The organism is Bacillus sp. RB3, assembly GCF_030164735.1.
In the GTDB taxonomy this organism is placed as follows: Bacteria; Bacillota; Bacilli; order Bacillales; family Bacillaceae_G; genus Bacillus_A; species Bacillus_A cereus.
Genome location: NZ_JASNGE010000022.1, coordinates 1 through 55,474 on the forward strand (window position 1 = coordinate 1; position 55,474 = coordinate 55,474).

Genomic DNA, 55,474 nt, shown 5'->3' on the forward strand with positions numbered 1-55,474 from the left:
GTGTTACCTCGAGGCCCAGTGGCACCGGTAGCGCCAGTAGCGCCCGTGTTACCTTGAGGTCCAGTGGCACCAGTAGCGCCCGTGTTACCTCGAGGCCCAGTGGCACCGGTAGCGCCAGTAGCGCCCGTGTTACCTTGAGGTCCAGTGGCACCGGTAGCGCCAGTAGCGCCCGTGTTACCTCGAGGCCCAGTAGCGCCGGTAGCGCCCGTGTTACCTCGAGGCCCAGTAGCGCCGGTAGCGCCCGTGTTACCTCGAGGCCCAGTGGCACCAGTAGCGCCTGCTGGTCCAGTAGGTCCGGTAGGTCCTTGAATGAACGAAGCAGAATTAACTAGAGCAGTTTGTAATGCTGCTATTAATTTAAGGAGCTCTTGAAGTGTGCAAGGGTCAATTCGGAATAATTTTGTAATGTATAGTAAATAGTTAATGAGATTTTGAAGCTCAATAAATACAGCGCTTGCTACAAAGGTTGGATTTCTTAATATAGTTATTAAGTTTTTAATAATAGCTAACCCTTGTGCTTTCAGGGAGGAAGTAGCGTCTAGTGAACAAATAAATTTACTCAGTAGGTTCAATGTATCGATTAGGTCTTCAATATTTTGGGGAGATGGATTTGCGAAAAGTTTTGGGATTATTTTTGTTAAATCAATAATAATCGCACGAAATGTTCTAAGTTGAGCTTTAGTAATTGGGATTGATGGAGTATTCGGGATTCGTCCGGCGCTACTTGGAAAGCATGGTTTGGAGAATTTGTTTTGATTGTCGTTATAACGAGACATTAAATCTCTCCTTTCTCACGAAAATGTGAACGAAACTCATCATAGTAGATGCAGAAATTAGTTAAATGGTCATAGTAAAATCGTTTGTTTAAAGAAAAAATAGAAAAAACGCCTTACAATAAGGCGTTTTTTCTATTTTCTGCGTATTGATAATATCGCTTTAAGGAAATTTTTGATTTGAATCCAGCGAGTTTTATAATTTCTGATTCAGGAGTTTCTTTTTTTATTAAGTTTAAAATATAGGTGTTACGAAAATGTTGTCCTGAAATTCCTTTACGTAAATTGGCTCTAGCCACTTCGAGGCGAATCATTTTTTGTATAGCAATTTCCGTTAATGCCTTTGGTGCATCATTTTCATATACCCACCTGTATGTTCCACGGTTAAAATCGAATGCGACAAATAATGGATCATCACTATGGTATTTAGGACGAACTGGTTCTGGGATGCTTTTGTAATAATTATATAGTTGTTTTTTGTCTTCTTTTGCTAATGTAATTGTTCTTTCTACACCTGCGGTTGCTGGGATTGATAATGTATTAGTTTCAAAGTGAACGTGATGCATTGTTAATGCTGTAAGTTCCTGTAAGGATAAACCGTAGTCAATCAATAGATTTAAAATAGCAATATTGCGATCCATTAATAAGGGGCGCACAGGAAGTTGTTTTTCTGAAAGTCCTTCTAATGAAGTGACTATATACTTTAACCTTTTTTCTTCATCAGGTGAAATGAAATCTTCGTTACGAAGTGTACGGTCTGGTTGAATAGATATTTCCATATTCTTCAATGGATTAGGAATGTTTAGAAAATGATGCATTCTATTTAGTACAATAAATACACGATGCATCGTTTTTTCAGAGTAATGTCGATTCGTTTTTAAATCGGAAAAGTAATCTTCGTAGTCTTTTGTACAAAGTGTAGCCCATATATTACTGGAAGAGAGCTTTTTGTTTTTTTCTAACCAATGTCCGAAGTCTTCAATGTCATAAACATAACGTTTAATAGTTGAGGGTTTTCGGCCTTTATTCAATAAAAAAATAGAAAAGGCTTGTATTGTATCATGGAATTCCGTTGTCTCCATAGTCCCACCACCTTAATTATTTCTTATATTATAGCAAACTTTTCTGAAAATAGGCATTTACAAGGGGGACAGGAATAATAATATTTGGTGAGTGGATAAAATGAGGTGATTGTATGGAACAATCGATGCGAAAGAAAAACAACAATCAAATTAATATTGTGTTAAACCATCGAAAGAAAATTTCTTTGCCAGCCGCAGAAAATAAAACGGTAATTTCAAATGAAACTGCAATTAAACATGAAATGCTGCAGAGAATTGAAGAAGAGATGGGGAAGCTTGTTGGGATGGAGGATATAAAAAAGATAATAAAAGAAATATATGCTTGGATTTATGTGAATAAAAAAAGACAAGAAAAGGGATTGAAGTCAGAGAAGCAAGTACTTCATATGCTGTTTAAAGGGAATCCAGGTACAGGGAAGACAACTGTTGCTAGAATGATAGGAAAATTGCTGTTTGAGATGAATATTCTATCGAAAGGCCACTTGGTTGAAGCTGAACGTGCTGATCTTGTAGGAGAGTACATCGGCCATACAGCCCAAAAAACAAGAGATTTAATAAAAAAAGCAATGGGAGGTATTTTGTTTATTGATGAGGCGTATTCTTTAGCTCGAGGAGGAGAGAAGGACTTTGGAAAAGAAGCAATTGATACGCTTGTAAAACATATGGAAGATAAACAACATGGTTTTGTATTGATTTTAGCTGGATATTCAAGAGAGATGAATCACTTTCTTTCATTAAATCCAGGGCTTCAATCTCGTTTTCCATTTATTATTGAGTTTGCGGATTACTCGGTAAATCAGCTATTGGAAATTGGGAAGAGAATGTATGAAGATCGTGAATATCAGTTATCAAAAGAAGCTGAATGGAAATTTAGGGATCATTTACATGCGGTGAAGTATTCGTCGCAAATTACATCGTTTAGTAATGGGCGATATGTACGGAATATTGTTGAAAAATCAATTCGTACACAGGCGATGCGGTTGTTGCAAGAAGATGCGTATGATAAAAATGATTTAATTGGAATATCGAGTATGGATTTGATGCTCGAAGAGGAGACGCACAGTACATAAACTGTGCGTCAATTTTTGTGTATAAGTTCGTTTACTCTTTTTTTGCTTTTTCTTGGTGTGTTTTATGGAAGTGTTCCATTTTAGCGCTCTTTTCGTGTGCTGAATTAGGATCGTGTCCAAATTGATTTACTGAGCTTTTTTGAGCTCCTTTATTAACGTGGTTTGTCATTTGTATTCACCTCACTTTAAAAATTAGTATAAACATTATATAAAGAAAAAATCGTTAGAAAAGAAAAACCTCTTTACGATATGTAAAGAGGTTAGATTGCTATTTATGCATTGAACGTTCTTTCGTTTCGATACGTCTGTGCGGTAAATGCCATTTGTAATGAATAGAAACCATGCGGAAGCAAACAATTAAAATGAATAGAATGTAAAGAGCCCAATCGCTAACAATAATTTGAGCTCCAATTAAGAAACCTGCTAAAATTGTCCAAAAGGCATATACTTCAGCTCGAAGAACGAGAGGTTTTCTGCGGGCTAAAAGATCGCGAATGATACCGCCGCCGATACCAGTTAAAACAGCTGCTACAATTGTGGCGCTAATTGGTAAATTTAATTTTTGGGCATATAATGCTCCTTGTACAGCAAATGCCGATAAGCCGATAGCGTCAGTGATATTTTCCCACTTTTTCCAATGTCTAATTAACTTATTTGGAAAAAGAAAAATAATAGTCATTGATAAAAGTGCGATTTGGAATAACATGTCTTGTTGCCAAAACGCGACAATCGGATAACCGATTAATAAATTACGAAGGGCACCTCCCCCAAATGCGGTTGCCATTCCTAAAATATACACCCCGAAAATATCATAATCCTCTTCCATTGCAACAATGGCTCCGCTTAGTGCGAAAGCGATTGTGCCTATGATGCTAAAAATCTCCCATGCCATGAATTTTCTCCCCCGCTAACTAGATGAAATGTGCTTCCTCTGCTATTATATTAGAAGGTTTAAATTTCGAAAAGGATGAGTGAACATATTTGATGGAAGAAAAAGAAAAAGTCATATTAGTAGGCTGTCAATTGCCACAAGATGATGATGAAAAATTTATGCATTCCATGAAAGAGCTTGCATCACTAGCGAAGACTGCACGAGCAGAATTGTTAGTGTCAACAACGCAAAAACGACCAAAGTTTCATCCGGCAACTTACATAGGTAAAGGGAAATTAGAAGAGCTTACAATGTTAACTGAAGAGTTAGAGCCGGATGTTATTGTATTTAATAATGAATTAACGCCGAGTCAAATTCGGAATTTATCCTCAGTATTAGATGCGAGAGTAATTGATCGAACGCAACTAATACTGGATATTTTTGCGCAACGTGCGAAGTCGAGGGAAGGTAAGCTTCAAGTAGAATTAGCTCAGTTGCAATATACAATGCCGCGTCTTATGGGGCAAGGATTGTCCTTATCGCGTCTTGGTGGTGGTATTGGAACAAGAGGACCGGGTGAGACGAAATTAGAGACGGATCGTCGTCATATTCGATCGCGTATTGATGAAATAAAGAAACAACTTGCAGTTGTTGTGGAACATCGAAAAAGATATCGTGAGAGAAGAAAAGATAATAAAGTATTTCAAGTGTCATTAATAGGGTATACAAATGCAGGGAAATCGACACTGTTTAATAGATTAACGGAAGCTGATACGTTTGAAGAAAACCTTCTGTTTGCAACATTAGACCCAACGACAAGGAAGATGCCGTTACCTTCTGGTTATACAGTATTACTAACTGATACTGTTGGTTTTATACAAGATTTACCTACTTCATTAATCGCTGCTTTTCGTTCAACACTGGAAGAAGCGGGGGAAGCAGATGTCATTTTACATGTAGTTGATTCCGCGGATCCTAACTACATAGGGCATGAAAAAACAGTAAAAAGATTATTATCAGAACTTGAAATTAACCATATTCCTGTTATTACGTTATATAATAAAAAAGATGAATTACATCAAAACTTTATTCCGTTTCCGAAAAGTGATTTCTTAATGACTAGTGCTTTTGAAGAAAGTGATTTATTGCGTATAAAAGAAGCGATAGAAACGAAGATGAAGAAAGAAATGGATCGTTATCGAGTGGAAATCCCTCCGAGTGAAGGTAAGTTGTTAACGCTTTTAAAGACGGAAACTCTATTAGCAAAGATGGAGTTTCTAGAAGATAAATTTGTATATGATTGTGCAGGGTATATTTTTACTCATTCATCGCTTAATGTGCAATTAAAGAGATTTTTAGTGGAAGAAGGAGAAAATAAAAATGTTTGATCGTTTGAAAAATGGAGAAAAAATTGCTCCAATCGTAAAAGAAGTAGAGAGTCAGATTACAGAAGTACATAAACGTGCGGATGAAGTAATTGAAAGCAATCAGTTTCGTGTATTAGAAAGTTTTCGTAAACATAAAATTAGTGACTCGCATTTTATCCCGACAACAGGTTATGGTTATGATGATATTGGCCGTGATACGTTAGAAAAAGTGTATGCTGATGTATTTGGGGCGGAAGCTGGACTTGTTCGTCCGCAAATTATTTCAGGTACTCACGCTATCTCTACAGCGTTATTTGGTATTTTACGCCCGGGAGATGAGTTATTGTATATCACTGGGAAACCGTATGATACGTTAGAGGAAATTGTTGGTGTACGTGGGAAAGGTGTAGGTTCATTTAAAGAATATAATATCGGTTACAATGCAGTTCCGCTAACTGAAGCTGGGCTTGTTGATTTTGAGGCTGTTGCAGCAGCGATTCATAATAATACGAAAATGATCGGTATTCAGCGCTCGAAAGGTTATGCTACTCGTCCATCGTTTACTATTTCTCAAATTAAAGAGATGATCGCGTTTGTTAAAGAAATTAAACCTGATGTTGTTGTGTTTGTAGATAACTGTTATGGCGAGTTTATTGAAGAGCAAGAGCCATGTCATGTTGGTGCAGATTTAATGGCGGGTTCGCTTATTAAAAACCCGGGCGGCGGAATTGTTAAAACTGGTGGTTATATTGTCGGGAAAGAACAGTATGTTGAAGCGTGTGCATATCGTTTAACATCTCCGGGAATTGGCGCGGAAGCTGGAGCGTCTTTATACAGTCTGCAAGAAATGTATCAAGGGTTCTTCTTAGCGCCACATGTTGCAGGACAAGCGCTGAAAGGTGCAATTTTTACAGCTGCGTTTTTAGAAAAGTTAGGAATGAACACGTCACCAGCGTGGAATGCACCAAGAACAGATTTAATTCAATCTGTTCAATTTGATGATAAAGACCGTATGATTGCCTTCTGCCAAGCGATTCAATATGCATCTCCAATTAATTCGCATTTTACTCCGTATGCAAACTATATGCCAGGCTATGAAGATGATGTAATTATGGCTGCGGGAACATTTATTCAAGGTGCAAGTATTGAATTGTCTGCTGATGGTCCAATTCGTCCGCCTTATGTTGCTTACGTCCAAGGTGGGTTAACTTATTCACATGTGAAGATTGCGATTTGTTCTGCAATTGATGCATTAATTGAAAAAGAATTATTAACAATTTCTTAAGGGGAAGCTGTCGATTTCGGCAGCTTTTTTCGTATAAAAGTAATGATTTATGCGATTAGAAAAAAGAATGAAAAAATTCATAAAAAAAATTATAAAAAATCATGTAAGAAAAGCTAACATCTATTGACACTAAACATAACATAGTATAAAATGAGAAGCAGTTAAGGCGAAGGAGGAACTGAAAAATGAAAGAAGATAGACGTTCTGCCCCGCTGTTTCCTATTGGTATTGTTATGGATTTAACACAATTGTCTGCACGTCAAATTCGCTACTATGAAGAGCATAATCTTGTTTCTCCAACCCGTACAAAGGGGAATCGTAGATTATTTTCATTTAACGATGTAGATAAGTTGTTAGAAATTAAAGATTTGTTAGATCAAGGCTTGAATATGGCTGGTATTAAACAAGTGTTACTAATGAAAGAAAATCAAACAGAAGCAGTGAAAGTAAAAGAAGAAACGAAAGAAATTTCAAAAACTGAGCTTCGCAAAATACTTCGAGATGAACTACAACATACAGGTAGATTCAATCGAACTTCATTGCGACAAGGTGACATTTCAAGATTTTTTCACTAAAGATAACTGATTCTGAAGGCGATTAGAGGGACTAAGGAGGAATTTATAATGTCTAGATACACAAAAGAAGATATTTTCCGTTTGGCGAAAGAAGAGAATGTAAAGTATATCCGTTTACAATTTACGGACCTTTTAGGGGTAATTAAAAACGTAGAGATTCCAGTGAGACAATTAACGAAAGCTCTTGATAACAAAATGATGTTTGATGGATCTTCGATTGAAGGTTTCGTACGTATTGAAGAATCTGATATGTATTTATATCCTGATTTAGACACTTGGGTAATTTTCCCTTGGACAGCTGAAAAAGGTAAAGTAGCTCGACTAATCTGTGATATTTACAATGCAGATGGCACTCCATTTGATGGAGACCCACGTAACAACTTAAAACGTGTGTTAAAAGAAATGGAAGCTTTAGGATTTTCAGACTTCAATCTTGGACCAGAGCCAGAATTCTTCCTATTTAAGGTTGATGAAAAAGGAAATCCAACATTAGAACTAAACGATAACGGTGGATACTTCGACCTTGCGCCGATGGATCTAGGGGAAAACTGTCGTCGTGATATCGTTCTTGAACTTGAAGAAATGGGATTTGAAATTGAAGCATCTCACCATGAGGTTGCTCCAGGGCAGCACGAAATTGACTTTAAATATGCAAATGCAATTCGCTCATGTGATGACATTCAAACATTCAAACTTGTTGTAAAAACAATTGCTCGTAAACATGGTTTACACGCAACGTTTATGCCAAAACCACTATACGGTGTGAACGGTTCAGGTATGCACTGTAACTTATCATTATTTAAAAATGGTGAGAACGTATTCTTTGATGCAAACGGTGACTTACAATTAAGTGATGATGCTCGTCACTTCATCGCAGGTATTTTAAAACATGCACCAGCATTTACAGCGATAGCAAACCCAACTGTAAACTCATACAAACGTCTAGTGCCTGGATATGAAGCGCCTTGTTACGTAGCATGGTCTGCACAAAACCGTAGTCCGTTAGTACGTATCCCTGCATCTCGTGGTATTAGTACACGCGTAGAAGTACGTAGTGTTGACCCAGCTGCAAACCCATATTTAGTAATGGCTACATTATTAGCTGCAGGTCTTGATGGAATTAAAAACAAATTAACTCCACCAGCAGCAGTAGATCGTAACATCTATGTAATGACAAAAGAAGAGCGCGAAGAAGCAGGTATCGTTGACTTACCAGCAACATTAGCGCAAGCATTAGTTACATTACAATCTAATGAAGTAGTATGCGGTGCACTAGGAGAACACTTACTTGAGCACTTCATCGAAGCGAAAGAGATTGAGTGGGATATATTTAGAACGCAAGTTCACCAATGGGAACGCGATCAATATATGTCTCTATACTAAGAGGATTGAACCCTTGATACAACTGGTATCAAGGGTTTTTTATTTCCCTCTTATTATAATTTTATGTGGTTGCAAAATGAAAAACAGCCACAAAACAGCCACGAAAAATACCAAAAAAAATTCTACTCTAAAACATTGCTCATATACTTTTCGAATTCAGAAATAGAGTCTTTATTTATTTTGTCACTAATATGAGAATAGACATTAGATGTCATTTCAATACTTTTATGACCTAATCGTTCTTGTATATATTTTAAGTTAGCGCCTGATTCTAATAATAAAACAGCATGTGTATGTCTTAGAGAGTGGATATCAAGACTAGGTATGTTTACCTTTTTTAAAATTCTTGAAAAGGCATTGAATAAAGTTGATTTTGGTAAGAAGTTACCATCTGATCTGGTGAAGATTAAATCCAATTCATGCTTATAGCTTTCTTGTAATACTAATTTATTTTCATTTTGCCATTTTTTATGATTTAACAAATCTTTAGCAAGTGGAGCTGGAATCATAATTGTTCGTCTGGACGAAAACGTTTTTGTATCACCAAATAGTTCTTCACCCATCTTAGCATGAAAATCTAATGTTTTTGTAATATTTATGGTTTGTTCTTTAAAATCGATGTCGCTCCATTGAAGAGCGGCAGCTTCACCTTTTCGCATTCCAGTATTGATAAGTGTCTTAAAAAAGATATAATAGATATAATTATATTGATAAGATGCTTTTAAGAATCGTGGAATGTCTTCTGTACGCATATACTTGAGACCTTCCTCTTTTTTTTGGTTTTTATTTGAAATTACAACATCATCACAAGGGTTTGTTCCAATCTTTTTTAAACTAATAGCCTTACACATTGCATTATTCATAGTTCGGTGAATTATCTTTACAGTTCCCTTACTGTATCCTTGATCAGTAAGATGATTAATAAAGTTTTGATACATCATCGGTTTCAAATCTTTTAGATTTATATTTTTAAAATATGGGATGATGTGTTTTTCAACGTTTCTTTTGTGTAGGATGAACGTGTTTTTTCTTACGGTATTTTCTTTGTACAATTTAAGCCAATCTTCTAAAAAGTACTTCAAAGATGTTGGAACGTTTTCGATTTCAAAACCATTCAATATCCTTTGTTCTTCTTCAGCAGCCGCAATTTGAGCTTCTTTTTTTGTTTTAAAGCCACGTTTAGTCTTTTCTTTGTACTGGTGAGTATAGGGGTCTTTGAACTTAATCCTATATTGCCAACCGTTGCTTACTTTTCTAAAGCTAGCCATAAGAAACCTCCTTTTCATGTGTTTAAGCTAATATACATTTAGGTGTATATCTTGTACATTAACTGTAATTGAATAATAGCATGTTAACCTAATTACTGTAAAAGAAAACTTACATATATAGAACGTACGTGCTAAAATGATTCTGTATTCAGAATAAGAAAGGGGAATGGAAAGATGAAGAGTTTTATTGGTGACTCAGGTGGTCACGAAACAGCTGAGTCAGGAGGATGGTCATCTTTATATGGACCAGGTGGTGGAATGGGTAAGCAAAAGTTATTTGGACCTGGCACTGGGGTATAACAAAAAGGACCATTTAGGTCCTTTTTATTATAAATAAAAATTTACCATTTTCACTAAACTATGAACATCAAATTCTAGATCATCTGATAAATCATCGCTATTTACAAAAAGATTTAAAATGTGTGAATTGAATGAACTTAAAATTTTATCCTCTGAAGCTTGGAATTGATACACGAATGCTTGCAATTGTCTAAGGTTTTCTGAACGTCTTTGCTGGCCTAAAAAAGGTGGATTTCCATTTATGTCAAGAGGAGCAAATAACAATAACAAATCAAAGAGGCTGTTATTCCCGTCTTGCAATTTAATAGAATCACCAATATATTTGGAGACAATTAATGATTCATTGGTCCATTTATATGTTAAGTAATTCAAATAATGCTTAAACGGCAGTGTAGAATTATCTATACTAGAATAAAATTCGGACTCTAAGTTAAATATATTTCTAAGTTTTCCTATCTTGAACTCATTATTAAATATGAGATCAAAATTTTCCCTATTAAATTCATGCAGTAAAATAATAAATAATGTAAATATCATTTGTACTGGCTCGTGATTGCTAAAATCTTTGGGAATATATGAGTATATCCCACTACTATTTGATTTATCTAACGTACATAAAAATATATATTTATTAAATAACTTTTTTAACTTTCTTGGATTTGTAAATTTTATTTGTAAAAATAACTGTTTTAAAAAATTAAAATTCTCATCAGTTACTGGACTAAATAGATTTACCCGTGAAATAAAATCTTCTAAAAGTTTATCGATATTTTGAATTTCAGGCATATTAAATGTTACATCAAACACTTTTTCAAGGTATTCCTCTGACTTAATTATATTTTGATACCTTATATTTATTGCTTTACTAACCGCATGTTTATCTACTCCACAAAAATAAACAACTTTATCTGAATCAATAAAGAAATGTTTTATTGATGAAATCAAATCCAATACATTTTCAGGAGAACATCTATCTAGATCATCAATAAAAACTAATAATTTTTTACCAGTTTTTTCATAATACGCCTCTAGTAATTCGTTATAAGAGGTATTAAATTTTTTTAAAGTTGTGTAAAAAGATGTTCTTTCTATAAGTTCATCCATCTCTTTTATAGTATCTTTAGCAGCTTGATCGACATTAACGGTCATTCCTAAAAGAGATATTTTGTAATTGAATAGTAAATTTTTACTGAAATTTAAAAGTGTTTTACCAATTAGTTTTGCATCTTCTAGTACTTGTCCGAGAGCATCCTTTTCTGCTTCAACTTTATCTAAAATCATTTCGAATAATGATAGTGAAAGGTTTGAATCCTTTTCATATTTCCATGCCTCAAAAAATACAACATTGTAATTAGTAATATTTTTATTTATGTATTCCATTACCGAAGTTTTGCCGCTTCCCCATTCACCGTATAAAGCGATCATATTATTCTTTTCAAAATAATCATTATTATTTTCTAGCATATTTTTTATTGCATCTGCTTTGAAATGTGTGCCAAATAAATCTGAGGTTACATTAATCTCAAAAGGTCTGTTATCATAAATCATTGTCATTTTTAATTTTTCCCTTCTTTGTTACTCAAAATCTTTCTTAAAATTAATTTTACAATTAATTACGATTTTTGTAAGTAAATTATGGGAAAAGTTAAAAGGTTTGATTGAATTAAATGAAAATATCTAATAAAATTCTCATTTTATATTTTAGTTCTTTTTTGGAACTTGAATATAAAGTGATATATGTCTTCGTTCAGTGAAGCTGAACAGAAGACAACGAGATAAAGAATTAGCGTAGCTCGATTCTTTATCTCGTAAGTGTTACAAACCGGTATATATACTCATATACCAGTTTGTAACAAGTTCAATATTTTATTAAAAATCAAAAAGGACCACTTTGGTCCTTTTTTAGCTTATTCAACTAAAGCACCCTTTAGTTGAAGTATAATTCTTCACAAACATTGTTGCTAATTTATATTATTAGCCTTTGGATTATTCGTAAATTGACTACCGCGGCATAGTGAGATGGTTTTAAATAGCCAATTTTCAGTTAAAATATTTAAAATCCACGATTTTAAAACCAGTTTTTCATAGGTGTTTCAAAATTCACTTAATAAAAAGTCGATTTTTTGCACTAAAGAAGTAAGAACTGGTTCTTGTTCGTTACGACATGGGAGGTGGGCCTCAAATGATATTTGAAGAATTCTCTTTTTTCAGGCACATACCGCGGAAAAGATCGGCGTAACATAAATTTTATTTTGCACATATGTTGTAGCGATAATTATTTTCTAAGAAGGAGTGTTATTATGCGACAACAACCTTATAATTCATATCCCCAAGCATACAGCACCACCTATAATTTAAAAGATGAAACCATTTTCAGAGATGTTCCAATATGGAGTAAAAATGATGTACGATTATTTCATGATGGAAATACAACTCCAACATCGGGAATTTTTTTCATTTTAAGTGACGGCACTGTATCAGGTGTAATGGGTGGGAGGAGCGTATCCGGTTTCATAAATCGTACTACAAATGAGATTACATTTACAACATTAGGTTTTACCCATGGATCTTACTGGGTTCCTTCTATAACTTATACTGGTGCTTTCTCCCCACAATTATATGATTATACCGCAACTGGGAAATATAGCGATACTTTAAATTTCATTCATGGAACATGGGTTGCTTCATTCATGGAATTCCTACACTAAAGATAGATTAAAATTGGGTTGCTAAATAAAAGAAATACAAGTGATTTTCTTTTATTTATAAATAAAAACTAAGAATAATGAAATAAACCAAATCAAAAAAGCTTGTTTTAGCAGGCTTTTTTTGGTAATTGCAAAATTAATTATTATACTCTTATTGATAGTAAATCTAGTCATATTTCAAAATAAGATAGAACAAAAGTTCGGTTTTATGGTAAAATATGCATATGAGGTCTTCATACGTTAAATGCATAATTGCATATTTATTTTTATTTAATCAGAGATACGTTGATATATAGCGCTTTTTCAACTTTCTCAATAATTATCTGATAACAACACGACTGAATTTTGGAAAAAATGTGATATTATGATAATAATAAAATAAACGGACGTAAAAAAAGACTCACAGCGTGTATAAGTAGTGTTAGCGCACTATTACACCGCTTTCCCTAATCCGGCTAGGGAAAACACTTACTGCAAGTCTTACATAAATTATAACACATCATTTGAATGTAGTGACGCGTTTTCCTTTAAAAGTTAAAAATGGGTATAACGTGTCTTTTTGTTCCGGCAAGGAGGAGCAAAATGAAACTGTTATTGGAAAAGATGCATGAAGATTTAAAGTCTAACGGTTATACCAACCGTAAATTAGCGGCGCTATTTAATGTTAGTCATACGACAGTTAATAGCTATTTTTCTCAGGGGACTAAATTTGATTTCATGCACTATGTTGAAATATTACGATTATATGAGCCTAAGAATATTAATTTTCGAAGAGAGTCATTGTTGAAGTCGTTTAATGACTTATCTCCCAATAACGAAAGATTAGGACTTGAAGTATTAAATATGTATGGAGAATTTGAACTACAAAAACATTTAATTTCTAAGATCCAAAATAATACAGAAACGAATAAAAATGCGAGATTGAATAAAAAGGTAGCAGAAGTATATCAGTTGTTAGCGTTACGTAATGAAGGATTTATAAATAAACACGAATTCTTTCGGGCGGTAGATGATTTTCGAAATTCACGAAAAATATCGACTAATGAACTGAAAATAATTTCTGATTTCGCTTTAATATACTCACATCTAGATTTTAACGATCACAAAATGGTTTTAAAATACACAAAGCAATTGATGCCATATATTGATGAAATCAAAAAAGGAACTTTGAAAACATCTTTTACATTAAGAGCAAAAGAGATGTTAGCTACAAGTAACCATCACGCAAATGATTTAGAACAAGCAAGAAAATATTGCTTTGAAATTGTAAATGATCCTTTGAATAAATATGAGTGCATGAAAGCTTTAGCTTACTGTATTTTAGGTGAAACTTATATCTTGGAGGATTACAATATTGCTAAGTATTATTTTGAACAAGGGATATCAACGTTGGATTCTCCGTCAAATCGTAAAAGTATAGTAAGAAAAAAAGCAATAGAGAATACTCTAAATTTCCTAAAGATTTATTGGAGAATTGATTTAGAAAAAATAAGACCTACAGATAAGGCTGAAGAAGCATTTTTATATGCTGTAACCGGACGTGAGGAGAAATCCTTATTATTGTTAGAGGAATTAGAAAAAGAAAATAAAAAACTAAGTCCTATACAAAAATATTATAAAGGTCTAGCTACTGGGGAAGAAAATTATTTCAAAGAATCAATAGAAGATTTTGAAAGGTTAGGGGATTTTTTCTATTCCAGGTTACCAAGAGAGTGCTTAAAATGATATAATTGTGGTATGAAAAGGAGTGATTTTATTTGAAGTTAAAGGCTATCAAAATAGTAATAACAGCAGCAATTATTGCTTCTATTGGTTTCATGCCAATCAAAAATGATAAAGAGGTAACAAAACAATCTCAAACTCCAATTGAATATAGAATGATGGTCGATCCGGGTGCTGGAGGCGGCTGAAAATAAAGAATGACGCTATCATAGAGATAGCGTCATTCGTGCTTTATAAGGGATGGAAAGTAAATGACCGAATGGTCGAAAGCTTTCCATGATGTGTATAACTAAAAGAGGATGCAGGGGGAAAGGCAAATGAAAGAAATGATAACGCAAGTTTTATTAATAGAAAAAGCTGAAGGGGGAAATGTCAATCATTTACGCGATTTATTAAAGGAACTTGTTGAACAGGAAAAAGAACAAAATAAAACTCCGTAGCCAATAATTAGTCTCACGGAGTTTTATTTTTAGATATAAAGTTTTGTATTGTTGATTTAAATAACTCTTTGTTGTCCTCAGAAAGTTGGTTAATCAGTTTCATCCATTCATTAGTTTCTTTGTTTATTTCTTCTGTTTCTTTAACTGTTAATTTTTGATGCATCGATCTTCCTAATAAGTAATCAATAGAAACCTCGTATATGTCTGCTAATTTAGTCAATGTCTCGTAATCAGGTTTACGTCTTCCTGATTCATAACTAGATAAAGTTGCTTTATTCACATCTAATTTTTCTGAGATGAAAGTCTGCGTATAACCTTTCTTTTCACGACACGCTTTCAATCTTTCGTTTAAGTTCATAATCTTATTATTCCCCTTTATAAATAATATCCCATTACTAATGTGCATTGCCTTAATTTAAGGTGTGTTACACTGTCTTCTTGTGCATTGCAAAATTTTTGCTTAATTACAGTATATATACTTTTTGACAACTTTTCACTATCTGTAAAAAAATATTTAACAAAATGACAAAATAGGGTTTACATTTACGAAATGACAACCTATAATGAAGTTAATAAGTTGTCAAAGTGACAACGATAGGAGGTGAAGCGGATATGACTTTTGGAAGTAGAGTCCGAGATATTCGCAAACAAAAGAATATTACTCAAGAAAAATTAGCTAAGAAGCTTGATTTTAGCCACGCTTCAGCTATTTCTTTCATAGAAAATGGTAAAAGAAGATTAGATGCTGAAAAGATACCTACCTTAGCAAATGCGCTTGGAGTATCAATAGATGAACTTTTTTTTACGCAAAAAGTTGTCAAATTGACAACTGAGGAAGTGGAGGAAGAAGAAAATGAATCAATTACAAGCTGCTTATCATCCAGTAAGTGAGTTCGTTTTTATAGAAAGAAATCAAGTGGTTACAGACAGTTTAACGATGGCTCAAATGTTTGGAAAAGAACATAAAAATGTACTTCGAGATATCGAGGTTCAGCTGGAAAAATTGATTGAAGCAAACGAAATGGAATGGGGGCAGCTCAACTTTGAGCCTACCCAATACCAGCATTATCAAAATAAACAATGGTATCCAAAATTCAATCTTACAGAAGATGCATTCGCGATTGTTGCAATGAGTTACATAACACCAGAAGCAATGAAAATGAAGATTAAGTTCTTACAAGAATTCAAGCGGATGAAAGAACACATTCAAAAGGTACAGCAACAACCTAAAAGTGTTGAAGATGCAATTATCTACAGTATGACTGAACTAAAACAAATGAAATCACGACAAGATCATGCGGAAGAAGAAATGAACAAAATGAAACTTTTAGTAGATAACGAACTATGGCTTACTGAGCAACATAAAGGAGCTGTGCAACATAAAGTAAAACAACGTGTTTTTGAACTAAAAAAAGAAGGTTATGTCAATGCATCGTATCAGGGAATATATGGCGCATTGAAAAGACATTTTGGTGTAGCTAAGTACGATAAAATCCCAAGGAAATATTATCAAAATGCTATGCGATTTATCGCAGGGTGGTATCCGCCAAAAAGACCTGTTGTATTAGATGATTTCATTTCTTAATAGATACTTTATAGAAAAGGAGATGTGAAAAATGATTAGTGTGCAAGTTGATGAAAAAGAAGTTAGAAAAATCTACTTAGAAAAAGTCGAAGAAAAAGTAAGGACTGTCGATGCAGAGTTAGTATTTTGGGACACGAATGAATTAAAAAGAAGAACATGTATGAGTTGGAACACAATTCAAAAAGAATTTTTCTTTGATCCAAGGTTCCAAAAATTTAAAGTTGGTTCAAAATGGTACTTTCCCTCTCAAAAAGCTAAAGAGTTTCTGTTGCAATGGCTATCTGAAAGATAAGGAGGTGATCTAGTGGAAGATACAACATCATTAGTAGCATTCGCAATGTTTATCGCATTTAGTGTATTGGTACTTTACATTACTTACGAACCGATAAAAAGATGGGCTTGGAGTGACGTAAAACAAAATAAAAAGACCCACGGCAATGGGTCCTTTATGAAAAAAGACTTGTTATAAGTATATCACGGAAAGTAGGGAAATAGTACATGCGTTTAACTGAATATCAAGTGCTATTACCTAATAAATTCTGGAACCTAGCAGAGAGCAATGATGAATTAAAGGAAATGATTGAACAGTATTTCAAGGTTGGTTATCCACATTATGAAATTCAACGAATAATCAAAAGTGGACAAGCATATGTGGCGGTTTGTACAAGGAGGTAAATTAATGGCTACTTTTCGAGTTAATAAAGATAAGAACTACACAACAATAAATAATACAGGTCTTAAAGATAAAAGATTAAGTTGGAAAGCAAAAGGGATTTTAGCATATATTCTTACACTTCCTGATGATTGGGTTTTTTATAGAGAGGAATTATCTAGGCATGCAAAGGATGGGCTAGATAGCTTAAGAGCTGGAATGAAAGAATTAAAGGAATATGGGTATCTTAAAAGATTTCCAGTTAGAGATGATAATAACAAAATTATTAAGTGGGAAACAATCATATATGAAGTTCCGCAAAATGACCCAGTGGTGGAAAAGCCACCAGTGGAAAAACCACCGGTGGAAAATCCCAAGCTACTAAGTACTAAAGAACTAAATACTAAAGAACTAATTACTAATATACAAAGTAGTAGTAACATCTTCTCTTTCTACGAAAATAATTTCGGTATTTTAAATTCATTCATAGCCGAAAGTATCGCTCAATGGGTAAATGATACAAGCGAAGAACTAGTACAAGCAGCTATGGAACGTGCTTTGAAACAGCAGAAGAAATGGAATTATGCTGAGGGCATTTTAAAACAGTGGGTTAACAATAACGTGAAGACTTTAACAGATGTTGAAGCTTTAGAGGCGGAATATCAACGAAATAAAGGAGTGAAAAAACGTGTCGGAATCAATCGGAAGAGTGATGACTCGGATAGTGAATACATCGGCTTGTAGTGAAGAAACAGAAGGGTATACATGCGAACACTGTAAGAAATATATCGCCGCAATTACTGTGGAAGTTCCGCAGCTACGTATTAAAAACAAAATACTTCCTACATGTGAGTGTGTTGTAGAAAGTGAAGAAGCAAAAATACGTGAAGCTCAAAACTTTGCTAAAAAACGAGAGATAGAAAAATTGTTCAGCATCAGTAATTTAGGAGAAAGATTTTCTAAAAGTACATTTGAATCGTTTCTAGATAGAAATGGATCAGAGACAGCTTATAAAGTTGCAGTGAAATACGTGAAGACATTTAAAGAATGGAACGGTGAATCGTTACTGCTTTGGGGAGAACCTGGTAATGGCAAAACACACCTAGCAGCCGCAATTGTAAATGAACTTTCTAAAAAAGGATACATTGTCGTGTTTCAAAGTGTTCCAGAATTGTTACAACGAATTCGAAGCACATTCAATAGTGAAAATAAAGAAAATGAAACGCAAATCATGAGAGCTCTTTTAGAATGCGACTTACTTATATTAGATGATATTGGAGCAGAAAAAACTACGGAATGGGTAGAAGAAAAATTATTCAATATCATTGATGGTCGGTACAGAAAAGAACTTCCTACTTTATATACGAGTAATTTGGAACCAAAAGAGCTGAAAAACCAAGTTGGCAAACGTTCATATGACCGAATGGTTGAAACAAGTCTAACTGTAAAAAATGAAGCCGCTAGTTATAGAAGAGAGATAGCAAAGCAACGTTTACAAAGATTTGTAGAAGCGTAAAAGGAGGAAATAAAGATGTGTGCATTATGCCATGATACAGGAATTATTCGTAAAGAAACTTATCTGGGTGTAATTCTAACGGAAGGTTGTAACTGTGAAGTAGCAAAGCAACAGCAAGCAGAAAATGATAAGCGTTGGCAAGCATGGTTAATCAAATTCGAATCAATGAAACAAGAGCTACAACATAAGAAACAACAAAAAGTTAGTTAACAAGGGGGAGAAAGCTATGAAAAATACAGGTGTTGCAAGAAAAGTGGACGAACTAGGGCGTGTAGTAATTCCAGTTGAGTTACGCAGAACTTTGGGGATTGCTGAAGGAACAGCACTAAACTTTCATGTTGATGGGGAAAGCGTCATTTTAAGAAAACAAGAAAAGTCATGCTTTGTAACAGGTGAAGTTTCTGAATCGAACATGGAATTGTTGGACGGACGAATGTTTTTAAGTAAGGAAGGAGCAATTGAATTACTAGACATTCTTGAAAAGAGTGGGATGGCACATGGCTAAGCAACTAAATATTTTCGATGTAGAGCCAGCGATTTGCGAGTTTGATGTAATGAAAGCAAATGTAAAAAAAGGAACTGGACGCGTTACATATGCAGATGTACGTGTTCAAGTCCCAAGAAATGCAAAGTGTACAGATGAATTACCACGCACGACTAAACAAGATGATCGTTATGACATCTTTGAACAATATGTAATGGCAATTTGGAGGTTTCAACGAGCTGTAGATAAGTTTTTTAATTGGGATACAGCTGAAGAATTGTGTAAGGCAGCAAGGGATAAAAGAGAAATAATTCCGGTACGAATTTACTTAGGAAGTGGATTTAAACCTGATGTTGTCGAGTACATGCGGTAATAAAAGGGAGAGGGACATATGAAAAAAATAGAAATTGATGTTAGTAGCAACAAACTTTTAATAGTGAAGGACGGAAATGTCACAGCGGTAAATCCACCAATGAGCGGATTTGGTGAGCAAGTTGCGGTTTGGGTAAACGGTAAAGTTGATCGTGTGGATACTAAGTTTACTGAAAAGATAAAATAATCATTTTTAGAAAGTAGGTTCGCTTATGAGTGTAGCAAGAAATCATGAAGCGATGAAGGAATCACGTTTAAAAATATACATCGCTTTAGAAGAAGCTAACTTCATTTGGGATGAAAGAGAGGTAGTACGTTTTCGTGAAATGTGGAGTCAAGGTATGAGCTTACCGAAGATGGCCAAAGCGTTAAGGAGACACCAAGCGGAAGTTGCGCTTCTTGTAATAGATCAAGCTGATAAGTATTTAATTGAAAATCGTCCGATAGGATTAGGGATTTGCTAAATAGGAAGGGGAAATAAAAATGAAAGCAATGAAAAACAGTGTTATGGAAGTAACTAAATTAATCAGTAAATCAAAGGAAAGACAAGCCTTAGTGAACAACAATCAAATTTGTGAATTAGATCAATATCAAGAAGCGGCATTACGCACATGGAGTACAAATCAGGATTTTGGTGGACGTATTTTAAATGCGGCATTAGGACTTTCAGGAGAATCTGGTGAGGTTGCTGATATTGTAAAAAAAGCTATTTTCCATGGTCATGGATTTGATCCGGCTCATTGTCCAGGAGAAGAAGAAGGGAATACGCATAAAATCGCTTTAGAGCTGGGAGACATCTTGTACTACATTTCAATCATGTCTCATGAAATGGGATATACCTTAGAAGATATCGCTCAAATGAATATTACAAAATTAGCTAAAAGATATCCGGATGGTTTTAGTCGAGAAGCAAGTCAAGCACGTGTAGATGTAAAGTAAGACAAAATTTGAATTTTATTAAGAAATTGGAGGTAATGAAATGAACTACTATGAGTTCAATAAACAAGATTATTATGCACTGATTGCTGTAAAAGAAAAAGAAGGAAGAGATTCTCTAGAAAAGGCATTTGAAATATACCATGAAATAGTAGGTTATAACAGTGTACAAGAAGTAAAGGAAGCAGGAACGCCTACACCTATGTTATACACAGAAGCAATTAATTTATATAAAAAGACAATGGCAGAAATAAGTTCAATAGATTCAATGAATGAGCTTATAAAACAATTTAATGAATATGAAGATACTGTTGTTCTGATTGATGGGGCTGTAGTTTAACCAAAGCGTTATTTTATAGTGATGCAAAAAGAGTACATATCGAATATGTACTCTTGAAAAAAGGAAGTGTATATAAGTGATGAAACACTATACTACAACATATGCTTGTCTCATTTAAAAGTGCAAGGAATATAACAAAATCCTTATTTTAAAGTTAAAGAGCACCTAAAAAGGTGCTCTGGCCAAAATTAAAATTGAAAAAAAATACCGCATGGTATTGTATGTATGTTTTCTATGGCTGTGCAATTTTTAAACAAAAACGTTATTTGAATAGGAAATGGCAGGTAATTGACTAAGTTACCTGCCGTGCAACAAACGATACGGAGTGTAACGAACTCCGATTTAAAAGAGAGTAGCTGTGGGAAGCTGACTTGAGGATAGTATGTGTAATGTGAAAAAGATTATTCGTAAAGGAGGATGAAACTTATTTTATAAGGACCGGCATTCTTTTAGTTTCAAATCTTTCAAAGTCTATAGGACAATGTGCAAACGTTGCTATAGGTTCTGAAGTCTCGTTTGTAAAAAAAGTGTGGTTAATTACGTCACCAGAAGAAGAATAAAAAGTAATTTTGGTTTTTGATATAGGAGGAAGCGTTATTACTAGTGGTTTACTTGTCATACTGATCAGCTCCTAAATTATTTGGTTTTATACAACCTTTATATGTATTCAATAAATGTATATGAAGTCATTTTAAAAAGTTAGTACTTTTTGAATCTAGAAATTTAACAAAATAGTTATTTGAAAGAAAGAAGGGATCACATGAGCGGGTTCTATCCGAAAGCAAAAGTGAAATTATCTTTCGGTACCATTGGTGCAAATGTATACAATTTCGTATCAACTGTACAGGTTGAAAATAGAATAGATGATTTAAAGAGATTGGAGCACAATCTGGAATCAGCATTGGAAATGGTTCGGAACGAAAAACGAATTTTAGAAGTGCATTTAAACCAAGGAAACTAAACAAAATTCTTATTTGAATAGAAAAGAGCGCCATTAGGGCGTATGGCGCTCTTTGACCAAGAACTATATTGTGTATTTTTTTATAGTCCGTATAAGTATATGGAAGTTGAAAATAAAGAGTGAATCAAATATTAACAAAATCGTTATTTGAATAGGAAAATACAGCTGAAATGATAAGTATATCTAATGAACATTTCAGCTGGTATTCAATGTTTTAGAAACCAATTTTTTTAAACATCTTAAGATATGTAATCACAAGTACAGCTTGTACAATTACGAATAGTGAACCCATGAGCATTCTGTGGTTATGATCTAATGCAGCGAATATTGCCATAGATATTCCAATTAAGATAAAAAGTGCACTTAGGAATGGCATGATTTTCATTAACATATTAAGTCTTTTATTCATATACGGACCTCCTGTTCTCAATAGATTTAAGTATTAAACGAACTTATAAATATATTTTACTATATTTTTATTTTCGGATATACAGGGGCGTATATAAGTACAGTAGAAATTTGAACAAAAACGCTATTTTAATAAAAAAAGAGCTTGCAAGGAAACAAGCTCTAACGTAATTGAGATGTCTATATATTACCATTCATTTCATTATAATTCCATCCGTTGTGGTTGAGAAATAAAGTATAAGAAATTTAATGAAAATTTCATTTTATGGAAATAAAAAACCCTAGTTTCCTAGGGTAATGGTATAACAGCCAAATATATTTTATTCTTTTATATCGTAACTTAATATTACGTTAAAAACATCCGGTAAGTGTAACCAATTGCAGAAAATAAAAGAACAGTTAGCAAAAGCTAACTGCTCGGTTCTCCAAGGGGGAACAAGGAGAAAGGCTAGGGACTTCATTAAATGGGTTTGGGCTATCGCCTATCTATATTATTGACGGAATATTGAGTTTTATTCACAGGGAACGATGTTTAGCTTAATGCATAGCCAACAATTAAAGTTAGTGTTAAAAACACTGATAATAACAATGTTAGCAGAACTGTTACTATGCTTCTAAGCATTGCTATCCAATTACCTGCTTTAGAGAATCCTTTAATACCAGCAAAAAAAGTTCCTATTGAAAAAATGAGTACAAAAAATAAAGGGTGAAAATAAACGATATTTATAAATGACGCATTCATTTCAGGTGTGCATACTTCAAGATATAAAAGAAAAAAAGCAATGCAAACGAATGAAAAAATAAAAGACCATAGATTTATATTATGCTTCATAGGTTGCTCCTTTGTTATTAAAATATTTTTATTAAATTTTAATGGAAAATATAAGAAAAAGATAGTGGTTATAAATTGGAATGAATTTTTTAACAAAATAATCCTTTTGTTTATAGAAAAACAGGTTACCACGTTTCATTGATTGGAAATCTTTTCTAAGGTATTCTTAAGAGGATGGGAATAGAAAGAATATCTTCGAGAGGAAAGGAATTAATTTATGTTAGGAAATTGGTTAGATAAATTAAAAGAACCTAAATGTATACATAGATATAAACTTATTAAAAGTCATGACAATGAAGATTTTAAAACTGGTAAGATGGGGATAGTTAGTTATTATAAATGTGAAAAGTGTGGAAAAGAGAAGGAAATCAGCAAATATACTAATGATGTTAATAGTGATTATTGGGATATTTAAAATAACATTCGAATATAGTCCGGCTAGAAAACTAGAGGACACCAATTCATTAAAGCAGCAATTAAAGCTGTTTTAGGAATAGGTGTCCTTTTTATTTTGAAAAGGGAGATGGGGAAATGAAGGGGTTAAAGGGTCAGTTACGCGAATGGAAAAAGCAATCGAATCAAACAAAGAAGAAAAAGAATAAAAAACGAAAAGAGAAATTTAGCACTCGTGAAATTGAAGAGTTAATGGGAGTTCATGGACCACGTTATGAACGCAGACGTGGAGCAGTAAGACAAAAATAATAATAATGGAGGAATCTAATATGAATAAACAATTATCATTTAAAATGCCAATTGTGGATGGGAAAAGAACAAAACAAGAAATTGAAAAAGTATTCAACGAGTATCGTACATATTTAGCAACAATGCCATGTGATATGCTGCCAAAAGTGACACCTTCATATTCTATTGTTCCTCCATCAATTACAAACGAGTTTAATAGTTCAACTGAAAATATTGCAATTGAAAGAATTGAGTATGAACAAGAAAGAAATGAATTTATGAGTTGGTTGTATGATGCTGTGAATCGCTTAAGAGATGATGAACGAGAGGTCATCGTAAAATTTTATATGGAAGACGATATTGGATATGATCCCGATATCTGGATGGATTTAGGTATAGGTAAAACAAAGTATTATAAGTTAAAAGGACGTGCGATATTACGTTTAGCTTTCAATCTAAAGAAAGAGGTATATCTAAAAACACGTAGACAAAAAGAGGGGCAAAGTGTATGAACATTGTACAGCCGATTCGAGATAAAGAAATGATTAAAGAACTAAAAGAATATTTTAAGGAGCAGAATGAACGTAATTACATTCTGTTCCTTCTTGGCATTAATACAGGATTACGCATTTCAGATATTCTACGTTTGCGAGTACGTGATGTTGAAGGGTGGAATATTTTTATTCGTGAAAAGAAAACTAATAAGATTAAAGATGTGAAGATGCCTTCTGATTTAAAGAAGGCATTAAGGGATTATACAAAAGGAAAGCCGAAGAATGAATTTCTCATTAAAAGTAGGAATGGAAAGAACAGGCCTATTACAAGATCGATGGCATATGTCATATTGAATCAGGCAGCACAAGAATTTGGATTAGAGCGTATTGGAACTCATTCGCTTAGAAAGACATATGGGTACCATCATTATAAACAGTTTAAAGATGTGGTTGCCTTACAACAAATGTTAAATCATACAGATCAGAAAGAGACTTTAAGATATATAGGAATCCAACAAGATACATTAAATGATTATCAAAGGAAATTTAGAATCTAATTCTTTTATTTTTTTATCACTTATTGAATTAGCTTTAAACTGAAAGTGTCAAATTCATTTTGATGAAATGCTAGAAAGCTTGATAGCTCTAGGAAAAAACAGGATAGGTTAACTCAACACAATCTAGATTATAGTGAATTCAGTTTGAGGGATAATTGAATCAAAAGTATAAAAATATGTGTTTATAATCAAAAAAACTATCCCAATTAGGTTAGGAAATAAGTTGTTTCAAAGATGTAGTATTCTGAAAAAAGGATTATCAATTAATCTTGTTGAATATAATAATATTATAAAGGAGTGGATTGAATTGGATAAAAAGCGACCAATGTATGAAGTTTCAAATTCAAGAAATTTTGAAACTAAAGAAAGAAGTAAGATTCGAAGTGTTTTCATTTTTTATGTTCCGTATCTCATACATTTAAATCCGGGTGAAGAATTTGAAGTATGTCTACCTGAAAACAAAAATAAGAAACATACGATAAAAGTTATAAACAAGACGCCATATACCTTGAAACATAATCAAAAGTTTTTTGGATTTAATGATACAAAAGAAGAAGATTTGGAGAAGAATGTGTTTGTTAGTACTGGTGACCGGTTTGGAATAACTGGTTATTCAGAAATGGAAATTAAACTTGATAGGTATATTGACTTGTTTGATAAGAATGAGAAGATTGACACGGAAAAGTTATATAAAGCAGTTGAAAAAATGTGTCTTGTATATAACTATTTTCTAGATGTATATGGTGCTATTACAAAACATAGACAAGTTTTAAAAATATCACCTGTAGATATCCATACTTTGCAGTTTCATCAACTTAATGAAAGTAACGAGACTTTTAATCAAGTAGATTTTAAACATCTATTTGAAGTTGCTTTGTTTAAAGGGTTTGTTTCACCTTCTGATCAGGAAAAGAATCGAATGAAAAAAATCCTTATGAGTGCTGATGAAAATGTTCGCTACGCTAGTTTGGGGGTTAATGCAGTTAGAAGCGTTTATGCTGGGGAATATTTATCTGGAATTGTACAAGCAGTAACGCAATTAGAAAGATTTTTGTATGTTTTATTTGAAAATAGGATGGAGGATATAGAAAAAACTGAACGAAAAAAAATACTGACCACATTAGGATTATCAAATTTATTGATATTATTAAAGATGGTTCTAAGTGGTGAAGAGTTTACAAGTATTGAGAAGGCTGTTGATTTAGATAAAATTAAGCAAGCTATTACAGCTAGGAATAATTATATACATGAGGGTGATGATAAAGTTGGGACAAATTCCTTTGCTAAGGCTCAAGAATTTGTAAATGAAATTAATCTTCTATGTGTAGCTCTTGCTAAAGTATTAGGTATTGATCATATATTAGATCGAGAAGAATTAGACATTAGAGGAAAATTATAAATTAGTAGTGCGAACTATTCGCGAACTATTTACGGACACGTTTTGGTTTTTAACATGTTATATTTGTATTGTGAGAAGTGGCGGAAAACACAACTCATAAAATTTCTTTATAATATATGTTGTTTAAACGGTTTCATAATGACGGCACATAAAATCCGAAACCAGCACATGGGACTGATTGAGTGATACTGTTATTAAGGAGAGCTTTTGCTCTTCTTCCAGTTACTTAATAATGTTAGATCGGGCCAGTGCAACATCATTAGGTGACTGGAAGAAGGATGAAACTTCAATTACCGTATTTCTGTAATTACATAAAATATTTGGCAAAAGGGCAAATGGTGTATAGTTCTCTAGTATTAATATTTTTATAGGGATGTACGTTCTGCATATGCTATAATTATACTGGTTTATAATTCCAGTATAATTGTAGAAGGGATGTTGAAAGCATGAGTTTTCAAAATAAATTTGCAGAACGAGCAAAACAATATTTAGGAGAAGACTTGGATGAAAAGATTATTAAAGATCAACATAATAAAATGATTTCAGATTATCTAGTTCCAATAAGAAAGGGCATTGGAACAGTCCAGAATCAAAACTATAAATTCCATATTGGAATGCATAGTTCTCAAATAGTAATAGATAATGTCGAATTCCGAACAGAAGTTAACACGGAAAACAATACAATCAGCATCGAGAAAATTGTTGATGGTGAATTTAGTTCCCTTGATACAATTGTTGTGCAAGATGAAGAATTGTTTGCTGTAGGTCGAAATGAGAAATTTACGACGGAGCTTTTGGCAAGTTATTTACGTGAAACATTTGGAGAAAAGTTAGGATTATAAGTTCATAGTGAGTTATTGAAAGCATTCCTTATGGAGTGCTTTTATTGAGTAGCAAAGGAGCGATATTTTGATTCGAGATATTAATGAAAATATGGAAGCATTAATTAGAGGGTGGGGCTTGCCACAGGCTCTTAAAGAACAAGAAGGCGATATTGAGTATCAATTTAATGGTCAAAGAATTGTTAATAAACATGAACAAAGTTATTTTTGTGATGAGGGAAATGTGAAGTTTTGTCTTTATAATAAAATAAATAATAAACCTTTGGTTTCTATCGACTTTCATAGAATGTCTCCTCGAGCAATGGAACTAAGGAGAACGAATGAGAAATCAATCACTTTACAATTATTATATGTTATTGATGATTCATTGAGAAACAAAGGAATAGCTACTTTTTATATTAGAAAACTTCAGGAGTATGCGCGTGATGAGGGAATGGATTACATTAGTGTAGCACCATACACTGACGTTGATATATTTAAAAATAATATGGCTAAAGCATTAAGTAGAAATGACTTAATAAAGTTTTATGAAAATTTAAGTACTCCTAAAATGCCTATGAAAATTATTTTATAGTAAATTGGTATGAGAGCATTCCTTCGGGAGTGCTTTTTATTTTTGAGGAGGTGAAGAGATGAATCTAACGTTGCATAATGGAAATTTGAATAAGTTGGCAAGAGATACTTCACAGGACAGTATCATCTTGAGAGTTGGTGAACAAGAAATGGTATCTCTGAAAAGTAATGGAGATATCTATGTTTAAGGTAAGCTTGTTGAAAACGATAAAGAAGTTGTAGAAGGCATGAGAGAGTTCTTGAAGTTATCTAGGTAAAGAAAGGCGCAAACGTGTTGCATTATATAGAGACAAGGGGTGAGAGGATGGAATTAAATAAGCTTGAAAAAGCAATGGTCATTGGAATAATCTTTCGCGCTCTTCGTAGTAAGAAGAAAATAAAACAGTATGTAGGATTAGAAAGGTTACCAGATGTAATTCAAGTGTTAGATGAGCTACAAGAAAACGCAATGCTTGAAGATAAAGAAGAAGCTATAACAAGTGTAATCAATAAGTTGTTGGATAATCTGCTAGTGAAAGATAAGGGGTGAGGCAATGAGAGATGACGTTGAGTCTCGATTAAAAGAGTTCTATAAGTTATATGAAGCTTATAAAGTAATCAGCAATTGGATTCGAGATAATTGGGAATCAATAATGGAAATGGCTAGAGCTTTTACACAATGCCTAGATTATGACTATGAACCAACAACACCTAAACAAGTATACGGATATGTTAAACATAAAGTGATGAAGTCACAGATTATGGATCGTAAGCCTAAATGTATTAGAGCAAGGACGGTGTGTTAACAATGGACTATATTAAGCTCATAAGAGAAGGTAAGCTTATGAAGTTCTATAAGTCTAAAGAGTGGAGAGTACTAAGGCTCAAGGCTCTACAGCGTGATAATTACGAATGTCAAATCTGTAAGTCGAAAGGTAAATATAAGCCTGCTGAGAATGTGCATCATCTTAAAGAGGTTAAGACACATCCACACTTAGCAATGGATTTAGATAACCTACAATGCTTATGCATTCGATGTCACAATGAAGTACATGATCGATTGGATAAAGTCGAAAAGAAGGTACCTAAGTTCATGAATGAGGAACGGTGGTAGCTATGATTATTGTGGATGGTAGTTGGTCATTCGATACTGACTTAATGATTCAATACGCTGAGAAGGGCGAGCGTACATCATATGAACGCGACATGCTTAATCAGTTCCGAAAGTATTCTTACTGGCGTTATTGCCAGATAAGAGACTGTGTGAATCCAAGGAAGTGTAAGAGACTTAAACTTACTGATGTTAGAGAAAGATTACAAGAAGAAGAGAATTTAATATTTACGACGGACATTCTAAAGATTTCTAGTGAAGAAGTCTTTTTTATTTTGGAATTTATTGAAACTTACTTTGAATTAGTCTCTTAAACACCCCCCGGTCAAAAAGTTTGGCTTTTAGTAGGAGGACCATTCAACGGGGGGAGGAGAGCGGTTAAAACATATTTGCAAATTAAAAAGTTAGAGGGGGGGTACTTGTGCGAAAACTATCAAAAAAAGCACAAATAAAACAAGATTTATTACAGCAATTGGAAGTGAATAATTTGTATGGTATGCATTACGTTGATCTTGTCGATGATTACATGACTATGGTTGATGTGAAAAATAAGCTGGCAAGAGAAATAAAAAAGAAAGGCCCGATGATTGAATGGCAAAATAGTGAGAGTCAAAAAGGGACTAAGGCGAATCCAGCAACAAAAGAATTTCGTGAAACGAATAAACGTATGACAGAATTATTAAAGATGCTTGGTTTGAAGGAACCAGTAATTGAAGAAGGAACTGAAGACGATGACATCTAGATATCCTTCTACATATCAATATCATCCATACATTGATGAATATATGCGCATGGTTGAGAATGGAGAAATCCAAAGTTGTGAAGAACAAAAGCTTCTCATGAAATTCCTTCGTTGGAAGTTAGATCAACCGGATGTGGTAATTGATGCGGAAGCTATTGAAAAATCGGTGGAGAAGCCAGCCCCCTATTTTCCCTTTTCCCTATTTGCTTGGCAAAGATTTTGTAATGCATTTTTTTACGGTGTACGTTATGCAGATGGTCGTCTTATGTTTGATAGGTATTTGCTATTACTTGGACGTGGTGCAGGTAAAAACGGATATATAAGTTATGACAGCTTTTATATGATGAGTGGACACCATGGAATTAAAAATTATGATATAGACATTGTAGCAACATCTGAAGATCAAGCTAAGACATCATTTCAAGATGTTTACGATATTTTAGAAGCACCAAAATTCGCGAGGAAGTTAAAAAAGGTTTTTTACAAATCAAAAATACTTATAAAACATTTAAAAACAAAATCAAAGTTTGAATTTAACACATCAAATGCTCGTACAAAAGATGGTAAGAGAAGTGGAGCTGTTATATTTGATGAGTTACATGAGTATGAAGATTATTCCAATATTAAAGTTTTTACATCTGGTTTAGGTAAAAAGAAAGACCCAAGGATTTTTTATATTACAACCGATGGAAATGTCCGTGGTGGAGTGCTAGATGATATGAAAGAAGAAGCTCAAATGGTATTAAATAAAGAATTACCAGACTCCACACTATTTCCTTTTATATGCAAACTTGATAATGAACAAGAAGTTCATGATGAGTCTATGTGGGAAAAAGCTAATCCTTCATATAGGTATAACGAAAATTTACAGCATAAAATGCGTAAAGAATATCACGATATGAAACGAAACAGTGCATTGCGAATTGAGTTCATGACAAAAAGAATGAATTTACCTGTCGAAGATACAAGGAAAGAGGTTGCTACTTATGATGAACGATTAGCAACAAATCAACCATTCCCTGAAAATGTCCAAGGGATAGAATGTATTGGAGCGGTTGATTTCGCACAAATTCGTGATTTCTGTTCAGTTGGAATCTTATTTAAAAAAGATGGGAAACGATATTGGAAGCAGCATACGTTTATGCATCATACAGCGCCTAAGTTGCAAGATATTAATCCAGATATCATTCGAATTGCAATTGAAAAGGAATTACTTACTGTTGTTTATGACAAATCAATTAGTGCGGAACATGTACGAGATTGGTTCGTAATGATGAATAAAGAATACCGTATAAAAAAAGTCAGTATGGATTTATATCGTTCAGCTATTTTAAAAGAATCGCTTGAAGAGGCTGGCTTTGAAATTGAAATTGTTCGTCGTGGTCCAGCGACGCATAGTAAGCTTGCTCCACTCGTGGAAGAGGTATTTATTAAACATGCAATTGTATTTGGTGATGATCCACTTATGCGTTGGTATGTGGGTAATGTTTATAAAGAAGAAAAGATGAATGGCAATATTGAATATAAAAAGGTTGATAAAGAGAAGCGAAAAACAGATGGTTTTTTCGCTTTTTTACATGCGCTTAATTGCGATAGTGAGTTAAAAGAATCAAGTGCTTTAACAAAAGAAAATGTTAGAAAGATATTCAAATCATTTAGTGTATAAAAGGTGGTGAGAATGTGGGATTAAGAGAATGGATAAGTGGTTTTCTTGGAAGTAATAACACTTTCACTTTAAAGGAATGTCTTTATGAATTAAGTGTGGATTATTACTATAAAAAATTAGCAGTGGAAAGCTGTATTGATTTAATAGCTAATGCTCTAACAAGGTGTGAATTTCAAACGTTTGAAAAAGGGAAAGAAAAACGTGGTGAAAATCATTATTTACTCAATGTGCAACCTAATCAAAATCAAAACGCATCAGAATTTATGCATAGCTTAGTTAATCATTTAATTATGGAAAATGAATGTGTAGTGATTATGCAAAATGAACAATTATATATAGCTGAGTCTTTTAATATTACTAAGTTTGCATTAAAAGAAAATATATATAATGACATAACCATTGGTAATTTCACTTTTGATAAATCATTTAATGAATCTGAAGTGTTTCATTTTAAGCTAAATGATCGTAATATCATGGAAGTTATCGATGGCATGTATAACAGTTTTGGGAAGTTACTCGCATCTTCTATTGACTATTATAAAAGAAAAAATAATAAGCGCTTGTTAATTAAAGGAGATTTTTTAAGAGCGCAAGATCCAGGAACACAAGCAGCGATCGATGAAATGTTTGAAAGTCAGTTAAAGAACTGGTTCAATGCTGATAAAGTAGGCTCCGCTTTTCAATTACAAGATGGTTATGTTTTTGAAGATATGAGCGATAGTAAAAACGGCGTCGCAAACAATAGCACAAGCCGTGATATTAGTGATTTAGTCAGTGACATATTTGGCTATGTAGCAACAGCTTTTCATGTACCTATCGGCATTTTAAAAGGTGATGTGGCTGATATTGAAAAGCAAATGGATTCATTTTTAGCATTTTGTATTAATCCGATTGCTGAATTGATACAAGATGAATTTAATCGAAAGATGTACAAAAAAGAAGAGTATTTAAAAAGAACATATTTAAAGATTGATACAACAAAAATTAAGATTGTTGATATTACGAAATTATCAACCGCAATGGATAAATTATTTGCGATTGGTGGTCTAACAATTAATGATGTCATAATGATGCTTGGAAAAGAGCCTATTGATGAAGAATGGGCAAACAGAAGACATGTAACAAAAAACTATCAAGAAGCGGATTCACTGGAAGGAGGTGAAAAGGATGAAACGTTACAAGAATGAAAAATATAACCATCTAGCTAATGTCCAACATACCTATAAGGCAGAAGCGAAAGCTGATTCACTGGACATAACGATTTATGGTGATATTGGTGAATCATGGTGGAGTGATTCTACATCCGCAGTTGATATTGAGAGAACATTAAAAGCTACTTCAGCAAATATTATTAATATCAATTTGAATAGTCCTGGTGGGGATGTATTCGATGGGATTGCAATTTATAACCAACTAAAAAACCACCCGGCAAAAATTATCATTAACGTAGATGGACTGGCCGCAAGTGCCGCATCTATTATTGCAATGGCAGCAGACGAACTAATTATGAATACAGGTTCTATGTTAATGATTCATGAAGCCTCTACATGGACTTGGGGAACAAAATTAGATATTCGCAAGACATTGAATGCTCTTGAGGGAATTGATAAATCGCTTGCGGATATTTATATGACCCGTTATCAAGGGGAACGTTCAGAAATTGAGACAATGATTGCGAATGAAACATGGTTTACCGCCAATGAGGCAGTAGAGATTGGATTGGCTCATAAAGTAAATGAACATGTAGAAGATGACGATGAGGTAGATCCAGAGGAATTTAAAAATAATGTACTTCAGAAATTCCGAAATAAAAATAACCAACAGAATGAACCAGTAGCAGCAGGTTCAAATGAAAATATACTTAACAAATTTAAGCGCGCGTAAAGCAGTGCTTTTTTTATTGTCTTAAAAACAGGAGGGAATAAGATGACTATTAAAAATTTAGATCGTCCGATAATCGAAAATAAAGATCAACAAATTAATAATGTAAAAGAGGCGCTTGAAACAGGTGATGCACAAGCGGTAGCGGCACGAATTGTCGCAAATATGGAAAACAACATGCAACATTTTCAAGATATGATGAACGATGTAATTAATGAAGCACAACAAGCAAAAAATGAAAATTGGGATGCTCAAGTGTTGGCCTCTCGCGGTGTACGTGTCTTAACAAATGAAGAAAAGAAATTTTATAATGCAGCAATTGAAGTTAGATCATTTAGCGAAACACATCAATTGATGCCGCCAACTGTTTTTGAACGAGTTTTTGAAGATTTAGAAAAGGAACATCCGTTACTTTCTCTTGTTAATTTCCAAACCGTAGGCGCAAAGACGCAATGGGTTGTTAGAAAAGAGGGCACCACGACAGCGTTCTGGGGCGATGTATGTGACTCGATAAGAGAAATGATTGATGAAGGTTTTGAAACAATTGAAGAAGGAATGTACAAACTTAGTGGATTTTTAGTTGTATGTAAAGCAATGTTTGAACTAGGTCCTGAATGGTTAGATAAGTATGTTCGTACATTTATGAAAGAAGTTGTAGCAGAAGAATTAGAAAAAGTTATTGTTATGGGGACAGGGAAAAAACAACCAATTGGTATGATCAAAGATTTAAAAGGATCAGTAACAGATGGTATTTATCCAGATAAAAAGAAAGTTGTTTTAGAAGACTTTACTCCTGTAACAATCGGTAAAAAAATCTTAGCTCCTACTACTAAAGGAGGAACGAAACGCTATACAGGGGTAACGCTTATTGTGAATCCTTTGGATTATGCAACAAAATTTTTCCCGATTGGTGCAAAACGTAAAGATGATGGTACTTGGACATATGATAATTTTGGAGTGCCAGGTTTAACGATGGTCCAGTCGCCAGCCGTCCCATTAAATACAATGATCTCTGGTAAACCGAAAGATTACTTTATGGGAGTTGCTTCAGAACAACGTTTAGAGTCAGACGATACAATCCGTTTAATTGAAGATCAACGTTTATATCTCGTTCGTCAACTTGCAAATGGTCGTCCGTTAGATCCTGATTCGTTCACTGTATTTGATATTACAGCGCTAGAAGCGAAAGAAGGCACTACAACGCCCTAATCCATCCTCTCCTGTTGAAGAGAGGAATTATTCAGCATTAACGAAGGTAGAGATTCAGTCTTTATTAGATCAAAGTGGTATTGAATACAAGTCTAATGCAACAAAGGCTGAACTAATCACTTTTTTAGAAGGTGATGCGAATGGATGAGCTTTTGAATGAACTAAAAGATGTTCTTAAAATCACCTGGAATGAAGAGGATGCTAGTTTAATAAAACTTTTAGAAAAAGGAGAGGCGTATTTGTCAAGGTTAACAAATGCGTCTTTTGATTTTTCAAAAGAGCTAATACCGAAAGACTTGCTGTTAGAACGGTGTCGGTATGTTTATAACAATGCAGGTGATGAATTTGAAAAGAATTATAAAAATGAATTATCCAGGCTTATTTTAGATGTGGCTTTAGGAAAAGTTGGTGTAATCAATGGTTCTAAAATCGTATAGAGAAACCTTAAATGACGGATTTCTACAATATGGATATAAAAAAACAGAGCGTTCAGAAGAGGGAAAAAGAATAGGTGAGAAGTTTCGTGAAGAAGGAAAGCTTGCCTATAAAGTGATGTCTTTACGGGACAGTGATTACAAAATGGTGGGCGTTTTAACAACGGGATTAGATTTAAAAGTTAAAACACTGTATCCACCTTCCTTTAGAAAGATAAATAAAAATAAACTTAAGGTATTAATGGATGGAATCGAATATGACGTGATTAAAGCGGATCATGATTCTAACAAACAATACCTTTTCTTTTATTTGCAGCAGGCGGTGAAATCTCGTGAATGAAAAATCTAAAAAGCTTATGAAGGAGCAGAGAAGAGGCATTAAAAAAGCTCTTGAAGACGGATTTAAGCTTTTAGTTGTTGAGGATGAACTAGCAGAAGATGAGGAATCGCAATTAACAGAAGAGGGATACAACTGTTTTATTTTGGAATATGGTGAGTTTCAACCGTCTTCTAATGATCGTACAATTTCTCAAAGCATATATGTTAGTTATTTATCGGAAAATCAATCGAATTTAGATGAGCAGGTCATTGATATTATTTCGTGGGTTGGCAAGGTGAAAATGGTATCTTTTGTAGTTTCTAAAAGCGATCGCCTTCAAGTGAAAGATACAGATCGTTTTATTGATCGTGTTGTTTTTACGTTTAAGAGGGTGATTCCAATTGAGTGCATTTGAGCTTGATTATGAAGCGATAGAAAAGCTTGAAGAAAAAATGCGGTTATTACCAAATAAGATGGAACCTACAATCAATACCATCCTCCACACTGACGGTATACGAATTGCAATAGAAGAGATTACAAAGCTTATTCCAGTATCTCGTTCTAAATGGAGTGTTCGAAATAAGACCCATGCCAAAGATAGCAACTGGTCCAAAAGCGAAAAGATGAATTTAGGTTTTAGGATATTAGCCCGTGGTGGAGCAGCTAATAAAAAAGGATCGTTTGGTTATCTAGTATTCCCGAACCAAGGAAGGGGTTCACATAATCCCTTAGAACAACGATTTGCGGAGCGTGGGATTGTAAACGCTAGGCCAAGAATTTTAGGAGAGCTACACAAAGGTGTAGATAAAGTATTGGAGGAGGAATTTTAAATGGTTAAAGTAATTGAAGAATTTGATTCCGTGTCGATTGCGAATGCAAGTATTCAATTTAAGAAGAAAGGAACGCAAGAGCCAGGAACAAAATTTGGATGTGTAGGATCAATTGAAGGGGAACCAGAAAATAAGGAAATGAAAAAGGTATGTGGTGGCGTGACGTTGAAAAAGAAAGCGAAAACCACGGAACTTAAAGTTACTGTTTCAGCGTATATTCCTGTTAAAGTAGCAAGAGATTATTTTGGTTTTAATACAACTGGATTAAAGCCGGGTGTATGGGCGTTCGGTAGTGATTCAAAGGGATATGATTTTGTATTTACGGCTGATGTAGTAGATGAGTTTGAAGATGTTGTAAAACTTATTGCGTTTCCAAATTGCTCAAACTCCACTGGTTTTAAATTTGCTATTGCAAATGGTGAGGAAGAATTGGCAATGATGGAATTAGAATTCTCGGCTTTACCAGATGATTTAAATAAATTCTATTATGAAGCGTTTGTGGATGAATTAGCAGATGCAACAGTCGCTCAAAAGTGGCATACACAATTTAATTCAGCTCTTGTTAAAGGAACAACTTCAGCTTAAAGCCCTAGTTTCATACAGGGCTTTTTCTTTTGGATTTAAATGAGAAGAAAATGAAAGTGAGGAAATAGCAGATGAAAGTACAAAAAATAACATTAAAAGAAGTCGAATTTGTAGAAGTAGAAGGTGAGTATGAAAAACGTTTTATTAATAAACAGAACTATCCGGCGTTTTTAACCAATTACGCTTTGAAAAAAGGCCAAGAAGAAGGGCTTATTACTAGTTCAATTATTGCTGATATCGTGAAATTCCAAGCATTAGATGGATTAAGAAATGAGGATAATAAAGATTTATCAGCTTTAGAACAAATCGATCAAACAAGTATTCATAAAGTGATTTATATGGCGTTTAAAGGCGCAAACCCAAAAGAAAAGTTAACATTTAATGATTTCTTACAGAAGTATCATGATTCATTAGCAGAATCTATGGAACTATATACGAAGCTGGTTGTTGATGTAATTAGTCAAGATCCAAATCAATTTGCCACAGCACTGAAAAAAAGTACAAATAGCGGCGGTAACGGTGAAAAAAAGTAAAAAATCCAGACATTAAAATTGAATGTGTGGAAGATAAATACGTCTTGTATTGTCTAGTCTCTGGAATAGATCCAGAGACTTTTTGGCATGAGCCAATTTCGTCTGTTGAGCGTATTTACGCAGGGATTACAGCGTTTGAAGCATGGCGTAACAATCCCAAGTAAAGGTAGGTGAGATAATGGCAAGAAATAATTCGGAAGTTGAAGTTATATTTAAAGCGCAAAATAAAGATTTTAATGATGCTATGAAGGGCATGAATCAGGAAACTAAAAAACTTCGTCAAGAAATGAAATTACAAGAAGAGCAGATGAAGTTAAATGCTACTGATTCAGAAAAACTACAAGCAAAGCTTCAAAACCTTTCCCAACAGTATGCAGTTGCACAAAGGGCGACGCAAGCAACGGCGGAACATTTACAACGTGCTAAAGAATTGTACGGAGAAAATTCAACTGTTGTAGCAAAACTAGAGTCAAAATTACGAAGTCAACAAATAACAGAACAACAGTTAGCGAATAGTATTAAACAAACTTCTGAAAGCTTAAAGCAGGCGAGAGATGCTGAACAGGAAAGAACAAGTGAAACAGCTAAAGCGGCTCAAAAACTAAAAGAGCTAAAAGGACAGGAAGAGCAGTTGCAATCTTCTCTTTCTAAGTTGAATTCTCAATACGAGTTACAAAAAGCGACGCTTGGTGAGAATGCTTCAGAAATAGAGAAATTACGTTTGAAAATAGATAATCTTGGAGAGCAACATACTGTTGCAGCTAGTAAAGTACAAAACTATCAGAAACAGTTAGATCAAGCCAAACAGCAGTATGGTGAAAATGCTAGTGAAATCCAAAGATATGAAACGCAGCTAATACAAGCTCGGACAGCAGAACAGCAGTTGCAGAACCAATTAAGTGCGACAAATAGAAGTTTGCAGGAACAAGAAAACGCAACGAAACAGTTAAAGACATTCTTTGATGCGACTGAAACGAGTGTAGATCATTTTGCAAATGCATTAGGAAATAACCTTACAAACGCAATACGAAACGGTACAGCGACAGCTAGGCAGTTAGAACAAGCGATCCAAATCATCGGCCGTGAAGCATTAGGTTCAGAAGCAGATATTGAGAAATTACAGCGATCTCTTCGTTCAATAGATGATGGAAACTCATTACAACAAGTTCGAAATGACTTGAGAGACATTTCACGAGAAGCAGAAAGAGCATCGCACAGTTTTAAAGAATTAGATATCGGTTTAGAAAATATTCTTGGTGGATTAATGGCTGGTGGTGGTATTTCAGGAGCTATTGAGCAAGCGCTTGATACTTCTAAATTAAAAACAAAAATTGACGTTTCTTTTGAAGTTCCAGCATCCTCTAAAAAATCGGTAGAAGAAGCGGTTCGTGGTGTAGAAGCCTATGGTGTTGATGTAGAGGAAGCACTGGAGGGTACACGTAGACAATGGGCGTTAAATCAAACTGTCAGTGATAAAGCTAATGCTTCCATTGTAAAAGGAGCAGGAGCCATTGCAAGTGCTTATGCAGGTATAGATTTTACTGAGTTAATTCAAGAAGCGAATGAAATTGGTAATGAATTAGGGATAACTAGTGATACGGCTTTAGGGCTAACGAATCGTCTGTTGAAAATTGGCTTTCCTCCTGAGCAATTAGACATTATTGCTGAATATGGTGGGCAGCTAACACGAGCGGGTTACAATGCTGAAGAAGTACAAGCGATTATGGAGGCTGGTGTTGATACAGGTACCTGGAATTAGATTATAGTTCCCTTGTATGGCGACATACAATGAAAAACTCCTTTAATTCAGTGGAACTCTCAAATGAGACAATACTGAGCGAAGCCTTTTAATTAAGGAACGTGCAACGACTAGTCGAGAGACGTAGGGTGTAAGCAAACGACACTCGAAACGGGGAGCAACTCAAGTAGTTGAAGATATAGTCTAATCTATGCGGTGACGTATAGCAGTTCATAAGAGAACGGGCGTGATGTTGCGAATCACGTTGACTACAAATGATTGATAATCTCTTAGATGGATTAAAAGAAGGCCGTGTTAAAGCGGCTGAATTTGGTCAAGGTGTCGACAAGTCTATGAAAGAAGCTCTTGAAGGTACTAAAATATCGGCTGATCAGTTAGAAAAGTGGGGGCAATCTGTCGCTAAAGGCGGTAAAGAAGGTTCAGCAGCTATGACAGATATTGCCAAAGCATTGGCTAGTATTGAAGATGAAACAAAGCGAAATGAGATTGGTGTTAAGCTTTTCGGAACGATGTATGAAGATCAAGGCCAGAATATCACCAATACACTTATTGGCGCTCAAGATAAAGTTATAGATTTAAACAAGAATCAAGAACAGCTAAATGAAATGATTAAGAAAATGGATGCCAGCCCAGCTGTAAAGTTTCAAAAAGCTATGAATGACTTAAAAATGGCACTTGAACCTGTTTTGGGAGTCATTGCTGATGTAATAAGTGCTTTTGCGGGCTTCGTTTCGGAACACCCAGCGTTATCAGCAGCTATAACAACAATTGTAACCGCGCTCGGGATTCTTGTTGGAGCATGTATGGCGTTAGCCCCAGTATTTGTCACCTTATCCAGTATAGCTGGTATATTGGGTGTAAGTATTGGGGCTGTTGCTGGTCCAGTTGCATTGGTAGTTGGGGGAGTAATAGCCGCATCCGCAGCTATTGCCGGATTGGTCATTTGGATGCGGAATTTGTGGCAAACCAATGAAGGGTTCAAAAATAGCATTACGAGTGTAATTGAGAGCGTTCAAAACTTTGGACACGCATTATCTTCACTGGGTAAATATCTATTCTATACGGCTGTTGATGGGGATTATTTAAATGATTGGATTACTCATTTACCAAAAGGTTTTCAAAATGCGGCTGAAATAATAGGGTTGGCAGTCAGCAAGATACGTGAAGCTTGTCTTCATCTTTTTGATGCAGTAAAAGCTGTTTTTTCGGGTGATTTTAGTCAGTTAGGTGAAATTTTTAAGACAATTGGCCCTACTATAGCGGGAGCGATTATTGGTGGGCTTCCTGGTGTTCTCATCTCTGTATCTCGTTATTTGCCAGCCATTGCAGAGTATTTGAATGCAAACTCCGGAATTATAATTGAAACCATAACAAATATTTTTACCAATATAGCTAATTTCGTAACAACGGTATTACCGCAATTTCTTGAAGCAGGATCACAAATGATTTCAAACCTTGTAAATGGTTTGGTTGTAGCGGCTCCAATTATGCTCGAAGCTATCGTTGGGATTATAAATACAATTTCGCAGATGATTGCTACCTATCTCCCTATGATTGTTCAAATGGGAATACAAATCATTCAAACTTTAATTTCTGGGATTGTACAAGTCTTACCTACTCTGATAGAAACAGGACTTCAATTGATTCTAACTTTAATAAACGGAATTATGCAGATGCTTCCACAGTTAATCCAAATAGCTGTAACGATTATTCAAACTATTATTAATGGAATTATGTCATTTTTACCCCAGCTAATTGAAATGGGAATAAATTTATTAGTTTCATTAATTACAGGAATCACACAAGCTTTACCTATGATTGCTTTAGCGATTATTACAGTCATTACAACTTTAATTGAAGCCATTACAGCGAATTTACCTATGATTATTGAAGCTGGTGTTAAGGTTTTAACTAGCTTAATAGATGGAATCATTAAAATGCTACCGCAACTTATTGATTTAGCGATAAATCTTATAACCAAAGTGGCGGATACTTTATTAACAAACTTACCTAAAATAATTGAATCCGGTGTAAAGATTTTAATGGCCATTATTGATGGGATTGTACAAGTGTTACCACAGCTTATTAATGCAGCATTAGATTTAATTGTCAAAATAGCATCTACATTAATTGCGAACTTGCCGAAGATACTGGAAGCAGGCGTAAAGATTTTGCTTATGTTGATTGCTGGGATTGTAAAGGTGATACCGGAATTAATTGCAGCCGCATTAAAGCTAATTGTTACTTTAGCAGGAGAGTTAATTAAGAATCTACCTAAAATCCTTGAAGCTGGTGTTCAACTAATTTGGGCTTTAATAAAAGGGATTGTCAGCATGGTAGGGCAATTAGGTTCGACAATTGTAACAGATATTGTACCGAAAATCGTTGACACATTAAGAAAAATCGATCTATTTAAGATAGGTAAAGATATCATAAGTGGATTGATAGATGGTCTAGGTAGCATGGCTGGTAAAGTGTTAAGTAAGGTGAAGTCTATAGGTAACGATATTCTTGATGGTTTTACTTCCTTCTTCGACATCCATAGTCCATCTCGAAAAATGAGGGATCAGGTTGGTAAACAAGTTGGTGCGGGGCTTGCTGTTGGTATGGAACAATCAATTTCAACAGTTCTTGCGGCAGCTAAAAACTTAGCAAATTCAGTGTATACGGTATTAGAAACTACGTTAAACACTTTCAATAGCTCCACTGTAAATGACATGATGAATAACAATCCTCTTCGGAGTTATTTTGAAGCAATTTTATATGATGGAGATTATCTTAATGATTGGATTACTCATTTACCAATGGATATGAGAGATGCATTAAAAGCAGTTGGGAAAGAATTAGAACAGTTCACTCTTGATGGAGTAGAAGACGATAGTCCTATTGCGCGGTATATTCGTAGCATATTAGAGGGGGGAGACCCAGCTCAAGATATACTAAAAGAATTTAACAATTCGAATAAGTGGCTAGAAATTGGTAAAAAAATATCTGGTTTCAGAGAGCAAATTTTTAGAGACTTTTATAATGCTCCAAACCAAAAGACAAACAAAAGTAATGGGTTACAATCCGCACTTAATAATATTTCAAACATGGTTGATGATACTTTTAAAAAGTTGAATTTATATGGGATAAACAAACAAGATAACATCGCTTCTAATCTGTCAGCATTAGCGACAGGAGCAGTTCAACCGATTGTTCAACAAATTGATAGAGGTCCTGTAGAAATTAATTTTTATAACACAATTAATAATGAACGTGATGTGGATCGCATGTTTGAAAAAGCAAATGATTGGTTTGCTGAGCGTGGCCGTAATGTAAAAATAGGAATAGGGAGGACTTAAATTGCTAGACATAGGTATCGATAATCAGTTAGCAAGTGACTATGGAATATGTATGATAGAACGCCCAGTTATTCCTACAGCAGAACAGGAAGTAGAATATATTGAAGTGCCGGGTAGACATGGTTCACTTACAAAAAAAGGGGCGTTTAAAGACGTCCCTTTAAAAATAAAGTTCAATATGCTTGAAGAAGAGAATATTAAGCCATTAGTTCGGCGCATGAAGGCTTGGTTGATGAATGGCAAGACACTATATTTTACAGATGATGATGTGTATCGAAAAATTAAACATGTTGTAATAGGTGATATTGCAAATGAAATTGAAGAACATGGTGAGTTTGAAGTCGACTTTACGCTTGATCCGTTTGAGTATACAGAAGATGCAAACATAATGTTGAGTACTCCTGGATCTATTTATAATCCAGGTACAATGGAATCAACTCCGATGTTGTTTGTTGCAGGGAATGGTACATTTCGAATTTTCATTAATGATGTTTCTTTTCAGATTAAAGATGTAAATGGTTCTGTTGTAATAGATTCAGAATTATTAGAGGCATACAGTGGTACAGTATCAATGAATGATAAGATGATTGGTGGTTTTCCAGAATTCCAAATAGGAGAAAATAAAATAGAGTGGTCAGGTGCTATTCAATTTATTTCAATTCAACCAAGATGGAGATATAAATAATGGTTACTTTATATAAACCAAATGAAACAGATTTTACGCATAACGGAATTGGTGTTTTAGATAAACATATTTATAGTGCAACTGTTGAGGAAGAACTCAACGGTTTATTTGTTTTTAATTTTAATTATCCTTTATTTGCTCCATATGGAACGAAGATTGACGGAATGAGCATCATAAAAGTTCCTACTCCTGATGGGGATCAGTTATTTCGCGTGGTGACTCCTAAAGTGAGCATGGGAGAAATCAAAGCGGTTTGTTATCACATTTTTTATGATTTAACGGAAAACTTGATTGAAGATATATTTATACAGCCTACAAATGGTACTGGGGCTATGGCTAGGTTATCATCAGGTTGTCAATATAAGCATCCGTTTACTTTTTATTCTGACGTAACGAATATATCCACCGCACGTATTGTTCGAAAGAATCCAGTGGAAGCAATGTTGGATACGAGCCAAGATAACTCATTCGTGAATCGATGGGGCGGGGAATTAAAAAGAGACAACTTCGATGTTAAGATGCTGAAAAACCGAGGAGCTAATCGTGGAGTAGTAATAAGACATAAAAAAGATTTGTTAGGTTATGAAGGAAGTGTGGACTGGAAAAGCCCTACTACCAGAATTATGCCGCAAGGGTTTGACGGATTGTTATTACCAGAAAAATATGTAGATAGTCCACTGATTCATAAGTATCCACATCCGAGAATACGAGTTATTGAATTTAATCATATAAAAGCAGCTATTGGTAAAAATGCAAATGATGAAGACGCATTACCTGTAGAAGAAGCGTATAACAGGTTACGTCAAGCCGCTAAAGCTATGTTTGATATTCAGATGGTAGATCAACCAAAAGCGACATATAAGGTTGAATTTCAAGAGTTGTCTCAAACAGAGGAGTATAAAGAATATAAAATTTTGCAGCGTGTCTGGATGGGCGATATTGTTACAGTTAAACATGAGGAAGATGGTATTGATATTCAAGCAAAAGTTATTGCGTATAAATATGATCCGATTAAAAAGGAATATATCAATGTAACCATTGGAAACTTTAAAGAATCTTTTACAGATACGGCTGGTAAGGTAGATCAAATCCAACAAGATTTATCCAATATGCCAGGATCTTTACTGGATGCAGCGAAAGAAAATGCCACAAAATTAATCAATTCGGGATTTGGTGGAAATGTACGTGTATATCCAGACCGAATTTTAATTATGGATACCAAAAATGAAATGACAGCTTCAAAAGTGTGGCAGTGGAACATAAACGGATTAGGGTATTCATCAAACGGGGTAAATGGTCCGTATGAAATAGCAATGACAAAAGATGGGCGTATTGTTGCGGATTTTATTACAACTGGAGTATTGAATGGAAATTTGATTCGAGGCGGAGAAATAACAGGAACTACTCTTAGAACTGCCAATGATTCTAACTATGTCTCTATTTCCAAACAGTTTATTAGGTTAATGGAATCGTATATCACTCGGATTTTCATGGGCTATTATATAAATCAAAGTAATGTCATGCAACCCACTATTGTATTAGGTGGCAACAATGATATAACAGCAACGCAGGGTGCAGTGTTAGTTTACCAACTCGAAAGTTCTCCCAAGTCAGGAGGAATCGGAATATCAAATGGATACCTAAATGGTGATCCAAACAGAGTCTATTTTTCAGCGGGCCTTGCGTTTAATCAAAATGGACATGCAGAACTAAGAGCGGATCAAAGCCTAGAACTAGAGTCAAAAGCATCCTATGCTTCTTTGAGAAGCCAAAATAATCTTTTTCTGGAAAGTAGAACAGGTGGTACTTATTTCACTGCAAAAGAAGGGTTTAATTTCCGCCAAAATGGAGATCGAGTTGTTGATTTGAAGTTGACACCTGGTGGAGATAGTGACATCGTATTTCAGAACATTTTATTACGGAACAACAGAAATTATGAAAATACCTATGTGCAAGTGAAAAGTGCTGGGGGAACTTATTTCAACGGTGTTTTAGCAGCAGATTTTAAAGTATCTTCTAAAAAGAAATATAAAACGAATATACGTGATATTAAATTTGATGCGTTAGAGAAGGTAATGGGCTGGGAAATTAAACAGTATAACCTTAAGACAGAAGTAGCCGAGTTATATGATATGCGTATGAAACGTAAAGAAGGAGATCCAATCCTTACAACAAACGATATTACAACGCATTATGGAGTTGTACTTCCGGATGAATCAAAAGAAAATGGTGTTGGCTTATATGGGATGATTTCGCAGACTGTTAAAGCATTTCAGGAGTATGTAACTAAAACAGATGCTAGAATCGAAGAATTAGAGCCGATAAAGCCTAAAGGAAATATAAAACACAGGAACAAAGTAAAACGTCAAAGAAGACCGCCTAGACGCGTGAAAAGGAATAGTTAGAGAGAGGTGTAGTCATGCGAAATGAGGAAATTATTATAGATTTAGCAGATCCTGTGTTTACCAAAACAATTCGTTCGAGGCAAAATGATAAAAACGGATTGAAGATTACTGTAAATGTAAGAGAAAAGGGGCAACTTGTTGATTTAACAGGGTATGCAGTGAAGTACGAAGCGATTAATCAAGTCGGACTGTTCGTTCGGGATGATGCCCAAATAGTTGATGCAAAGAATGGCGTATTTTCATACACATTGTCCTCGCAAGCTGTTTCCACATCGGATGATTGGACAGCTTATTTTGTTATGGAAAAAAGTACAGAACGAATGAGTACACCAGACATTCGGATTACATTAAGACGTGATGTGAAAGAAGGAAATATTAAAATCGAAAACTATATTTCAGAGTTCGATAAGCTCAAGAAACAGATAGATGCTTTGCAGCAAGCGGTTGATAAAATGGATGTTGTAAAGCGATCAGGCGGGATAATGACAGGTTATCTAACAATGAGACCAACGCCCGGTTCTAATATCGGAGTTGGATTCAATAGTGAGGATAAGTTGTTAGATATCGGTCTTGTAGGAGCCTCGGATGGTCAATTCTATTTAAAAGACTGGAAAAATAATAAAGTGTTGCTTGATAAATCACCTACTGGGGTATTCAATGTTTTTGCTGATAATCTTCTAAAAAAAGCTGGCGACATCATAAATGGATTACTTGAATTTAAGAGCGATAATGCAATTGTATTAGGTAGTCGTTCTTATAAGACAGTCATTCACAAAGGGGCACAAGGAGAGCTGATTTTTGCTCCTTCTACAAAGGAACAGGGGGATACTTGGGATTGGTCCAAAAGAGTAGAATTTCGAACTGATGGAACAATTAAACAAGCAACTGATACAGGGTGGATTAACCTTCCAATAACTGGAGCGGAAAGTGTCGCTGATAGAAATATGAAATATAAAAAAAGTGGTGAGCAGATATCTGTCATTGGATCAGTTAGAAATCCGACAAATACGACAGTATTCGCAACCCTTCCGGCTGGATTTCGCCCTGTCCAAAATATTGCTTTCCCAGCACTTGCTTATGGCAATGGACCAACAGTTTGTGAAGTTACAGTTAAAAGTGATGGTGGGATTTTCGTGAATGGTGTTCAGAGTGGGAATACAATTCATATTGCGATGAGCTTTTTAATTTAGTTATTACAAATCAAGCGTGTATAAGCAGGCTTTTTTATTTTGCATAAAATAGGGCTTTTGTAAAGAATAAAAAAGTGTATGGTTTTATTATGTCAGGAGGAATTGAATAATGGAACAAAAATTTGCGGTTAAGCCAGTTGGTATAAAATATATATGTGATTCTTGTAAGCTAGGGGAAATGGTATCAACAAGTAATATAAAAATGTTTGAAAAACATATTGAATATGTTCATAAATGTAAAAGTTGTGGAGCAGAACGAGAACTAAATAATAAATATCCACTTATTAGATACGAACAAGTATAGACAACGACCAATTCAATCCCTAATATGTATATTGATTACAAATATTTCATGTAAGGGGGAAAAATTTTGTTAGATTGGATCGCAGATAATAAAGTGTTTAGTGGGATTGGCGGAGTAGTATTGACCATACTAGCCGGCATAATTGGAAGTTTTATAAAGAAAAAGAAAGATGAAAGTCAGCCAAGTCAAACCATTACTTCAGGGAATAATTCTAATAATATTCAAGGTGGTAATGATGTTAACGTTACAATCGGTGATAAAAAATGATAGGAAATAAAAAAGAAATACATGCAGGGGACGATTCGACAAATATACAAGCTCAGAATGTTACTATACAACATAATGGCCTTAGTTATACTGAGGTAAAAGAAGTCGCTATGGATGTATTTAAAAGTAATTTTTATAATTTAGGTCAAACTGTTGAAAAAGTTATTAATGAACGTGCAGAAGAAATAATCAATGAGTATTTAAAACGACTAATGTCAAAAAATCCTGAAGCATTGAAAGAAACAGAGGATGCAGATTTACGCTTTATAATATATGAGGCTCAAAAAAATCATGCAAGACGTGGTGATAAAGAGATAGCCCATTTATTAGTGGATATGTTAATTGACAGAACTGTAACTAAAGAAGAAACATTAGTAAAGATAGTGTACAATGAGGCATTAGAAATTCTACCTAAGTTGACGTTAAAACAAATTAATATACTCACGGTTATTTTCATTTTGCGTTATCTTAAGCTGAACAACGTTTTTTATATTGAACAGTTGGACTTGGCGATAAAAAAATTTGCAACGGTTGTTCCTGAAGAGGAGTTTTTCTATCAACATTTGCAATATGCAGGATGCGTATCCATTAGTGATGGAGAAATTAATTTTGTGAATGTTCTTAAAGGTAACTACCCTAACTTAGTGCCTATTTCTCATGAGAATGAAAATTTATTATTTAAAAGGAATTTAAAAAATGTAGCACCTCATTTACATATGCTTTTAGGTCAGATGGAGAAAACGAGAATTCCTAACTGTAGCTTAACTAGTGTTGGAATTGCAATTGCACTTAGTAATTTTAAAAAAAGCATTGAAGCTGAATGGGATTTAGGAATTTGGATTAAAGACTAAGTATATGTTGGAAAAATACAATGTAGTTTTAACCAAACTCAATTCACAAATCAAGAGAAGCGATTTCGCTTCTCTTTTTATTTTGAGGAGATGATTAGAATGAAACGAATAGTAGATCAAGTAATTTATAAAAAGCATGTTAGCCAAGAAAATAAAAACCTAGTCAAAGATTTTCTCATTGAAAAGAAATCGCAAGGAAAAGCGGCAAGCACTTTACAGCAATACAATTGGGATTTACGGATTATTTTGTTTCTAATACATCAACACTTCGAAAATAAAAATCTTATTGAGTTAACACGTAAAGATATTCGGAATTTATCTATTATCTTTCAAGAGATGAGAATGTCAAACGCACGTGTGAATGGATTGATGAGTGCATTACGTTCAGCTCTTGAGTTTTGTGCTGACGATGATGATTATAATTACGAGTTCAACGTAGGCTCAAGGGTGCGTGGTTTACCTAAGAATCCAATTCGAGACATCACATTTATAACTGAGGATCAGATTAATTGGTTAATCGATGGGTTACTTGAGCAAGAAAAATATATGTTAGCAACGTATTTAGCACTTTCTTATTACAGTGCAGCTAGAAAGAATGAGGTATACCAGGTTAAAAAAGAAGGGCTGATAGAACAATATTATACAAATGTGGTACGAGGTAAACGCGGTAAGAAATTTAGACTATATTACAATCACCGGGTGCAGAAATGCATTCGTTTATATATAAATCAGCGAGGTAAGGATACTATTCCAGATTTGTTTGTGCGTGTTTATAAGAATGGTGAGAGAAAAAGATTGAACAAGAGTGTATTTAATTATTGGTGCGACATATTTGCTAAGATGCTGACCGAAAAGGAAGGGAAAGAATTTAAAATGAATCCGCATTGTTTCCGTCATAGCAGATTAGATAATTTGAAAGTACAAGGAGTACCGCTTGAAAAACTAAAATCACTTGCTAACCATTCTGATATTTCCACAACTGAATCTTATTTAAAAGATAGAAGTGAGGAAGATATTGCAGAGATATTTGGAATGGACCCAAGTTGCTTTGCAGCTTAAAAAGGAGAGGGAAAGATGGATCGTATTGATGTATTATTGAAAACATTTATAGTTACGTTTGGTGGCTTCTGTGGGTATTTTTTGGGAGGATGGGATGCAACATTGAAAGTCTTAGTGACGATGGCAGTTATTGATTATTTAACTGGCATGATTGCAGCAGGTTATAAGGGAGAGTTAAAAAGCAAAGTTGGTTTCAAAGGCATCGCCAAAAAGGTGGTGCTTTTTATTTTGGTCGGTGCGGCCGCCCAGCTCGATATAGTGCTTGGAAGTAACAATGCAATTCGCGAAGCGACAATCTTCTTCTTCATGGGTAATGAATTGCTTTCACTTTTAGAAAACGCTGGACGAATGGGTATCCCACTCCCACAACCATTAACAAATGCAGTTGAAATTTTAGGTGGCAAACAAAAACAAGAAGAGAAAAAAGGAGATGTTCAATAATGGGACACATTGTAGATATTTCAAAGTGGAATGGTGATATTAATTGGCCTGTGGCAAAACAATACATTGATTTCATAATTGCGCGCGTACAAGATGGTTCGAATTATGTAGATCCATTATATAAAGGATATGTACAAGCCATGAAACAACATGGTATTCCTTTTGGGAACTATGCATTCTGTCGTTTCGTTTCTGAAAATGACGCACGTGTAGAAGCTCGAGACTTCTGGAATCGTGGAGACAAGAGTGCAACAGTCTGGGTCGCTGATGTGGAAGTAAAAACAATGGATGATATGAGAGCGGGCACGCAAGCGTTTATCGATGAACTACGCCGATTAGGTGCACAAAAAGTCGGTTTATATGTTGGCCATCATATGTATGCTCCATTCGGAATGGCAAATGTAAAATCAGACTTTGTGTGGATTCCTCGTTATGGTGGAAATAGACCAGCTTATCCATGTGATATTTGGCAATACACTGAAACAGGAAATGTCCCTGGTATTGGAAAATGTGATTTAAATGATTTAATTGGAAGTAAGTCGTTAGATTGGTTTACAAATAAATCGTATAAAGAAGAAGGAGTGGAGATTATCGTGAACAAACATAATAAGGTGGTTACTTACGGATTTGGTGTGAATTTAATTCCTGAAATGATTCAAATGATGGATAAGCTTGGATACACTTCAAAAATTGTTTCTCGCGGAGATCGTCAAGGGCTTGTTTATTTTGAGTCGGATTATCGTCAAGGTAGCGAGTTAGATAAAGCAACAGCGTGGTTAGATACTAAAGGATTAAAGTATTACTATACAAAAGAATAATTTTATAAAAAAATGTTATCTGATTCTATAGGTAGATACTTATATCTTGATTTTCATCTTTATAGATGTTAGTGTAAATATACACCGTTTCTTATTTATCTATGAACCAGTATCTGTAGAACGAATAGATTAATTTAAAAAATCCCCTTTTGCATCCATATGCAGAAGGGGATTTTTATTTTTATGAGATTTTAAATTTACTTTTAGATAATGTTTTAAGTACTGGCTTTACAATTAAACCTACTAAATGAAGAATATGATATACATGCTTGGAAATGAAAATAAATTTATAGTGTGCGAAATGGATATATATTTCTGTATCTATATTCAATGTCTGTAGAATAAGTAAAAAATCCCCTTGCGCATGTAAAGATGAATTTTAGATTAAATAAAAACAGCCACAAAACAGCCACAAAACAGCCACGAATTAATAACAAGTAGTGATATCACAGAAAAACGTTATCAGATAAACATGCATTTTATATGACGTGTGAAATGAAATGAAACCATATAATAGGAAGGGATATTTTTAGAACACAAGTTCACCAATGGGAACGCGATCAATATATGTCTCTATACTAAGAGAGAGAAGCCTTGATACTACGGTATCAGGGCTTTTTTTAGCTTTTTTAAGTGAAGTTATTGGATTGTTTTTGATTTCCTTGAATCATTTTACTAAGAAAATTTTTTCGATAGAATCGATCTTCTCTTTTTTTTAATTACTTGTGCTATAACTTAATAATTTTTTACTGCCTGTACGACGCGACCAATGATTTTTACGTCCTCATCTGCAAGGTTGTAAGTTTGTGGCTTGTGAATCGAATCATTACTCAATGGTATTAACGTAATGATACTTAGTTATAAAACAGTCTTATTCAGGATTTCGTTAGTTCATTTTCTAAATTTTGGAAATAAATATAGCTTAGTACCTTGCAATAAACAATACTAAGTGGTATATTATGGATAAGATAGGTACTGTGCATTGAACAGTACTAAGATAGGAAAGGAGGATGGCACTTGAACGTTCAGTTTAAAAAAGGTGTGCTTGAACTTTGTGTATTAGCACTTGTAAAACGTAAAGATAGTTACGGTTATGAACTTGTTCAGCAAATTTCTAATAAATTTTTAATATCGGAAGGGTCAGTATACCCTTTATTACGTCGTTTGACGAAAGAAGGGTATTTTCAAACGTATTTAAAGGAATCTACGGAAGGGCCACCTCGTAAATATTATCAATTAACAGAGCAAGGGGAGACGCAATTTCATTTGTTAGTAACAGAATGGTGTGATTTTGCGAAAGGGGTACAAGAAATTATTGAAGGGGTGGAATGGGATGAGTAAAGAAGGGTTTCTTAAAGAATTATCAAGTTATCTTAGAAAGTTACCAGAGGAAGAGAGGCAAGATATTTTATTGGATTATGAAGAGCACTTTCAGTTTGGACTAGAAGAGGGGAAAACTGAATCAGAAATAATACAAGGCCTTGGTTCTCCGAAAGTAATAGCGAAAGAATTACTTGCGATGTATCGCTTCGATGAAATGAAAAAAAATCCATCGACTTCAAATGTGACAAGAGCTGTTATGGCAGCGATTGGACTTAGTTTGTTTAATTTTATTATTGTGTTAGGACCGTTAGTCGCAATTATTGCTTTTATATTTTCTTTTTGGATCGGTGGTATTGCAAGTGTAGTAACACCATTTTTCGTTATTGGAAAAGTATTTATGGGTACTTTTATATGGTTGGATCTTTTCGTTAGTATAACGTTTGTTGGAGTAGGTTTATTGTTATGTATTATCGCTTTTTATAGTACAAAGTGGTTTAAGAGATTGTGTGTACGATATGTAATATGGAACTTCAAAATGATAAAAGGAGAGTAAATGATGAAAAAACTATTTTTAATCGCTATTGCTTGTATCATTATTGGAGTAATAGGAATTTCCCAAACATATGAAAAAGCAGTACAAACTGCTAAAAAAGGCGATAAAGAAAATGTAATTAAAAACGAAACATTAAAAAATATAGAAGTTAAGTTAGATACCGGGGATATTATTGTCCAAAAATCTCCTGACTCTTCTTTTTATATCAAGCAATCAGGAGGTGTACGTAAACAAGAGATTCGTATCGCAGAAGATGGTGACACATTAAAAGTTATTGGGGAAAGAGAAAAAGGTGCTTCATTTGATTTTTCTTTTTACGATTTTAGGTTTCAAACGTCTAAATTGACTCTCCTTGTGCCCGAACGCTCTTACCAAGATGTAAAAGTAAATTCATCTGCTGGACAAATCGAAATGAGTGATGTGAAAAGTGATAGCGTAAGTGTTAGAACACTTGCTGGAGAAGTAGAGTTGAAACAAATAACGGCTAAGAATGTGGAGGGATCGACAAAAGCTGGTGAGGTGAATTTTAAGAAGGTATTAGGGAAAGTGATCGCAAAAACAACAAGTGGGGAAATAAATATTCAAGATCATGATTCTAAGTATAATCTAGAAGCAAGTTCAACTGCGGGAGATATAGATATTACTTTATCGGAAAAACCACAAGATGCGGTAATTACTGGGCAAAGTGCTGCCGGAGATGTAACAATTTTTAATGAAGAAAATAAAAACGTAACAATTGGAAATGGTAGTAAAAAGATTAGTGGTAAAACGGCTGCTGGAGATGTGACGATTAAAACTCGTTAATAAGAAATAGAATGCATGGAAATCTATCAAAATACAAAAAAGAAGATAATTACCGTATATAAATAAGGTAATTATCTTCTTTTTATTATTTTTTAATGTAAATCACGATATACGCCAATTACTTTCCCGATAACTGACACTTGTTTTAAAATGATAGGTTCTAATGAAGAATTTTCTGGTTGTAAACGGAAATGGTCTTTTTCTTTATAGAAACGTTTAACAGTTGCTTCATTATCTTCTGTTAAAGCGACTACAATTTCACCATTATATGCAGACTGTTGTTGGCGAACAACAACTAAATCTCCATCGAAAATACCAGCTTCAATCATACTATCTCCAGAAATACGTAACATGAACACTTGGTCTGCTCCAGCAACAATACTAGCTGGAAGTGGGAAATGTTCCTCTACGCTTTCGACCGCTGTAATTGGTAAACCAGCAGTAACTTTTCCGACAATTGGAACTTGAATAACAGATTGTGTTTCCGTATCCATTCGGTCTTCACCTAAAATTTCAATAGCACGTGGTTTTGTTGGATCGCGTCGAATGTATCCTTTTTCTTCTAATCGTGATAAATGTCCGTGCACTGTAGAACTAGAAGCGAGGCCGACTGCTTGACCAATTTCACGTACGGAAGGTGGATATCCTTTTTCTTGTACTTTTAGCTTAATAAAGTCGAGAATGTCTTGCTGGCGTTTCGTTAACTTTTCCATGTTTTCTAACACCTCGTTTTCTTTCATTTTTCTTATTAATAAGTATAACATGTGAAAAAACATTCTACAAACATAAGTTCGAACAAATGGCGGATTTATGTTACACTATAGGGAAATAATAGGGAGAAAGAGGGGTTCAAAATGAATGCAATTATTTATGCACGTGTGAGTACAACGAAAGAAGCGCAAGAAACATCATTATTACGTCAAAAAGATGAATTATTGCATTTAGCTGAGCGCTATCAAATGAATGTTACTAAGGTGATTGAAGAGCAGGCTAGTGGATATACAATTGAACGTGACGGTATATTAGAGGTGTTGGATACAATTCGAGACGAACAAATTGATGTGTTACTTATACAAGATGAAACGCGTCTTGGTAGAGGAAATGCGAAGATCGCGTTAATGCATTGTTTACATAAAGAAGGCATAAAAGTATATACGCATACACATAACGGTGAATTACAATTGTCGGATTCTGATTCGATGGTATTAGATATTATTGGTATTGTTGAAGAATATCAAAGAAAGATTCATAATATGAAAATTAAACGAGGTATGCAACGTGCAGTAGAAAAAGGTTATCGTCCAGAAAAAAATTTAAAAAATCGTCATTTAAGTGTAGGAAGAGAGAAAAAAGAAGTGCCAATTGAGGAAATTGTACGTTTGCGAAAAAGTGAACTCACGTTTGAAGAAATTGCAGCAACATTACGTGGATTTGGTCATAATGTTTCAAAGGCGACTGTACATCGTAGATATGTAGAGTATACGAAGCAATTGCTTGATAAAGAAGAGTAACTATTGTATGATAATAATCAGTTTTGATTAGAAGGGGGATTCGAGATGATTAATCACGAACTCGTTGAACGCATTAACTTCTTAGCGAAAAAAGCAAAAGCTGAAGGTTTAACTGAAGAAGAGCAACGTGAGCGTCAATCGCTACGTGAACAATATTTAAAAGGATTTCGTCAAAATATGTTAAACGAACTTAAAGGTATTAAAGTTGTTAACGAAGAAGGTACAGATGTTACACCGACGAAATTAAAAGCTTTAAAAAAGCAAGATAATGCAAAATTAAATTAAAAGATGGGCGAAGCCCATCTTTTTTATTTGTAAAAATCGTTATTTAATAACTTTCCAGTTGTTATTAACTGTTGCTTCTATCGTTTTATGTTCCAATATATAATTAGCGATAAGTTCAGACATATCTGTGGGTATATCTTTTACTACTGGTTTGTTTTGAAACATAAAGAAATTTCCCCCGCCACTTGCACGATAATTATTCATTACAACGTCATGTTCTTCATTCATATTAAGAGGAGCACTGTTATGCTGTAAAGATTCTACTCTTTCACCAATTGGTTTTGAAATGTTTAATACGTATGAAATCCCTTCCCACATATCATAATTATAATGTTGTGGCTTTGGTTCTATGTAGGTAGGACTTACGGTGATTGATCCATCTGTTTTTAATGTGAAATAAGAAGCAGAGAGTTCAAGAGCATTTTTTATATCTGCTCCAGTTATTTTAATTACTTTTAATGTGTTTGGATAAATATAATTAGAAACGATATCACGCATTGTTACATGTTCCGGGAAACCTGGAGATGTATTATGGAACAAACTTGTACAAGAAATTGATACATTAGCTATATTCATCTGTATTTTATTTATGAATTCTATAAAAGGATGATCATGCAAACGAGTTTGCATAGCATCTGAAATTTGCATGTCCCCTTGAATGATTCCAATAGGTTGATCAAGCCACTTTTGTGTTTTCTTTTCGTAATCGGCTACCAATGAAAGTACATCTTGGTCCGCCTCAAATCCTTGTACAGATAATAATTCAGAAGAACTCTCTTTTTTCACCCATTTATGTTTCGTTTTTTTGAATGTTACTTTTACTTTTCCAACTGAGTGTCCATTGCATCCGGTCTGTAAAATTGTTACACCGTTAGCCATTGTGTGAGAAATTTCCCGGTGTTGGTGGCCTGTTAATAAGATATCTATGCCTTCAATTTCATGGCACATTGCATATCCTTGGTTTTCTCCTGTTAACACTTCAGTCGGTACCCCGGTTTGTAAATCTCGTTCAACTCCCCCGTGATACGCTACGACTAGTAAATCTGGTTTCTCATGTTCGCGAATATAAGAAACCCATTCTTTTGTAGTCTTTAATGCATCTTCAAATAG

Annotated in this window: 75 protein-coding genes and 3 pseudogenes (1 of these 78 cut by a window edge); 65 read left to right on the forward strand and 13 right to left on the reverse strand. The window is 34.3% G+C overall.

Annotated features, from left to right (window positions below; translation table 11 throughout):
• Positions 1 to 776 (reverse strand): collagen-like repeat preface domain-containing protein (locus tag QO049_RS22140; protein WP_284489460.1); only part of this gene is annotated, 776 nt, incomplete at its 3' end.
• A gap of 113 nt (positions 777 to 889) precedes the next feature.
• On the reverse strand, positions 890 to 1,855 hold the full coding sequence (locus QO049_RS22145; RefSeq protein ID WP_246960962.1) for a tyrosine-type recombinase/integrase: 966 nt from the start codon (positions 1,853 to 1,855) through the stop codon (positions 890 to 892).
• A gap of 113 nt (positions 1,856 to 1,968) precedes the next feature.
• Between QO049_RS22145 and spoVK the strand changes: the two genes are divergently transcribed.
• The gene (spoVK, locus tag QO049_RS22150; RefSeq protein ID WP_000438175.1) at positions 1,969 to 2,925 is read left to right on the forward strand and encodes a stage V sporulation protein K; all 957 of its coding nucleotides are present in this window, start codon (positions 1,969 to 1,971) and stop codon (positions 2,923 to 2,925) included.
• A 31-nt stretch (positions 2,926 to 2,956) separates the two neighbouring features.
• On the opposite strand, the gene QO049_RS22155 is transcribed toward spoVK, so the two are convergent.
• Together QO049_RS22155 and QO049_RS22160 are read right to left on the reverse strand one after the other, a co-directional pair.
• The gene (locus QO049_RS22155) at positions 2,957 to 3,094 is read right to left on the reverse strand and encodes a hypothetical protein (RefSeq protein ID WP_000181501.1); all 138 of its coding nucleotides are present in this window, start codon (positions 3,092 to 3,094) and stop codon (positions 2,957 to 2,959) included.
• Positions 3,095 to 3,193: 99 nt separating this feature from the next.
• Complete coding sequence (locus QO049_RS22160) at positions 3,194 to 3,817, reverse strand: trimeric intracellular cation channel family protein (RefSeq protein ID WP_000312267.1); 624 nt, start codon at positions 3,815 to 3,817, stop codon at positions 3,194 to 3,196.
• Positions 3,818 to 3,909: 92 nt separating this feature from the next.
• Here QO049_RS22160 and hflX point away from each other — a divergent pair, with 92 nt between their 5' ends.
• From hflX to glnA, 4 genes are all read left to right on the forward strand, one after another.
• Positions 3,910 to 5,184, forward strand: a complete 1,275-nt coding sequence (gene hflX, locus QO049_RS22165) for a GTPase HflX (protein ID WP_000391395.1) — start codon at positions 3,910 to 3,912, stop codon at positions 5,182 to 5,184.
• Positions 5,177 to 6,448, forward strand: a complete 1,272-nt coding sequence (locus QO049_RS22170; protein ID WP_000460289.1) for a methionine gamma-lyase family protein — start codon at positions 5,177 to 5,179, stop codon at positions 6,446 to 6,448. The genes hflX and QO049_RS22170 overlap by 8 nt, the downstream gene beginning before the upstream one ends.
• Before the next feature lie 185 nt (positions 6,449 to 6,633).
• Complete coding sequence (glnR, locus tag QO049_RS22175) at positions 6,634 to 7,023, forward strand: transcriptional repressor GlnR (protein WP_000656783.1); 390 nt, start codon at positions 6,634 to 6,636, stop codon at positions 7,021 to 7,023.
• A gap of 48 nt (positions 7,024 to 7,071) precedes the next feature.
• Positions 7,072 to 8,406: a type I glutamate--ammonia ligase gene (gene glnA, locus QO049_RS22180; protein ID WP_000092763.1), complete on the forward strand. Its 1,335-nt coding sequence runs from the start codon at positions 7,072 to 7,074 to the stop codon at positions 8,404 to 8,406.
• Positions 8,407 to 8,528: 122 nt separating this feature from the next.
• Here glnA and QO049_RS22185 read toward each other — a convergent pair whose 3' ends face one another.
• The gene (locus tag QO049_RS22185; protein ID WP_087949332.1) at positions 8,529 to 9,674 is read right to left on the reverse strand and encodes a tyrosine-type recombinase/integrase; all 1,146 of its coding nucleotides are present in this window, start codon (positions 9,672 to 9,674) and stop codon (positions 8,529 to 8,531) included.
• Between the two features lie 174 nt (positions 9,675 to 9,848).
• Here QO049_RS22185 and QO049_RS22190 point away from each other — a divergent pair, with 174 nt between their 5' ends.
• The gene (locus tag QO049_RS22190) at positions 9,849 to 9,974 is read left to right on the forward strand and encodes a hypothetical protein (RefSeq protein ID WP_284489461.1); all 126 of its coding nucleotides are present in this window, start codon (positions 9,849 to 9,851) and stop codon (positions 9,972 to 9,974) included.
• Positions 9,975 to 10,001: 27 nt separating this feature from the next.
• Here the strand turns inward: QO049_RS22190 and QO049_RS22195 are convergent, their stop codons facing one another.
• Positions 10,002 to 11,528 (reverse strand): KAP family P-loop NTPase fold protein, encoded by a 1,527-nt coding sequence (locus QO049_RS22195; RefSeq protein WP_284489462.1) that lies wholly within the window; start codon positions 11,526 to 11,528, stop codon positions 10,002 to 10,004.
• A 746-nt stretch (positions 11,529 to 12,274) separates the two neighbouring features.
• Between QO049_RS22195 and QO049_RS22200 the strand changes: the two genes are divergently transcribed.
• From QO049_RS22200 to QO049_RS22215, 4 genes are all read left to right on the forward strand, one after another.
• A complete protein-coding gene (locus QO049_RS22200) occupies positions 12,275 to 12,682 on the forward strand; it encodes a hypothetical protein (protein WP_284489463.1) in 408 nt (135 codons plus the stop codon).
• Between the two features lie 582 nt (positions 12,683 to 13,264).
• Entirely contained in the window at positions 13,265 to 14,407 is a 1,143-nt protein-coding gene (locus tag QO049_RS22205; RefSeq protein ID WP_284489464.1) for an AimR family lysis-lysogeny pheromone receptor, read from the forward strand.
• A gap of 32 nt (positions 14,408 to 14,439) precedes the next feature.
• Positions 14,440 to 14,592: a hypothetical protein gene (locus tag QO049_RS22210; protein WP_284489465.1), complete on the forward strand. Its 153-nt coding sequence runs from the start codon at positions 14,440 to 14,442 to the stop codon at positions 14,590 to 14,592.
• A gap of 129 nt (positions 14,593 to 14,721) precedes the next feature.
• The gene (locus tag QO049_RS22215; protein WP_284489466.1) at positions 14,722 to 14,844 is read left to right on the forward strand and encodes a hypothetical protein; all 123 of its coding nucleotides are present in this window, start codon (positions 14,722 to 14,724) and stop codon (positions 14,842 to 14,844) included.
• A gap of 13 nt (positions 14,845 to 14,857) precedes the next feature.
• Here the strand turns inward: QO049_RS22215 and QO049_RS22220 are convergent, their stop codons facing one another.
• A complete protein-coding gene (locus QO049_RS22220; protein ID WP_284489467.1) occupies positions 14,858 to 15,202 on the reverse strand; it encodes a helix-turn-helix domain-containing protein in 345 nt (114 codons plus the stop codon).
• A gap of 254 nt (positions 15,203 to 15,456) precedes the next feature.
• Here QO049_RS22220 and QO049_RS22225 point away from each other — a divergent pair, with 254 nt between their 5' ends.
• From QO049_RS22225 to QO049_RS22290, 14 genes are read left to right on the forward strand one after another with little or no spacing between them, the layout of a single operon-like run.
• Complete coding sequence (locus QO049_RS22225; RefSeq protein ID WP_284489468.1) at positions 15,457 to 15,735, forward strand: helix-turn-helix domain-containing protein; 279 nt, start codon at positions 15,457 to 15,459, stop codon at positions 15,733 to 15,735.
• Positions 15,698 to 16,429, forward strand: a complete 732-nt coding sequence (locus QO049_RS22230; protein WP_284489469.1) for a Rha family transcriptional regulator — start codon at positions 15,698 to 15,700, stop codon at positions 16,427 to 16,429. The genes QO049_RS22225 and QO049_RS22230 overlap by 38 nt, the downstream gene beginning before the upstream one ends.
• Positions 16,430 to 16,460: 31 nt before the next feature.
• Complete coding sequence (locus tag QO049_RS22235; RefSeq protein WP_284489470.1) at positions 16,461 to 16,721, forward strand: group-specific protein; 261 nt, start codon at positions 16,461 to 16,463, stop codon at positions 16,719 to 16,721.
• A gap of 12 nt (positions 16,722 to 16,733) precedes the next feature.
• Positions 16,734 to 16,898 (forward strand): hypothetical protein, encoded by a 165-nt coding sequence (locus QO049_RS22240; protein ID WP_074562989.1) that lies wholly within the window; start codon positions 16,734 to 16,736, stop codon positions 16,896 to 16,898.
• 29 nt (positions 16,899 to 16,927) lie between these two features.
• Positions 16,928 to 17,104, forward strand: a complete 177-nt coding sequence (locus QO049_RS22245; protein ID WP_284489471.1) for a hypothetical protein — start codon at positions 16,928 to 16,930, stop codon at positions 17,102 to 17,104.
• A 4-nt stretch (positions 17,105 to 17,108) separates the two neighbouring features.
• Entirely contained in the window at positions 17,109 to 17,825 is a 717-nt protein-coding gene (locus tag QO049_RS22250; RefSeq protein ID WP_284489472.1) for a DnaD domain-containing protein, read from the forward strand.
• Complete coding sequence (locus QO049_RS22255) at positions 17,794 to 18,597, forward strand: ATP-binding protein (RefSeq protein WP_284489505.1); 804 nt, start codon at positions 17,794 to 17,796, stop codon at positions 18,595 to 18,597. Before QO049_RS22250 ends, QO049_RS22255 begins: the two co-directional genes overlap by 32 nt.
• Before the next feature lie 15 nt (positions 18,598 to 18,612).
• Positions 18,613 to 18,807 (forward strand): hypothetical protein, encoded by a 195-nt coding sequence (locus QO049_RS22260; RefSeq protein ID WP_284489473.1) that lies wholly within the window; start codon positions 18,613 to 18,615, stop codon positions 18,805 to 18,807.
• Between the two features lie 16 nt (positions 18,808 to 18,823).
• Positions 18,824 to 19,102 (forward strand): AbrB/MazE/SpoVT family DNA-binding domain-containing protein, encoded by a 279-nt coding sequence (locus tag QO049_RS22265; protein ID WP_284489474.1) that lies wholly within the window; start codon positions 18,824 to 18,826, stop codon positions 19,100 to 19,102.
• A complete protein-coding gene (locus QO049_RS22270; protein WP_284489475.1) occupies positions 19,095 to 19,454 on the forward strand; it encodes a cell division protein SepF in 360 nt (119 codons plus the stop codon). Before QO049_RS22265 ends, QO049_RS22270 begins: the two co-directional genes overlap by 8 nt.
• Before the next feature lie 18 nt (positions 19,455 to 19,472).
• Positions 19,473 to 19,640, forward strand: a complete 168-nt coding sequence (locus QO049_RS22275) for a DUF3954 domain-containing protein (protein WP_000717826.1) — start codon at positions 19,473 to 19,475, stop codon at positions 19,638 to 19,640.
• A gap of 25 nt (positions 19,641 to 19,665) precedes the next feature.
• Positions 19,666 to 19,917, forward strand: a complete 252-nt coding sequence (locus QO049_RS22280; RefSeq protein WP_199694611.1) for a helix-turn-helix domain containing protein — start codon at positions 19,666 to 19,668, stop codon at positions 19,915 to 19,917.
• 19 nt (positions 19,918 to 19,936) lie between these two features.
• On the forward strand, positions 19,937 to 20,392 hold the full coding sequence (locus QO049_RS22285; protein ID WP_284489476.1) for a nucleoside triphosphate pyrophosphohydrolase family protein: 456 nt from the start codon (positions 19,937 to 19,939) through the stop codon (positions 20,390 to 20,392).
• A 40-nt stretch (positions 20,393 to 20,432) separates the two neighbouring features.
• The gene (locus QO049_RS22290) at positions 20,433 to 20,729 is read left to right on the forward strand and encodes a hypothetical protein (protein WP_284489477.1); all 297 of its coding nucleotides are present in this window, start codon (positions 20,433 to 20,435) and stop codon (positions 20,727 to 20,729) included.
• 424 nt (positions 20,730 to 21,153) lie between these two features.
• On the opposite strand, the gene QO049_RS22295 is transcribed toward QO049_RS22290, so the two are convergent.
• On the reverse strand, positions 21,154 to 21,348 hold the full coding sequence (locus QO049_RS22295) for a hypothetical protein (protein ID WP_130813789.1): 195 nt from the start codon (positions 21,346 to 21,348) through the stop codon (positions 21,154 to 21,156).
• 141 nt (positions 21,349 to 21,489) lie between these two features.
• Between QO049_RS22295 and QO049_RS22300 the strand changes: the two genes are divergently transcribed.
• Positions 21,490 to 21,690 (forward strand): hypothetical protein, encoded by a 201-nt coding sequence (locus tag QO049_RS22300; protein WP_284489478.1) that lies wholly within the window; start codon positions 21,490 to 21,492, stop codon positions 21,688 to 21,690.
• A 214-nt stretch (positions 21,691 to 21,904) separates the two neighbouring features.
• Here QO049_RS22300 and QO049_RS22305 read toward each other — a convergent pair whose 3' ends face one another.
• Positions 21,905 to 22,099, reverse strand: coding sequence for a hypothetical protein (locus QO049_RS22305; RefSeq protein ID WP_284489479.1), 195 nt, complete (start codon positions 22,097 to 22,099; stop codon positions 21,905 to 21,907).
• A 531-nt stretch (positions 22,100 to 22,630) separates the two neighbouring features.
• Positions 22,631 to 22,930 carry a hypothetical protein gene (locus QO049_RS22310; protein ID WP_088020183.1) on the reverse strand — a complete coding sequence of 100 codons (300 nt, stop codon included), beginning with the start codon at positions 22,928 to 22,930 and terminating at the stop codon, positions 22,631 to 22,633.
• 217 nt (positions 22,931 to 23,147) lie between these two features.
• Here QO049_RS22310 and QO049_RS22315 point away from each other — a divergent pair, with 217 nt between their 5' ends.
• The 35 genes and pseudogenes from QO049_RS22315 (at position 23,148) to QO049_RS22480 (ending at position 49,888) form a co-directional block, all read left to right on the forward strand.
• The gene (locus tag QO049_RS22315; protein ID WP_029442413.1) at positions 23,148 to 23,345 is read left to right on the forward strand and encodes a hypothetical protein; all 198 of its coding nucleotides are present in this window, start codon (positions 23,148 to 23,150) and stop codon (positions 23,343 to 23,345) included.
• A gap of 116 nt (positions 23,346 to 23,461) precedes the next feature.
• Entirely contained in the window at positions 23,462 to 23,632 is a 171-nt protein-coding gene (locus QO049_RS22320; RefSeq protein WP_284489480.1) for a hypothetical protein, read from the forward strand.
• Positions 23,633 to 23,652: 20 nt separating this feature from the next.
• Complete coding sequence (locus QO049_RS22325; protein WP_284489481.1) at positions 23,653 to 24,123, forward strand: ArpU family phage packaging/lysis transcriptional regulator; 471 nt, start codon at positions 23,653 to 23,655, stop codon at positions 24,121 to 24,123.
• Positions 24,120 to 24,662, forward strand: coding sequence for a site-specific integrase (locus QO049_RS22330; protein WP_001028525.1), 543 nt, complete (start codon positions 24,120 to 24,122; stop codon positions 24,660 to 24,662). The genes QO049_RS22325 and QO049_RS22330 overlap by 4 nt, the downstream gene beginning before the upstream one ends.
• A gap of 307 nt (positions 24,663 to 24,969) precedes the next feature.
• The gene (locus QO049_RS22335; protein ID WP_284489482.1) at positions 24,970 to 26,061 is read left to right on the forward strand and encodes a hypothetical protein; all 1,092 of its coding nucleotides are present in this window, start codon (positions 24,970 to 24,972) and stop codon (positions 26,059 to 26,061) included.
• Positions 26,062 to 26,507: 446 nt separating this feature from the next.
• The gene (locus QO049_RS22340) at positions 26,508 to 26,903 is read left to right on the forward strand and encodes a DUF3942 family protein (protein WP_105434262.1); all 396 of its coding nucleotides are present in this window, start codon (positions 26,508 to 26,510) and stop codon (positions 26,901 to 26,903) included.
• Positions 26,904 to 26,970: 67 nt separating this feature from the next.
• Positions 26,971 to 27,477, forward strand: coding sequence for a GNAT family protein (locus QO049_RS22345; RefSeq protein ID WP_284489483.1), 507 nt, complete (start codon positions 26,971 to 26,973; stop codon positions 27,475 to 27,477).
• 58 nt (positions 27,478 to 27,535) lie between these two features.
• A pseudogene (locus QO049_RS22350) lies at positions 27,536 to 27,733 on the forward strand (hypothetical protein).
• 47 nt (positions 27,734 to 27,780) lie between these two features.
• Positions 27,781 to 28,005, forward strand: a complete 225-nt coding sequence (locus QO049_RS22355; protein WP_105434264.1) for a hypothetical protein — start codon at positions 27,781 to 27,783, stop codon at positions 28,003 to 28,005.
• A gap of 4 nt (positions 28,006 to 28,009) precedes the next feature.
• Complete coding sequence (locus QO049_RS22360; protein ID WP_105434265.1) at positions 28,010 to 28,261, forward strand: hypothetical protein; 252 nt, start codon at positions 28,010 to 28,012, stop codon at positions 28,259 to 28,261.
• Positions 28,262 to 28,299: 38 nt separating this feature from the next.
• Positions 28,300 to 28,569, forward strand: coding sequence for an HNH endonuclease (locus QO049_RS22365; RefSeq protein ID WP_284489484.1), 270 nt, complete (start codon positions 28,300 to 28,302; stop codon positions 28,567 to 28,569).
• Between the two features lie 2 nt (positions 28,570 to 28,571).
• Complete coding sequence (locus tag QO049_RS22370; protein WP_105434266.1) at positions 28,572 to 28,880, forward strand: hypothetical protein; 309 nt, start codon at positions 28,572 to 28,574, stop codon at positions 28,878 to 28,880.
• A gap of 107 nt (positions 28,881 to 28,987) precedes the next feature.
• Positions 28,988 to 29,308 carry a P27 family phage terminase small subunit gene (locus tag QO049_RS22375; RefSeq protein WP_284489485.1) on the forward strand — a complete coding sequence of 107 codons (321 nt, stop codon included), beginning with the start codon at positions 28,988 to 28,990 and terminating at the stop codon, positions 29,306 to 29,308.
• Entirely contained in the window at positions 29,298 to 30,974 is a 1,677-nt protein-coding gene (locus QO049_RS22380) for a terminase TerL endonuclease subunit (protein WP_284489486.1), read from the forward strand. The genes QO049_RS22375 and QO049_RS22380 overlap by 11 nt, the downstream gene beginning before the upstream one ends.
• Before the next feature lie 14 nt (positions 30,975 to 30,988).
• Complete coding sequence (locus tag QO049_RS22385) at positions 30,989 to 32,161, forward strand: phage portal protein (RefSeq protein ID WP_284489487.1); 1,173 nt, start codon at positions 30,989 to 30,991, stop codon at positions 32,159 to 32,161.
• A complete protein-coding gene (locus tag QO049_RS22390) occupies positions 32,142 to 32,858 on the forward strand; it encodes a head maturation protease, ClpP-related (RefSeq protein WP_284489488.1) in 717 nt (238 codons plus the stop codon). Before QO049_RS22385 ends, QO049_RS22390 begins: the two co-directional genes overlap by 20 nt.
• 42 nt (positions 32,859 to 32,900) lie before the next feature.
• On the forward strand, positions 32,901 to 34,064 hold the full coding sequence (locus QO049_RS22395; protein ID WP_284489489.1) for a phage major capsid protein: 1,164 nt from the start codon (positions 32,901 to 32,903) through the stop codon (positions 34,062 to 34,064).
• 37 nt (positions 34,065 to 34,101) lie between these two features.
• Positions 34,102 to 34,212: pseudogene (locus QO049_RS30775) on the forward strand (hypothetical protein); the annotation flags it as partial.
• On the forward strand, positions 34,205 to 34,501 hold the full coding sequence (locus QO049_RS22400; protein ID WP_284489490.1) for a hypothetical protein: 297 nt from the start codon (positions 34,205 to 34,207) through the stop codon (positions 34,499 to 34,501). The pseudogene QO049_RS30775 and the gene QO049_RS22400, both read left to right, overlap by 8 nt.
• A complete protein-coding gene (locus QO049_RS22405) occupies positions 34,482 to 34,838 on the forward strand; it encodes a phage head closure protein (protein WP_000243384.1) in 357 nt (118 codons plus the stop codon). The genes QO049_RS22400 and QO049_RS22405 overlap by 20 nt, the downstream gene beginning before the upstream one ends.
• Positions 34,831 to 35,232: a hypothetical protein gene (locus QO049_RS22410; RefSeq protein ID WP_284489491.1), complete on the forward strand. Its 402-nt coding sequence runs from the start codon at positions 34,831 to 34,833 to the stop codon at positions 35,230 to 35,232. Before QO049_RS22405 ends, QO049_RS22410 begins: the two co-directional genes overlap by 8 nt.
• A complete protein-coding gene (locus QO049_RS22415; protein ID WP_284489492.1) occupies positions 35,219 to 35,647 on the forward strand; it encodes a hypothetical protein in 429 nt (142 codons plus the stop codon). The genes QO049_RS22410 and QO049_RS22415 overlap by 14 nt, the downstream gene beginning before the upstream one ends.
• Positions 35,648 to 36,232, forward strand: coding sequence for a phage tail protein (locus QO049_RS22420; RefSeq protein WP_086391599.1), 585 nt, complete (start codon positions 35,648 to 35,650; stop codon positions 36,230 to 36,232).
• A 71-nt stretch (positions 36,233 to 36,303) separates the two neighbouring features.
• Positions 36,304 to 36,765: a hypothetical protein gene (locus QO049_RS22425; RefSeq protein WP_284489493.1), complete on the forward strand. Its 462-nt coding sequence runs from the start codon at positions 36,304 to 36,306 to the stop codon at positions 36,763 to 36,765.
• A gap of 178 nt (positions 36,766 to 36,943) precedes the next feature.
• Positions 36,944 to 38,524 carry a coiled-coil domain-containing protein gene (locus tag QO049_RS22430; protein ID WP_284489494.1) on the forward strand — a complete coding sequence of 527 codons (1,581 nt, stop codon included), beginning with the start codon at positions 36,944 to 36,946 and terminating at the stop codon, positions 38,522 to 38,524.
• Between the two features lie 509 nt (positions 38,525 to 39,033).
• Entirely contained in the window at positions 39,034 to 41,868 is a 2,835-nt protein-coding gene (locus tag QO049_RS22435; RefSeq protein WP_284489506.1) for a phage tail family protein, read from the forward strand.
• A gap of 1 nt (position 41,869) precedes the next feature.
• The gene (locus QO049_RS22440) at positions 41,870 to 42,553 is read left to right on the forward strand and encodes a distal tail protein Dit (protein WP_284489495.1); all 684 of its coding nucleotides are present in this window, start codon (positions 41,870 to 41,872) and stop codon (positions 42,551 to 42,553) included.
• The gene (locus QO049_RS22445; protein ID WP_284489496.1) at positions 42,553 to 44,958 is read left to right on the forward strand and encodes a phage tail spike protein; all 2,406 of its coding nucleotides are present in this window, start codon (positions 42,553 to 42,555) and stop codon (positions 44,956 to 44,958) included. Before QO049_RS22440 ends, QO049_RS22445 begins: the two co-directional genes overlap by 1 nt.
• Positions 44,959 to 44,972: 14 nt before the next feature.
• On the forward strand, positions 44,973 to 46,148 hold the full coding sequence (locus QO049_RS22450) for a BppU family phage baseplate upper protein (protein ID WP_284489497.1): 1,176 nt from the start codon (positions 44,973 to 44,975) through the stop codon (positions 46,146 to 46,148).
• 109 nt (positions 46,149 to 46,257) lie between these two features.
• On the forward strand, positions 46,258 to 46,452 hold the full coding sequence (locus QO049_RS22455; protein WP_284489498.1) for a hypothetical protein: 195 nt from the start codon (positions 46,258 to 46,260) through the stop codon (positions 46,450 to 46,452).
• A 66-nt stretch (positions 46,453 to 46,518) separates the two neighbouring features.
• Positions 46,519 to 46,719: a hypothetical protein gene (locus QO049_RS22460; protein ID WP_284489499.1), complete on the forward strand. Its 201-nt coding sequence runs from the start codon at positions 46,519 to 46,521 to the stop codon at positions 46,717 to 46,719.
• A complete protein-coding gene (locus tag QO049_RS22465; protein WP_284489500.1) occupies positions 46,716 to 47,570 on the forward strand; it encodes an LPO_1073/Vpar_1526 family protein in 855 nt (284 codons plus the stop codon). The genes QO049_RS22460 and QO049_RS22465 overlap by 4 nt, the downstream gene beginning before the upstream one ends.
• Before the next feature lie 99 nt (positions 47,571 to 47,669).
• Positions 47,670 to 48,629 (forward strand): tyrosine-type recombinase/integrase, encoded by a 960-nt coding sequence (locus QO049_RS22470; RefSeq protein ID WP_284489501.1) that lies wholly within the window; start codon positions 47,670 to 47,672, stop codon positions 48,627 to 48,629.
• Positions 48,630 to 48,644: 15 nt separating this feature from the next.
• Positions 48,645 to 49,070 (forward strand): phage holin family protein, encoded by a 426-nt coding sequence (locus QO049_RS22475; RefSeq protein ID WP_284489502.1) that lies wholly within the window; start codon positions 48,645 to 48,647, stop codon positions 49,068 to 49,070.
• Entirely contained in the window at positions 49,070 to 49,888 is an 819-nt protein-coding gene (locus QO049_RS22480; protein ID WP_284489503.1) for a GH25 family lysozyme, read from the forward strand. The genes QO049_RS22475 and QO049_RS22480 overlap by 1 nt, the downstream gene beginning before the upstream one ends.
• A gap of 735 nt (positions 49,889 to 50,623) precedes the next feature.
• Here the strand turns inward: QO049_RS22480 and QO049_RS22485 are convergent.
• Positions 50,624 to 50,743: pseudogene (locus tag QO049_RS22485) on the reverse strand (LexA family protein); the annotation flags it as partial.
• 162 nt (positions 50,744 to 50,905) lie between these two features.
• Here QO049_RS22485 and QO049_RS22490 point away from each other — a divergent pair.
• The 3 genes from QO049_RS22490 to QO049_RS22500 are packed head-to-tail and all read left to right on the forward strand — an operon-like array spanning position 50,906 to position 52,568.
• A complete protein-coding gene (locus tag QO049_RS22490) occupies positions 50,906 to 51,229 on the forward strand; it encodes a PadR family transcriptional regulator (protein WP_001102627.1) in 324 nt (107 codons plus the stop codon).
• A complete protein-coding gene (locus tag QO049_RS22495; protein WP_000031383.1) occupies positions 51,222 to 51,764 on the forward strand; it encodes a DUF1700 domain-containing protein in 543 nt (180 codons plus the stop codon). The genes QO049_RS22490 and QO049_RS22495 overlap by 8 nt, the downstream gene beginning before the upstream one ends.
• Positions 51,765 to 52,568: a DUF4097 family beta strand repeat-containing protein gene (locus QO049_RS22500; protein WP_246960959.1), complete on the forward strand. Its 804-nt coding sequence runs from the start codon at positions 51,765 to 51,767 to the stop codon at positions 52,566 to 52,568.
• A gap of 92 nt (positions 52,569 to 52,660) precedes the next feature.
• Here the strand turns inward: QO049_RS22500 and lexA are convergent, their stop codons facing one another.
• Complete coding sequence (lexA, locus tag QO049_RS22505) at positions 52,661 to 53,281, reverse strand: transcriptional repressor LexA (protein WP_000413738.1); 621 nt, start codon at positions 53,279 to 53,281, stop codon at positions 52,661 to 52,663.
• Positions 53,282 to 53,422: 141 nt separating this feature from the next.
• Between lexA and QO049_RS22510 the strand changes: the two genes are divergently transcribed.
• Positions 53,423 to 54,079, forward strand: coding sequence for a YneB family resolvase-like protein (locus QO049_RS22510; protein WP_000991472.1), 657 nt, complete (start codon positions 53,423 to 53,425; stop codon positions 54,077 to 54,079).
• A gap of 45 nt (positions 54,080 to 54,124) precedes the next feature.
• Positions 54,125 to 54,364: a DUF896 domain-containing protein gene (locus QO049_RS22515; protein WP_000607015.1), complete on the forward strand. Its 240-nt coding sequence runs from the start codon at positions 54,125 to 54,127 to the stop codon at positions 54,362 to 54,364.
• Positions 54,365 to 54,403: 39 nt separating this feature from the next.
• On the opposite strand, the gene QO049_RS22520 is transcribed toward QO049_RS22515, so the two are convergent.
• Positions 54,404 to 55,474, reverse strand: the 3' portion of a protein-coding gene (locus tag QO049_RS22520) for a bifunctional metallophosphatase/5'-nucleotidase (RefSeq protein ID WP_246960956.1). It continues 513 nt past the right edge of the window; 1,071 of the gene's 1,584 nt are visible here — the last part of the coding sequence; its start codon lies beyond the right edge, outside the window — the gene reads right to left on this strand; the stop codon is at positions 54,404 to 54,406.

Coding starts and splice junctions, on each gene's coding strand:
- QO049_RS22145 (WP_246960962.1), bottom strand. CDS start 1,855: ATGGAGACAACGGAATTCCATGATACAATACAAGCCTTTTCTATTTTT.
- spoVK (WP_000438175.1), top strand. CDS start 1,969: ATGGAACAATCGATGCGAAAGAAAAACAACAATCAAATTAATATTGTG.
- QO049_RS22155 (WP_000181501.1), bottom strand. CDS start 3,094: ATGACAAACCACGTTAATAAAGGAGCTCAAAAAAGCTCAGTAAATCAA.
- QO049_RS22160 (WP_000312267.1), bottom strand. CDS start 3,817: ATGGCATGGGAGATTTTTAGCATCATAGGCACAATCGCTTTCGCACTA.
- hflX (WP_000391395.1), top strand. CDS start 3,910: ATGGAAGAAAAAGAAAAAGTCATATTAGTAGGCTGTCAATTGCCACAA.
- QO049_RS22170 (WP_000460289.1), top strand. CDS start 5,177: ATGTTTGATCGTTTGAAAAATGGAGAAAAAATTGCTCCAATCGTAAAA.
- glnR (WP_000656783.1), top strand. CDS start 6,634: ATGAAAGAAGATAGACGTTCTGCCCCGCTGTTTCCTATTGGTATTGTT.
- glnA (WP_000092763.1), top strand. CDS start 7,072: ATGTCTAGATACACAAAAGAAGATATTTTCCGTTTGGCGAAAGAAGAG.
- QO049_RS22185 (WP_087949332.1), bottom strand. CDS start 9,674: ATGGCTAGCTTTAGAAAAGTAAGCAACGGTTGGCAATATAGGATTAAG.
- QO049_RS22190 (WP_284489461.1), top strand. CDS start 9,849: ATGAAGAGTTTTATTGGTGACTCAGGTGGTCACGAAACAGCTGAGTCA.
- QO049_RS22195 (WP_284489462.1), bottom strand. CDS start 11,528: ATGACAATGATTTATGATAACAGACCTTTTGAGATTAATGTAACCTCA.
- QO049_RS22200 (WP_284489463.1), top strand. CDS start 12,275: ATGCGACAACAACCTTATAATTCATATCCCCAAGCATACAGCACCACC.
- QO049_RS22205 (WP_284489464.1), top strand. CDS start 13,265: ATGAAACTGTTATTGGAAAAGATGCATGAAGATTTAAAGTCTAACGGT.
- QO049_RS22215 (WP_284489466.1), top strand. CDS start 14,722: ATGAAAGAAATGATAACGCAAGTTTTATTAATAGAAAAAGCTGAAGGG.
- QO049_RS22220 (WP_284489467.1), bottom strand. CDS start 15,202: ATGAACTTAAACGAAAGATTGAAAGCGTGTCGTGAAAAGAAAGGTTAT.
- QO049_RS22225 (WP_284489468.1), top strand. CDS start 15,457: ATGACTTTTGGAAGTAGAGTCCGAGATATTCGCAAACAAAAGAATATT.
- QO049_RS22230 (WP_284489469.1), top strand. CDS start 15,698: ATGAATCAATTACAAGCTGCTTATCATCCAGTAAGTGAGTTCGTTTTT.
- QO049_RS22235 (WP_284489470.1), top strand. CDS start 16,461: ATGATTAGTGTGCAAGTTGATGAAAAAGAAGTTAGAAAAATCTACTTA.
- QO049_RS22245 (WP_284489471.1), top strand. CDS start 16,928: ATGCGTTTAACTGAATATCAAGTGCTATTACCTAATAAATTCTGGAAC.
- QO049_RS22250 (WP_284489472.1), top strand. CDS start 17,109: ATGGCTACTTTTCGAGTTAATAAAGATAAGAACTACACAACAATAAAT.
- QO049_RS22255 (WP_284489505.1), top strand. CDS start 17,794: ATGACTCGGATAGTGAATACATCGGCTTGTAGTGAAGAAACAGAAGGG.
- QO049_RS22260 (WP_284489473.1), top strand. CDS start 18,613: ATGTGTGCATTATGCCATGATACAGGAATTATTCGTAAAGAAACTTAT.
- QO049_RS22265 (WP_284489474.1), top strand. CDS start 18,824: ATGAAAAATACAGGTGTTGCAAGAAAAGTGGACGAACTAGGGCGTGTA.
- QO049_RS22270 (WP_284489475.1), top strand. CDS start 19,095: ATGGCTAAGCAACTAAATATTTTCGATGTAGAGCCAGCGATTTGCGAG.
- QO049_RS22275 (WP_000717826.1), top strand. CDS start 19,473: ATGAAAAAAATAGAAATTGATGTTAGTAGCAACAAACTTTTAATAGTG.
- QO049_RS22280 (WP_199694611.1), top strand. CDS start 19,666: ATGAGTGTAGCAAGAAATCATGAAGCGATGAAGGAATCACGTTTAAAA.
- QO049_RS22285 (WP_284489476.1), top strand. CDS start 19,937: ATGAAAGCAATGAAAAACAGTGTTATGGAAGTAACTAAATTAATCAGT.
- QO049_RS22290 (WP_284489477.1), top strand. CDS start 20,433: ATGAACTACTATGAGTTCAATAAACAAGATTATTATGCACTGATTGCT.
- QO049_RS22295 (WP_130813789.1), bottom strand. CDS start 21,348: ATGACAAGTAAACCACTAGTAATAACGCTTCCTCCTATATCAAAAACC.
- QO049_RS22300 (WP_284489478.1), top strand. CDS start 21,490: ATGAGCGGGTTCTATCCGAAAGCAAAAGTGAAATTATCTTTCGGTACC.
- QO049_RS22305 (WP_284489479.1), bottom strand. CDS start 22,099: ATGAATAAAAGACTTAATATGTTAATGAAAATCATGCCATTCCTAAGT.
- QO049_RS22310 (WP_088020183.1), bottom strand. CDS start 22,930: ATGAAGCATAATATAAATCTATGGTCTTTTATTTTTTCATTCGTTTGC.
- QO049_RS22315 (WP_029442413.1), top strand. CDS start 23,148: ATGTTAGGAAATTGGTTAGATAAATTAAAAGAACCTAAATGTATACAT.
- QO049_RS22320 (WP_284489480.1), top strand. CDS start 23,462: ATGAAGGGGTTAAAGGGTCAGTTACGCGAATGGAAAAAGCAATCGAAT.
- QO049_RS22325 (WP_284489481.1), top strand. CDS start 23,653: ATGAATAAACAATTATCATTTAAAATGCCAATTGTGGATGGGAAAAGA.
- QO049_RS22330 (WP_001028525.1), top strand. CDS start 24,120: ATGAACATTGTACAGCCGATTCGAGATAAAGAAATGATTAAAGAACTA.
- QO049_RS22340 (WP_105434262.1), top strand. CDS start 26,508: ATGAGTTTTCAAAATAAATTTGCAGAACGAGCAAAACAATATTTAGGA.
- QO049_RS22355 (WP_105434264.1), top strand. CDS start 27,781: ATGGAATTAAATAAGCTTGAAAAAGCAATGGTCATTGGAATAATCTTT.
- QO049_RS22360 (WP_105434265.1), top strand. CDS start 28,010: ATGAGAGATGACGTTGAGTCTCGATTAAAAGAGTTCTATAAGTTATAT.
- QO049_RS22365 (WP_284489484.1), top strand. CDS start 28,300: ATGAAGTTCTATAAGTCTAAAGAGTGGAGAGTACTAAGGCTCAAGGCT.
- QO049_RS22370 (WP_105434266.1), top strand. CDS start 28,572: ATGATTATTGTGGATGGTAGTTGGTCATTCGATACTGACTTAATGATT.
- QO049_RS22380 (WP_284489486.1), top strand. CDS start 29,298: ATGACATCTAGATATCCTTCTACATATCAATATCATCCATACATTGAT.
- QO049_RS22390 (WP_284489488.1), top strand. CDS start 32,142: ATGAAACGTTACAAGAATGAAAAATATAACCATCTAGCTAATGTCCAA.
- QO049_RS22395 (WP_284489489.1), top strand. CDS start 32,901: ATGACTATTAAAAATTTAGATCGTCCGATAATCGAAAATAAAGATCAA.
- QO049_RS22400 (WP_284489490.1), top strand. CDS start 34,205: ATGGATGAGCTTTTGAATGAACTAAAAGATGTTCTTAAAATCACCTGG.
- QO049_RS22405 (WP_000243384.1), top strand. CDS start 34,482: ATGGTTCTAAAATCGTATAGAGAAACCTTAAATGACGGATTTCTACAA.
- QO049_RS22420 (WP_086391599.1), top strand. CDS start 35,648: ATGGTTAAAGTAATTGAAGAATTTGATTCCGTGTCGATTGCGAATGCA.
- QO049_RS22425 (WP_284489493.1), top strand. CDS start 36,304: ATGAAAGTACAAAAAATAACATTAAAAGAAGTCGAATTTGTAGAAGTA.
- QO049_RS22430 (WP_284489494.1), top strand. CDS start 36,944: ATGGCAAGAAATAATTCGGAAGTTGAAGTTATATTTAAAGCGCAAAAT.
- QO049_RS22435 (WP_284489506.1), top strand. CDS start 39,034: ATGTATGAAGATCAAGGCCAGAATATCACCAATACACTTATTGGCGCT.
- QO049_RS22445 (WP_284489496.1), top strand. CDS start 42,553: ATGGTTACTTTATATAAACCAAATGAAACAGATTTTACGCATAACGGA.
- QO049_RS22450 (WP_284489497.1), top strand. CDS start 44,973: ATGCGAAATGAGGAAATTATTATAGATTTAGCAGATCCTGTGTTTACC.
- QO049_RS22455 (WP_284489498.1), top strand. CDS start 46,258: ATGGAACAAAAATTTGCGGTTAAGCCAGTTGGTATAAAATATATATGT.
- QO049_RS22465 (WP_284489500.1), top strand. CDS start 46,716: ATGATAGGAAATAAAAAAGAAATACATGCAGGGGACGATTCGACAAAT.
- QO049_RS22470 (WP_284489501.1), top strand. CDS start 47,670: ATGAAACGAATAGTAGATCAAGTAATTTATAAAAAGCATGTTAGCCAA.
- QO049_RS22475 (WP_284489502.1), top strand. CDS start 48,645: ATGGATCGTATTGATGTATTATTGAAAACATTTATAGTTACGTTTGGT.
- QO049_RS22480 (WP_284489503.1), top strand. CDS start 49,070: ATGGGACACATTGTAGATATTTCAAAGTGGAATGGTGATATTAATTGG.
- QO049_RS22495 (WP_000031383.1), top strand. CDS start 51,222: ATGAGTAAAGAAGGGTTTCTTAAAGAATTATCAAGTTATCTTAGAAAG.
- QO049_RS22500 (WP_246960959.1), top strand. CDS start 51,765: ATGATGAAAAAACTATTTTTAATCGCTATTGCTTGTATCATTATTGGA.
- lexA (WP_000413738.1), bottom strand. CDS start 53,281: ATGGAAAAGTTAACGAAACGCCAGCAAGACATTCTCGACTTTATTAAG.
- QO049_RS22510 (WP_000991472.1), top strand. CDS start 53,423: ATGAATGCAATTATTTATGCACGTGTGAGTACAACGAAAGAAGCGCAA.
- QO049_RS22515 (WP_000607015.1), top strand. CDS start 54,125: ATGATTAATCACGAACTCGTTGAACGCATTAACTTCTTAGCGAAAAAA.